Here is a 57,671-nt window from a genome sequence, read left to right as displayed (position 1 = left end):
CGTCGTCAAGGCGGGGATGGCCGAGCGGTTCGCAGAGCTGCGCCGGATGGGCATCCGCACGGTGATGATCACCGGGGACAACGAGCGGACCGCCCGGGCGATCGCCGCGGAGGCCGGCATCGACGACGTGCTGGCCGAGGCGACGCCGGAGGACAAGCTGGCGCTGATCCAGCGCGAGCAGTCCGGTGGCCGGCTGGTGGCGATGACCGGTGACGGGACGAACGACGCCCCGGCGCTGGCGCAGGCCGACGTCGGGGTGGCGATGAACACCGGGACGACCGCGGCCAAGGAGGCCGGCAACATGGTCGACCTGGACTCCGACCCCACGAAGCTGATCGAGATCGTGGAGATCGGGAAGCAGCTGCTGATCACCCGCGGGTCGCTGACCACGTTCTCCATCGCCAACGACCTGGCGAAGTACTTCGCGATCCTGCCGGCCATGTTCGCCGGGGTCTTCCCGGGGCTTTCCTCGCTGAACGTCATGAAGTTGGCATCCCCGGAGTCGGCCATCCTGTCGGCCGTCATCTTCAACGCGCTGATCATCGTGGCGCTGGTGCCGCTGGCGCTGCGGGGCGTGAAGTACCGGCCGGCGTCCGCGTCGGCGATGTTGCGCCGCAACTTGCTGGTCTACGGCATCGGCGGCGTGGTGCTGCCGTTCATCGGGATCAAGCTCATCGACCTGCTCGTCTCTCTGATCCCGGGGATCGCGTGATGTCCGCTCTGCGTTCGGGCCGCCAGCTGGTGGCCGCCGTCCGTGCCCTCCTCGTCGCCACCGTGGTGCTCGGGCTGGCCTACCCGCTGCTGATGACCGGTGTGGCGCAGCTGATCGCGCCGGCCCAGGCCGACGGCTCGCTGGTGTCGGTGGACGGCACCGTGGTGGGGTCGTCGCTGATCGGGCAGTCGTTCACCGACTCCGACGGCGACCCGCTGCCGGAGTACTTCCAGACCCGGCCGTCGGCGTCGGACTACGACGGGGCGGCGTCGGGTGGCTCGAACCTGGGGCCGAACTCTTCCGAGTTGATCGACCTGGTGGGGGAGCGGCGGGCTGAGGTGGCCGCGTTCAACGGGGTCACCGAGGACGAGGTCACGGCCGACGCGGTGACGGCGTCGGGCTCGGGGCTGGACCCGGACATCTCGCCGGAGTACGCGGCCATCCAGGTGGAGCGCGTCGCAGAGGCACGCGGGGTGCCGGTGGACGAGGTGCGCGCGTTCGTCGAGGAGCACACGGCCGGGCGGGATCTCGGGTTCGTCGGCGCGCCGCACGTTCGGGTGCTGGAGCTCAACCTGGCGCTCGACCATCGCTTCGGCGCCGAGGGCTGACGACACGGCGCCCGGCGGGGACCCCTCCGCCGGGCGCCGTTCACCCTGATGTAGTGTTCTCCACGGCTCGGACACACCAGACCGGGTCGGCAAGGGGCTGTGGCGCAGCTGGTAGCGCACCACACTGGCAGTGTGGGGGTCAGGGGTTCGAGTCCCCTCAGCTCCACCGCAAAAATAGGCCGCTCTCCAGACTGGAGAGCGGCCTATTTTTTCTTTTCAGGCCGTCCCTGTTGGCTGCTTCAGATCTCGTCGCTGACCTCACCTCTCGGTGGCTGAGCACGAACGGACTGAACAAAAATCTAGGTAGACGCGACGCTATGGTCTGCCCCCGCTTCGGTCAACGGGCACTCATCGAGCTGTCAATGCAACCTGGCGGAGGCTAAATCCATGCGAGAAGCGGGTTGCATCCGCCTAGTCGTGACGAATGTCCAACGCGGACCGAAATGCAGGATGCACGCTAAATATCGTACATCGTTCCAGATTGCTTCGGATCGCCAAATAGCTTGAATCGTCTTGAGCGAAAACGACCTCGCCCCGCGCCCCGGCGCCGCAGCCTAGGAAGCCCACTTCGAACAGTAGGGCCACGATGGCCGAATACATGTCCTCCCAAGAGTCATCGGCCCGGGCGTTCCATATCGGTTCTGTGAGCGATGTGATCCATCGACTGCCGGCGAACGACGGGTCAGTCGTCAAGAGAGCCACGTCTTCGAATATTTGTCGGCATCGGTCTCGATCCAGTAGTACTGGCGTCGCTTCAAAGGCCTGAAAGACTCGTTCGATGCCCGGGTAGTTCGGCTTCCACTCGTCCCGGAGGGCCAAAAGTCGGTTCTTCGAGTATGGGCGCTCTGCACTGTGGATCATGTCCCATGTTATGCGCGGTTTGCCACCGGTAAGAGCCAAGCACTCATTGAAGTAGGCGACCGCGTCCCGGGGTCGGAGGAGCGTGCGCCGCAGAACATATTCGAGCGCATTGCCACGCGTCTTATTGGTCGCGGGCAGGAGGTCTTTGACGCCGCTAATAGATGGGAGGTCGTGTAAAGCGGCAGCAGCCCGTGCTCGCGCGCTGAGTAAAGCTTCCATATCCGCCGGCGTCCAGCGGAGCTGCATGGTTAGGGATCGGAACTTTTCCTCTTGCCCACCAGTCTTTGCTCCGAAGTCCAGAGCTTGAAAGATGTTGGTACGGAGGCCGACAAGAATCTTGAGGTTACGCACGCGCTTCAGGTCGATGACCGCTCTGAATAAGCAGCGGATTAATGCATTGGCAACCTGCTCGTCGGCCCAATCGCGATCGAGGTCGTCGATGACTATTAGAGTGTAGTTTTGCGGATCGTCAAGTATATCTTCGTCAAGTACCGTGATCATCTTATTGAGGCGCGGTAGTTGTGTTTCGTTGACGATTCTCTGAAACCGCTCGGCCTGCTCAACTCGCGTCTCCGTCGACCTAGTCTCGGCGTCGCTGGTAGTTGCTTTGGCACCACCTATCCCGGGTAGTGAGAGATCACCCCCAGCTTCGTCCCTTATCTGATTCTCAAAGCGGGTTGTGATGTCCTTTACTCGCTCGTCCGTCTCGCACCAAAACTTGCCTTCAAACTCCTCTAGGTACTCTAGCGCCGCAGCTTTACTGCGGTCTCGTCTGATTTTATCCATCAGAGTGGACAGGAAGTTCTGCTTAGCCGCAGGGGTGTCGACTTTGTAACGCTTTCTTATGATCTCGATGAGCAGGACGTGCTTCCACAGGGCGATGAACAATGGGTCGAGATGAACGTTCAGCGCATTCAAATACTGAAGGACGCCAAGATCTGCAATGTAGGGCAGAGACAGGTCCTCCGGCGTGATCCGGATGACATGCTGATAATCTTGCTGCTCGAGGCGTTGGAGCACTGCCGATTTCCCGACGCCGGTTCGACCAACCAGAAAACACCGCGGATCTTGCTGGGAGGCGGCGGCAAGGAACTGGCCCGACTCGAAGAACCCATCTGTCAAGAGCGGGTCCGCCTCGGCTTGCTCTCCGCCTAAGGTAAAGCTTCCTCGAAGCCGTCGATCTTGTGCCTTAGCCATGTATCCCCCATGTGATGCCAGCTGACGGTGAGCACGTGCATGGCCACTCTATGTGATGCAGGTAACTGTGAAGAGATTGACGCATGGTCGAGTTCAGTGGATTCGAAGAAGCTGACGGCGACGAGGACTGTCCTTTGCAGGTCACGGTCGTCGTGCCAGGAGGGCGTCGGCTTGGGCCCAGCCCATCTCGCAGCCACCGACTTGCCGAGCGGGCGCCAGCCCGCGACGTTCCGATCTGATCAGGCGAGGGTCTGAGCGGGGAGTCCGGCGACGCTGCCGCAGCGCAGTAGATCCAGCGCGGCGGCGGACGGCGTCGCGGGCTCGGCCGAGTAGAAGAGCACGCGGGAGCCGGGGTCGTCGGGTGGGGTGAGCACCTCGAACGCCACCGCCAGGTCACCGACCTCCGGGTGCCGCAGCTGCTTGGTGCCCGACACGCACACGGCCACCGGGTGCCGCGCCCACAGCCGGGCGAACTCGGGGCTCTGCACGGTCAGCTCGCCGACCAGCTGGGTCAGCTCGTCGTCGTCCGGGGACCGGCCGGCCAGCACCCGCAGCGACGACACCGCCCGCTGCGCCTCGTCGTCCCACCGCTGGTAGAGCTCGCGGGTGTGCGCGTCGAGGAACAGCAGCCGGGTCATGTTCGGCCGCTCGGCGGGCCGGTGTGGTGAGGCGAACGGCAGGTGCCCGGCCACCAGGCGGTGCCCTAAGGCGTTCCAGCCGAGTACCTCGCTGCGTCGGCCGAGCACCACCGCCGGGGTGTCCGGCATCGACTCGATCAGCCGCAGCATCCCCGAGCGGATCGTGTCCGGACGCGGTCGGGAACGGCGCCGCGCGGGGGTTCGGGCCAGGGTGAGCAGGTGCGCCCGCTCGTCGGCGTCCAGCTCCAGCGCCCGGGCCAGCGCATCGAGCACCGCCTCCGACGCGTTTGCGCTCAGCCCCTGCTCGAGCCGCGCGTAGTAGGTGGCGCTCACCCCGGCCAGCATCGCCAGCTCCTCGCGCCGCAGCCCCGGCACCCGCCGCGCGCCGTAGCCACGCAGCCCGACGTCTGCCGGCTGCAACGCCGCGCGGCGCACGCGCAAGAACTCCCCGAGGTCGGTCACGGGCCCATCCTGCTCCTGGCGATCATGCCCAGCCTGTCCCTGCCGGTGACAGGCAGACGGGGGAGTGGTTGCCCGGCGGGCACCGGCGCAGCGTCGCCGGGGTGACCACTCTCGCCCCGCCGACCAGGCACCGCACCGCCCTGGCCGTGCTCCTCACCGCCAGCTTCACCCTCGCCGTCGACTTCTCCATCCTCAACGTCGCCCTGCCCACCATCGGCACGGACGTCGGCTTCGGCCTCGCCGACCTGCAGTGGATCGCCACCGCCTTCGCGCTCTGCGCCGCCGGGCTCACCCTGCTCATGGGCCGGATCGCCGACCTCGCCGGACGGCGGCGGATGTTCCTGCTCGGCATGGCGCTGCTCGGCGCCGGCTCCCTGCTCGGTGGGCTGGCGACGACGCCGGCGGTGCTGCTGACCGCGCGGGTCGCCCAGGGCGTCGCCACCGCGATCGTCGTCCCGGCCGCCCTGGCGCTGCTGCTCGGCACCTTCCCCGAGGGCCCCGCGCGCGAGCGGGCGCTGGGGCTGAACGGTGCGCTGATGGCCGCGGGGTTCACCACCGGCGCGGTCCTCGGCGGGCTGCTGACCGACCTGCTCAGCTGGCGGTGGGCCTTCTTCCTCAACGTCCCGGTCGCGCTGCTCGTGCTGATCGTGGCCCCGCGGGTGCTCGTCGAGCGCCCCGCCGAGCAGCGCACCCGGCTCGACCTGTCCGGTGCGGGGACCGTGACCCTCGGCCTGCTCGCCCTGGTCTTCGGGCTGACCCGCGCCGCGTCCCACGGCTGGACCGACGCCCCGACGCTGTTGGCCTTCGCCGCCGCGGTTGCGCTGCTGGCCGCCTTCGTCGCCGTCGAGCACCGGACGGCGTTCCCGCTGGTGCCGCTGCCGGTGCGCCGCCGGCGCAGCGTCGCCGTCGGCAACGTGGCCGGTGCGCTCGCCTTCGTCACCGAGACGTCGCTGGTCTTCCTGCTCACCCTCTACCTGCAGGAGGTGCTCGGCTACAGCCCGCTCGGCGCCGGCCTGTCCTTCGCGGTGCTCGGGCTCGGCACCGTCGCCGGTGGGCTGCTCGGGCCGCGGGTGATCGGCCGGTTCGGCACCCGGACGGCGATCGTCGGCGGCTTCCTCGTCCAGGCCGTCGCGACGCTGTCGCTGGTGCTGGTCTCCGAGGACGCTTCCTCGATCTGGCTGGTGCTGGCGGCCACCTTCGTCGGGGGAGTCGCCAACCTCGTCGTCATCGTCGGGTTCACCGTCACCGCGACGTCCGGGCTGCCCGAGAACGAGCAGGGCCTGGCCACCGGGCTGACCACACTGAGCCAGCAGATCGGCATCACCCTCGGGACGCCGGTGATGAGCGCGGTCGTCACCGCGGCGGTGCTCGGCGGCGCCGGGGTGCTCGACGGCGTGACGACGGCGATCGCGGTCAACGGCGCGCTGTGCCTGCTCGGCGCGGCCGTCGTGGCGGTGTTCCTCGACGGGCGGTCAGCAGCTCGACGGTGACCGTCATCAAGACGTCGTCCCCGGCGGCCGGTGCGGCTGTCGACGCTGCGGACGACGGCCGGTCCGACGACCCGGCGTGACGCGTGCGTGACTCGACGATGCGGCCTCTGAGCTGGTCTTTCGTCTTGCTCGATGACTTCGATCGCGATACTGTTCGAACACACGTTCGAACGCGTCGGGAGGTGGCTGTGAGCGAGTTGCGGTCGGCCCTCGACGCGCTGGCAGCCGATGACCTGTTCGAGCTCACCGCCGGTCAGGTGCTGGACCGGACGGCGGTGCTGGTCCAGCTCGGCAACCGGGTGGCGGCAGAGCTCACTCGCACGGTGCGGCACGCCGAGACCACCCAGGCCGCCGAGCACGACGGCATCAAGACCATGCGGTCCTGGTTGATCGGGCACGCGCGGTTGGCACCCAATGACGCGTCGAAGGTGGTGCGGGCCGGTCGGGCGTTGGAGCACTTCCCGGTGTTGGCGGCGGGGTTCGCCGACGGTCATGTGACGGCGGTCCAGTTCGGCGTGGTCGCGGACGAGGTCGGTGCGCGTGAGCGGGGTCTGGCTGCTGAGCAGGGCATCGACCTGTCCGCCTTCGACCAGGACTGGGCCGTCGTCGCGGCCGGGTCACGGCACGAGTCGTTGGTGTCGGCGGTGCAGGCTTTCGAGGCCGCCCTCGACCCCGACGGGCCCGAGCCGGATCCGACCGAGGGTCGGACGTTCACGATGGTCAAGCACGCCGATGGCAGCATGACCGGCCGGTTCGAGCTGGATGCCGCGGGTGCGGAGAAGGCGCAGGCGGCGATCGAGTCGATCGTGCAGGCCGACCGGCCCAAGGGTGATGAGCGGACGAGGACGCAGCAGAACGCTGATGCGTTCGTGCAGCTGTGTGACAACCAGCTCGCCGCAGGGAACCTGCCGATGCTGCGCACGGTGAAGCCGCACGTGGTGGTGACCATCGACCTCCATGACTTGGTCGACCCCGCGACCGGCCCGGGTGCGGCGCGGACCGGTTTCGGGGCGACGATCTCCGCCGCCCGGGCCCGCTACCTGGCTTGCGACGGCTCCATCTCCCGGATCGTGATGAGCCCCGACGGCGTTCCGCTGGACCTGGGCCGGGACCACCGGGTGGTCACCCCAGGCCTGCGCAGAGCCGTCGAACGGCGAGACGAGAGCTGCGTCTTCACCGGCTGTCACGCCCCGAGTCATTGGTGCGACGTCCACCATCTCGTGCACTGGGTCCACGGCGGCGAGACCGACCTCGACAACTCCGCGCTGCTCTGCGAACGACACCACACCAAGGTCCACCACGGGTTCCGCGTCGAACGGGATCCCGGCGGACGATGGCGCACCTGGAGACCCGACGGCACCGAGATCCTCCTCGGTCCGCTGCTCTGACCTGCTGAGCCACCGGCCACCGGGCGCAGCACAATCGCGTCCCGTCGCCGCACGGCGCTGCTGTGGGACCAGGTCCCGGCTGCGCGGGTCAGGCGGGAGGGCCGCCCGCCGCGGGTCGGCGGGGCAGCCCGACGAGGTCCAGGACGAAGGCAGCGGGGCTTCCGGTGGGGGCCACCAGCTCCACCGGGCGTTCCTCGTCGGCGCCCTGCAGCAGCTCCACGAGCGCGGCGACGCCGATGCTGGTCAGGTGGCTGACCCCGGTCAGGTCGACGGTGAGCGACGAGCTGCTGGCCTGGGCCGCTGCGACCAGCTCGGTCCGGAACCGGTCACCGGCCAGGGCGTCGACCGCCCCGTGGACCTGGAGCACCAGCGGTTCCCCGCCCAGCACCGTGCCGTAGCTCTCGCCGTCCAGCGGCTGGTCGGGAACGGCCACTCGGGCCGGCGCCGCCCCGACCGTCCGGGACACGCGCCGGGCGAAGGTCACCGTGGTACCCGTGGGGCGGCCGTCGACGGAGAGGTCGTCCCCGAGTGACGCGAGCAGCTCGAGCCCCCGCCCCCGCCCCCGCCCCCGGCCGGGGGACGGCGGGCGCCAGATCCCGTCGTCGTCGACCCGGACGTGCACCCGCCCGTCAGCGAGCAACCGCACCGCCAGCACGACCGTGCCGGTGGACAGGTCCCGGAAGCCGTGCTCGACGGCGTTGTCCACGGCCTCCCCGACGGCGAGCTCGATCGCCAGGTGGTCGTTCGCGCTGAGTCGCAGCGCGGTCAGCCAGTCGTGCAGCTCCGCCCGTACCCGGGGCAGCTCCCCGGCCGACGGCCGCAGGCGCGTCGAGAACCCCGGCACCGCCGGCTGCAGCGCGGCGGCGAGCACCGTGACGTCGTCGTCGTAGCCGCGGCGGGTGAGCAGCTCCACCGCGTCGGTGCAGATCCGGTCGACCGCCGAGGGCGAGGTGCCGGTGGGCCACAGCTGACCGGTGGTGGCCGTCTCGGCCAGCCGGGTCAGCTCGTCCAGCCCCGCTGCGTAGGGCCGGTCCGACCGTTCCACCAGCCCGTCGCTGAACAGGACCACGACGTCGCCCTCGGCCAGCTCGCTCCGCCGGAGAGTGCCCCGGCTGCCGCTGCCCAGCGGGCCGCCGCCGCTGCCCAGCAGGTGGCGTCCCTCGCCGGCGGCGTCGACCAGCAGCGGGGCCGGGTGCCCGCGGGTGACGTACTCCAGCGACCCGGCCGTGGGGTCGAGGACGGCGACCACCACCGTCGCCGACCGGGCACCGGGCAGGGTCTCGGCGAACCGCTCCAGCCGGGCGGCCGCGGCGTCCGGGCTCCCGGTGGTCGCCAGCGCGTCGCCGAGCACGGCCCGCAGCTGGCTCATCACCGCCGCGGCGGCCACCCCGTGCCCCACCACGTCGCCCACGGCCAGCCCGACCCGGCCGTCGGGCAGCGGCCGGACGTCGAACCAGTCGCCTCCCGCCGACTGGTCGACCCCGGCCACCAGGTACCGGGCCGCCAGGTCGACCTGGGGGAGCACTGGCACGGCGCTGGGCAGCAGGGCTCGTTGCAGCTCGCCGACCAGGTCCCGGGTGCGCTGGTACTGCCGGCCGCTCTCGGCGGCCTCCGCCTCGGCCTGCCGGCGGGCCATCACCTGCGCGGTCACGTCGTGCGCGACGCCGATCGCGCCGCGCAGCGACCCGTCGGGCCACAGCCAGGGTGCGCACGTCCAGTTGATGACGAGCTCGGCGGTCGCCTCGCCGTTCTGCCCGGTCACCTCCACCCGCCACTCGGGCGCGAGGAAGGGCCGGCCGGTGCGGACGACCTCGTCGTAGATGCCCAGCACGCCCTGGGCGGCCAGCTCGGGGTACACCTCACCCAGCGGCCTGCCCTGCCACTGTGATCGTGCGTTCACCGCCTGGATCGCCCCGGAGACCGCCACGACCCGCAGCTCGGGGCCCTCGACGGCGATCATCATCACCGGCATCACCTCGACCACGTCGCGCAGCAGCGCGAGTTCGTCGGACGGCGGCAGGTCGCCTGCCGGCCGCGCGTCGTCCTGGGTCACCGTGCCTCCACACCCCACCACACCACAGCCGCGCCGGCTCCCATCGTGCGGGTTGCCTGCGCGCCCGGCAGGGCGGTCACGGTCGTGCTCAGGTGCGGGGCGGGTCGCCGAGCACGCCGGTGCGCACGAGGTGCTCGGCGACGTCGCGCACCTTGACGTTCGTGCGGCTGGACACCTCGGTCAGCCGCTGGAAGGCCTGGTCGGCGGTCACCCGGTCGCGCTCCATCAGGATCCCCTTGGCCTGGTCGATGACGGCGCGGGACTCCAGGGCGACCTCGAGGTGGCGGGCGCGGGTGTCGGCCTCCTGGTAGTCGCTCATCAGGCCGACGGCCACCGCCGCGTACGCGGCCAACCGCTGGGCGGCGGCGCGCGTCTGGCCGGAGAAGGCGTCCGGCTCGCGGGCGTGGAGGTTCAGCGCGCCGGAGACGTCCTGGTCGATGAGGAGCGGCACCGACAGCACGCTGAGGCTCCCGTGCGCGGCGGCCCGCCGGGCGTACTCGGGCCACCGCTCCTCGAAGCGGGTGTCGGCGATCTCGGTCAGCTCTCCGGAGGCCGCGGCGTGCAGGCAGGGGCCGACGCCCTGGGAGTACTGCACCTCGTCCAGCTCCCGGGCCAGGTCGCCGGAGGCAGCCACGGTGAACCGTCGGCGGGTGTCGACCACGGTCACCGACGCCTCGGGTGAGCCAGGCAGGACCGAGCGGGACAGATCGGCCACCGTCTGCAGCACCGACTCCATCGACGTCGCGCGCAGCGACGTCGCGCCGAGCCGGTCGAGGGCCAGGGCGGTGGGTGAGGGGCTCTCCGGCATCGCTGGACTCCCGTCCGTGCACCGGGCCGCGACAGGGCGCGGGCGGACCCGTCGGCCCAGTGGCGCGCCGTGGCGCGAGAGTCTGTACCGGTACGCACGGTACGTCATGCGGCCGGTCGGGTGCCGACCCACGCACAGCGGCCGGTCGTCCCCGGTCCCGGCTCGGGCAGTGCGTCGAGCAGTGGCTCGCGTCGTCGCCGCGGTGCCGGTCATCGACCTGACCGGCACCACCGACTGGAGTCGCGAGGCATCTCCGAGCTCGACCTCGCCGGACGCCGGGCCACCGCCGGGACGGCGTTGCGCCGTATCGGCGACCGCGCGTGCACGTGTCGCCGGCGTTGAAGACCCGGCCTGGACCGTCGTCCCGCCGGGGGGATGGCGCCTGCCGGCGTGGGGCCGGGACGACGGCCCGGCCCCACGCCGTGGTGTCACCAGCCGACGGCGCCGTGCCGGTCGGTGAAGGTGCCGGTCGGGCCGTCGGTGCCGATGGTGGCCATCGCGACGATCGCGTCGGTGCCCTCGGTGACGGTCTGCGGGCCGGAGTGGCCGTTGAGGTCGGTGGCCGTGTAGCCCGGGTCGACGGTGTTGACCCGCAGTTCGGGCAGGAACTGCGCGTACACCGAGGTGATCATGTTGACCGCCGCCTTGCTGGCCGAGTAGCCGAGCGTCGGCAGTGAGTGCTCGATCCGGGTCTCGTCGCCGCGCACGGTGAACGAGCCGAGCCCGCTGGTCACGTTGACCACCACCGGCGCGGCCGACTCGCGCAGCAACGGCAGGAAGGCGTGCGTCGTCCGGACGATCCCCACGGTGTTGGTGTCGAGGACCGCCAGCACCGCCGGGCCGTCGAGCTCGTCGACCCCGGCGAACGGGCCGGAGATGCCGGCGTTGTTCACCAGCACGTCCAGCCCACCGAACCGGTCGCGCACCTCCGCCGCCGCCGAGGCCACCGACTCGTCGGAGGTGACGTCGATGCGCACCCACTCCACGCCCAGTTGCTCGGCCGCGCGCTGCCCGCGGTCGGCGTCGCGGGCGCCGATGACCACCCGGTGCCCGTGCTCTTTCAGTCGCCGGGCCGTCTCGAAGCCCAAGCTCTTGTTGCCGCCGGTGATCAGTGTCGTCGTCATGGCGTCGACGGTGTCCCCGTCCGGCGGTGCCCTGGTAGGCGCGGTCGACCGTATGACCGGCAGTACCACCCAGCGCGCCGACAGTGGACGACGATGGCGACATGGCCGACCGTGGGGACTTCGCATCGCTGCTGCGCGCGTGGCGGGAGCGGCTGCAGCCGGCCGCGGTGGGCTTCCCCGCGGGCAACCGCCGCACCCGTGGCCTGCGCCGGGAAGAGGTCGCGCTGCTGGCCGGTGTCTCGGTCGACTACCTGGTGCGGCTGGAGCAGGGCCGCGCCGACCGGCCCTCGGTGCAGGTGGTCTCGTCGCTCGCCCGGGTACTGCAGCTGTCCGACCTGGAACGCGACCAGCTGCACCTGGCCGCCGGCCTGCCCGCACCGTTGCCCACCGCCGTCCCCACGCACGTCCCGGCCAGCGTGCAGCGGCTGCTCGCCCGGCTGCCCGACGTCGCCGTCGGCGTCTGGACGGCGCACTGGACGCTGCTGACCGCCAACGCGGCGTGGCGGTCGCTGCTCGGGCCGATGGACCCCGGGCTGAACCTGGTCGTCGCCCAGTTCGCCGGCTCGACACCGCAGGTGGTGTGGGAGGAGGGGGACCACGAACGGCACGAGCGCGCCCTCGTCTCGGACCTGCGGACCGCCCTCATCCGGTACCCCGACGACCCGGCCGTGCGGGCGGTCCTCGCCGAGCTGCAGCAGTTCGACCGGTTCCGGCAGCTGTGGGACGAGGGCACGGTCGTCGAGCACCGGTTCCAGGCCAAGACCTTCGTGCACCCGTCCGTCGGGCAGGTGACGCTGGACTGCGACGTCCTCACCGCCATCGGCACCGACCTGCGGATCGTCGCCTACACCGCGGAGCCGGGCACCGAGGACGCGTCCCGCTTCGACCTCATCCGCACCCTCGGCACGGTCGAGGTCAGCGCCGCGTCGGACTGACCGCCGACAGCGAGGCCAGCAGGGTCAGCGCCTCGGCCGACCGGGAGCCCGGCTCGGCCTGGTAGACCACCAGCACCTGGTCCCCGGCATCGGCGAGGGTGAACTTGTCGTAGCGCAGCTCGAGGTCGCCGACCTGCGGGTGCGCCACGCGGTACACCCCGCCGCCGGGGTGCCGGCGCACGTCGTGCCGGGCCCACAGCCGCCGGAACAGCTCACTGCGCACCGACAGCTCACCCACGAGCTCGGTCAGGTGCGGGTCGTCGACGTCCGGCCCGGCCGCGCTCCGCAGGACGGCGACCAGCTGGGCCGCCGTCGCCTCCCAAGCGGGGTCGAGCTGGTGGGCGTCGGGGTCGAGCAGGACGGAGCGGAGCAGGTTCGTGCCCGGGTGGAACAGCGGCGACAGCGCCACGGCCAGCGGGTTCGCGGCCAGCACGTCGAGGTGGCGGCCCTGCACGAACGCCGGCGTCCGGTCCCACGCGGCGAGCAGCTGGGCGACGCTGGGCCGCACCCGCTCGGTGCGGGACGTGCGCCGGCGGCGGGGCGCGGGGTCGGCGAGGTCGTGCAGGTGGCTGGTCGAGGCGGCGTCCAGGCCCAGCGCGCGGGCGACCGCGTCGAGCACCTGCGCCGACGGGTGCCGGTCGCGGCCCTGCTCCAGCCGCGTGTAGTACTCGCTGCTGATGCCGGCCAGCATCGCCAGCTCGTCCCGGCGCAGGCCGGGGACCCGGCGGGAGCCGGTGGCGGTGATGCCGACGTCGTCCGGGCGCACCTGCTCCCGCCGGGCGCGCAGGTACTCACCGACCAGGTTCTCGGTCACGCCCCGACGGTAGGGCTCCCGGGCACCGTCGTGCCTGGCCCTGCCGGCACCCCTCTCAACGCGGCCTGGTTGCCGCTCCGCCGGCGGCCGACGCTCGGGTCATGACACGCACCTGGCTCGTGACCGGGGTGGGCAGCGGCTTCGGCCGCCTGCTCGCCGAACAGCTCCTCGCCCGCGGCGACCGGGTCGCCGGCACCGTCCGGCGGCCCGACGCGGTCGCCGACCTCCGCGCCGCCCACGGCGACGCCTTCTCCGTCCACCGGCTCGACCTCACCGACACCGGCCGCATCCGCGGGGTGGTGGTCGACGCCGCGGCCGCGCTCGGCCGGCTCGACGTGGTCGTCAGCAACGCCGGGTACGGGCTGTTCGGCGCGGCCGAGGAGCTCAACGACGCCCAGGTCACCCACCAGCTCGACACCAACCTCCTCGGCTCGATCCAGCTGGTCCGCGCCGCGCTGCCGCACCTGCGTGCGGCCGGTGGCGGGCGGGTGCTCCAACTGTCGTCGTCCGCCGGGCAGACCGCCTGGCCCGGCTCGTCGCTGTACAACGCGACCAAGTGGGGGATCGAGGGCTTCTGCGAGGCCGTCGCCGCGGAGGTCGCGCCGTTCGGGATCGGCGTGACGATCGTCGAGCCCGGCGCCGCCCGCACCGGCTTCGGCGCGACCGGGCTGCGCGTCGCCGAGCCGCTCGACGCCTACGACAGTTCACCGGCCGCCTACGTCCACGGGTTCCGCGACGGCGGGCTTCCCGGGGTCATCGGCGACCCCGCGCGCATGGCAGCGGCGATGATCGCCAGCGTCGACCAGAGCCCTGCCCCGCTCCGGCTGGTGCTCGGCAGCGACTCGTGGGCGGCGGTGACCGCGTCGCTGGAGGCCCGCCTGGAGCAGGTGCGGGGCCAGCGGGCGACCGCAGGGGCCACGGACGGCTGACCGCCCAGGGTCAGGCGGTCGCGGGGCGTCAGCAGGACGGCGGCGTCAGTCCCTGACGGGGCACTGCAGGTTGATCGGGTTGCCGTCGGGATCGCTCACGTGGGCCACGCGCATGCCCCACGCCATGTCGGTCGGGCCGCCGGTGACCGAGCCGCCGTGCGAGCGCACGGAGTCCAGGAGCGCGTCGACGTCGGCGACGTCGATGCCGAGCAGGGTCCGGTTGCCGGCGGGTGGGTCGGCTTCCCGGATGAGCCCCAGCACCGAGTCGCCGAGGCGCAGGCTGAGGAAGGACGGCGGGTCGTCGGCAGGTTCGGGCGCGGTCCGCTCGACCACCTCCGCGCCGAGCGCGCCGACGTAGAAGTCCCTCAGGCGTTCGGGGTCGGCGGTGAGGACCATGGGCATGATCGTGGGCACGGGATCTCCTCCGGGTCGGTCGTCTGCTGACACTGACTCCGGGACGACCGTGGAGTCATCGTCCGGGTGGGCGGTTCTCAGCCGGAGTTGAGCCGGGCGGCCTGGCGGGTGAGGTGGTCGCGCTCGGCGGCGTTGGGGGCCTTCGCGGCGGCTTCGGCGTAGAGCCGCGCCGCCGTCGGCAGGTCGCCGTCCTTCTCGTGCAGGTACGCCTGGACGGCGGTGCGGCGCGGCACCGAGGCGTCCACCGAGGCCAGGGCTGCCAGGCCGGCGCGCGCACCGTCGGCCTCACCGACGGCCACCGCCCGGTTCAGCCGGACGACGGGGCTGTCGGTCAGCCGGAGCAGCTCGTCGTACCACTCGACGATCTGCACCCAGTCGGTCTCCTCGGCGGTCCGCGCGTCGGCGTGCAGCGCCGCGATCGCCGCCTGCGCCTGGAACTCGCCGAGCCGGTCGCGGGCCAGCGCCGCCTGCAGCACCTCGACCCCCTCGGCGATCAACGCGGTGTCCCACCGCCCGCGGTCCTGCTGAGCGAGCGGCACCAGGCTCCCGTCGTCCGCGACGCGGGCCGCCCGCCGGGCGTGGTGCAGCAGCATCAGCGCCAGCAGCCCCGCCACCTCCGGGTGGTCGACCACGGCCGCCAGCTGCCGGGTCAGCCGGATCGCCTCCGCGGCCAGGTCGACGTCGCCGGAGTAGCCCTCGTTGAACACCAGGTACAGCACCCGCAGCACGGTGGCGACGTCGCCGGCGGAGTCGAAGCGGACGCCGGAGACGGTGCGCTTCGCCCGGCTGATCCGCTGCGCCATCGTGGCCTCCGGCACCAGGTACGCGGCGGCGATCTGCCGGGTGGTCAGCCCGCCCACCGCCCGCAGCGTCAGCGCCACCGCCGAGGACGGCGTCAGCGACGGGTGCGCGCACAGGAAGTACAGCTGCAGCGTGTCGTCGGCGGACGACACCGGCCCCGGCTCCTCGTGGACCACCTCCTCGCGCCGGCGACGGGCCGCCTCCGACCGGGTGGCGTCGAGGAACCGGCGCCAGGCCACGGTCACCAGCCAGGCCTGCGGGTCCCGCGGCGGGTCGGCCGGCCAGGCGCGCACCGCCTCGACCAGCGCGTCCTGGACGGCGTCCTCGGCCGCCGCGAAGTCGGCTCCGCGGCGGACGAGGACGCCGAGCACGCCCGGGACGACGCTGCGCAGCAGCACCTCGTCCACGGGCGGGCTCACTCCCTGACGGTCGGCGGCTCGGACATGACCGGCCGCAGCTCCAGCCACTCACGGATCGGCTCGCCGCCCGGCCCGGGGGCCGCGGACAGCTCGCCGGCCAGCTCGACCGCGCGCTCGTAGCTGTCCACGTCGATCACCATCCAGCCGGCGATGAGGTCCTTGGTCTCGGCGAACGGCCCGTCGGTGACCGGCGGCCGACCCTCGCCGTCGTACCGGACCCAGGTGCCCTCCTGCGCGACGCCCTGCGCGTCGACGAACTCGCCGGTCTCGGTGAGCTTCGCCCCGAAGTCGCGCATGTACTGGATGTGCGCCGAGACCTCCTCCGGCGTCCACTGGTCCATCGGCGCGCAGTCCAGCGACTTCGAGGTGCTGCGGTAGTGCTTGAGCATCAGGTACTTCGCCATGGTGTTCCTCCTCGGGAGTGCGGCCCATCGTGGCCGCGGACACCCCAGGGACGGAACCGGCTCCCGCTTCTCGACATCGCAGGAGTGATGGCCGGTCAGTTCCCGGCGGCCTCGAACCGAACGGTGCGGGTGGCCGGGTCGGCGGTCACGAGCCGGACCCGGACCCGCTGGCCCGGGGTCAGCCGCCCATCGCAGCGGGCCTCGACGGCCAGGTCGCTGAGCACCACGGTGGAGCGCTTCTCGTCCGCGTCGAGCACGACGGCGTCGAACACCTCACCGACCCGGCCGGCCAGCACGGTCGCCTCGACCAGCTCGATGACGGCACGCTCGACCTCGCGCGTGCGCCGGTCGGAGGCGGCCATCAACCCGGGCAGCTCGGGCAACGCGGCACGCAGCTCGGGGGAGGGCTGCTCGCCGGCGGCCAGCGCCAGGCAGACCTCGGTGCCGAACCGGTCGACGAGCCGGCGCAGCGGGGCGGTCACGTGCGCGTAGGGCGCGCCGACGCCACCGTGCCCGGGCTGGGCGGGCGGCGGGCCGTCGAACGCGGTGTAGGCCGCGCCGCGCAGCAGCGAGGCGGCGGCGTCGAGGAAGGCCCCGTGCCGCGGCCGTGCCGGGTCCACGGTGGCGATGACGTCGCCGGGCCCGGCACCGTCCGGCCACTCGACGCCCAGCGCGGGGGCGAGCCGGCGGAGCGTCTCGACCGCAGCCGGGTCGGCCGGCGGCAACGTGCGCAGCACCCCGACCCCGCCGTCGAGCATCAGCCGGGCGGCGCACCGGCCGGTGAGCAGCGAGATCTGGGCGTTCCAGCCCTCGACGTCGGACTGGCCGCGGAAGGCGATGGTCCAGCCGCCGTCCGGCCCGGGCTCGACCTCCTGGGACGGGGTGCCCAGCTCGATGGCACCGCGGTCGCGGGCCCGGGCCTGCAGCAGCCGGCCGATCTCGGGCAGCAGCACCAGCTCGGCGGGCACGTCGGCGCCCACCGACTCGTAGTCCAGCTGGGCCCGGCTGCGCACCCGGGCGCGGCGCAGGTCGACGTCGGTGACCTCGCCGTCGGCGTCCAGGTCGATGGTCCACAGCGCGGCGGGCCGGAGCTGCCCGGGCAGCAGGCTGGCCGCGCCCTCGGACAGCTGCGGCGGGTGCAGCGGCGTCCGGCCGTCGGGGGAGTAGACGGTCTGACCGCGGCGCCGGGCCTCGGCGTCGATCGCGCTGCCCAGCGGCACGAAGGCGCCGACGTCGGCGATCGCGTAGGACACCCGGTAGCCGCCGGCGGTGCGGGCCAGGTGCACGGCCTGGTCGAGGTCGCGGGCACCGGGCGGGTCGATGGTCACCAGCGGCAGGTCGGTCGCGTCGTGCTCGGGCAGCGGTGGGTCGGCGGCGACCCGGTCGGCCTCGGCCAGCACGTCGGCCGGGAACTCGTCGGGCACCCCGGCCTCCGCCCGGATCGCGGCGAAGTCGAGCGGAGCGGACACCTTCAGCACGCGAGCCACGCCGCCACCCTGGCAGAGCAGACCGCCGGCCACCGGCCGGCTCAGGTCGACGCCGTGACCCGAGGCCGTCCGGCATGCCGCTACCGGTGCGACGACGACGTCATCGGCGACGTCGCCAGGGCAGCCGGCCGTCGCTCAGGTGGCTCACCTCCCGGCCGCGGGGGAGCGTCCGGCCGCACCGGCTCGGTCGCGGTGTAGACGACGGCCGGCGGCAGATTGGCCCACACGGTGGGGGAGAGGTCGACCCGGCCGAAGTGCCGCCGCAGCTCGCGGTGCTGCCGGCGGCCGGGCGGCGCCCAGCGGCTCCATCGGTAGGTGAACTGCGTGTACGCCCCGGACGGCGCGAGGTGGGCGGCGATGGTGGCCACCAGCTCGCTGCCCACCGGGCCGGCGAAGGCCTGCCATGGCAGGCCGCTCACGACCAGGTCGGCGGCGGGCAGACCGCGCTCGGCCAACGCCCGCGGCAGCTCGGCGGCCGGTCCGCGGAGCAGGTCGACGCCGGGGAATCGGGCGACGAGGTGGTCGGCCATCACCGGGTTCAGCTCGACGCCCAGGTAGCGCATCCCGGGCGCCGCCGCCCGCAGCGCGGCGGTGAAGGAACCTGTGCCCGGCCCGAGCTCCACGACGACCGGCGCGACCCGGCCGCCCAGCAGCGGCGCGATCATCCGTCGGGCCAGGGCCGGGGAGCTCGGCACCACCGACGCCGTGCGCAGCGGCGCGCGGGCGAACTCGCGGAGGAACACCCGGGTGCCCGACGGCAGGGCGCTGCCGGACGCGGTGCAGGGCTGGAGGATCACGCGCTCGCTCCCGGACGTGGGGAGCCGCTCACGCCGGCAGCCGGCGGGCGGCCTGGTCGAGGTCGGTGGCCCCGTCCATCGGGAAGGACACGTGCGCCAGCTGCTCGGACAGCTGCCAGATGCGCCGGGCGTCCTCGACGCTGCGCAGCCGCCGGTAGAGCGGCTGCTCGGCCGGGAGCCCGCTCATGTGCCGGAACCGGCTGGGCCCGTAGAACCGGCCGCCTGCAGTGTCCGGTGCGGTGGCGGCGAGCAGGGCGGGCAGTGCCGCGGTCTCCGGCGTCCCCGCGATGCCCCAGCGCGACAGGCGCCGGATCAGCCGGATCTCGCGCGACTCCGCCGTCCGCCCGATCTCGGGTCGGGAGGCGAGCAGGTTCGTCGGGGCGATGCCGGGGTGGGAGACGGTGCTGGTGATCCCCCAGTCGCCGGCCTGGCTGCGGCGGTCGAGTTCGAGGGCGAAGAGGCCGACGGCGATCTTCGACGAGCTGTAGGCGCGCATCGGGTGGTAGGACCGCTCCCACTGCAGGTCGTCCCAGTGGACGGCGTTGCTGTTGGCGGCCACGCTCAGCTGCGTGGTCACCCGCGCCCGGCCGGCGCGCAGCAGCGGCATCAGCTGCGCCACCAGCGCGACGTGGCCGAGGTGGTTGGTGCCGAACTGCAGCTCGAAGCCGTCGGCCGTCGTCCGCCGTTCCGGCGGGGTCATCACGCCGGCGTTGGCGACCAGGACGTCGATCGGCCGGCCCTCGGCGACCAGGGCGGCGGCGAGTGCGGCGACCGACTCCAGCGAGGAGAGGTCCAGCTCGTGCAGGGTGATGCTCGCCCCGGGCACCTGCGCCCGGATCTCCGCGGCGGCCGCCTCGCCCTTGCCGCGGTTGCGGACGGGGAGCACCAGGTCGGCGCCCGCGGCCACCAGGCGGCGGGCGAGGACGAGGCCGATGCCGTCGCTGCCCCCGGTGAGCACCGCGCGCGTGCCGGTGAGGTTGGGGACGGGGATGTCGATCGTGCGGGTCATGGTCGGGCTCCTGCCCTCGGGGGGTGCGCTGATCGCGCCGTGGCACCACCGTCGCCGGTCGCGGCGCCGGTAGGCAGGGCCTGTCGATCCCCCCGTCCGAGCTGGTCAGAGGGGGATCGGCAGGCCCTGCCTGCGCCGCTGGCGCGCCGGTAGACACAGCGCCAGCCGGGGTCGACAGGTCGCCGGGACGCACACCAGGAGGCACACGTGGGGATCGATCGAGCAGGACTGGCGGTGTTCCTCCGGGGGCGCCGCGAGTTGCTCCAACCCGAGGACGTCGGCCTGCCCCGTGGGCCGCGCCGCCGGACCGCCGGGCTGCGGCGCGAGGAGGTGGCCGCCCTCTGCCACATGTCGGCGGACTACTACACCCGGCTGGAGCGCGAGCGCGGTCCGCAGCCGTCGGAGCAGATGATCGCCTCGATCGCGCAGGGGCTGCACCTGTCCCTCGACGAGCGCGACCACCTGTTCCGGCTCGCCGGGCACCAGCCGCCGCCGCGGGGCGCGGGCAGCGAGCACATCAGCCCCGGCCTGCTGCGGATCTTCGACCGCCTCGCCGACACCCCCGCCGAGATCGTCACCGAGGTCGGGGAGACCCTGCGGCAGACGGCGCCCGGGATCGCGCTCGTCGGCGATGCGATGCGGTACACCGGGCCGGCGCGCAGCCGGGGGTACCGGTGGTTCACCGACCCGGCGGCCCGGGCGCTGTACGTGCCGGAGGACCACGCGCACATGTCGCGCACCTACGCCGCCGGGCTGCGCGCCCTGGTCACGATGCGTGGGCCCGGCTCACGGGCGGCGCACCTGGCCGACCTGCTGCTGGCACGGAGCGAGGAGTTCCGGTCGCTGTGGGAGGTGCACGAGGTCGGCATCCACCTCGACGAGGTCAAGCGCTACCAGCACCCCGAGGTCGGCCGGCTGGAGCTGAACTGCCAGACGCTGGTCGACCCGCACCAGGCCCACCGCCTGATGGTCTACACCGCCGCGCCGGGCACGGAGAGCTACGAGAAGCTGCAGGTGCTCACGGTCATCGGCGCCCAGTCCCTCGCACCGTCCGGTGCCGCGCACTCCGAGGACCGGTCGTGACGCGCCTCCTGCACCGTCTCGGCCGGTCGTCGGCCGCCCACCCGTGGCGCACGCTGGTCTCCTGGGTGCTCCTCGTCGTCGTGGCCACCCTCACCGCCGGCGCCCTCGGCGGCACGCCGCAGGACGACTTCGACGTCGAGGGCGCGCCGGCGCTCGTCGGCATCGAGCAGCTGCGCGAGCACTTCCCGGGTTCGGGCGCGGCCGGCAGCTCCGCCCAGGTCGTCGTCCACGACCCGGACGGCGACCCGGTGACCGACGCGGACGTCGCCGAGCTGACCGCCCGGGTCGCCGAGGTCGACCACGTCACCTCGGTCACGCCGCCGCGGTTCTCCGCGGACCGGGACACCGCGCTGCTGACCGTCGGCTTCGACGTGCCGGTCACCGACCCGGACCTCGCCGGTGGCCTGGGCGTCGAGGCGCTGGAGACCGCGGTCCGCGGGGTCGGCGACGGCCTGCAGGTGGAGCTCGGCGGCCAGCTGCCGAACACGTCCCCCGAGGAGGTGCAGGGCACCGGCGAGGTCGTCGGCGTCGTCGTGGCCCTCGTGCTCATGGTGCTGGTCCTGGGGACGGTCGTGGCGGCCGGGCTGCCGCTGCTGGTGGCCCTCGCCGGCCTCGGCGTCTCCGCGGCCGGGGTGACCCTGCTGGCCGCCGTGACCGACGTCAGCACCACCGCCCCGACCGTCGCGGTGATGGTGGGCCTCGGCGTCGGCATCGACTACGCGCTGCTGCTCGTCTCCCGCCACCTCGAGCACCTGCGTGCCGGAGTCCCGGTCGTCGAGGCCGCGGGCCGGGCGACCGCCACCGCGGGCCGGTCGGTGCTCTTCGCGGCGGCGATCGTCCTGGTGTCGCTGATGGGGCTCCCGCTGGCCGGCGTGCCCATCTACTCCTCCTACGGCTTCGCGACGGGCATCTCGGTGGTCGCGGTCGCCGCGGCCGCCCTGACGCTGGTCCCCGCGTTCTGCGGGCTGCTCGGCCGCCGGCTGCTGCCCCGCCGGGAGCGGCGGGGCCTGCCGCCCCGGCGGCCGCGACCGGCACGGGCATCGTTGTCGGCACGGTGGGCCGCCGCTGTCGCCCGCCATCCGGTGCCGTGGGCGCTGGCCGCCTTCGCCCTCATCGGGGCGCTCGCTGCGCCCGCCTTCGACATGCGGACCTTCCCGCGGGACGTGTCCAACAACGCCGCCGACAGCACCACGCGGCAGGCCTACGACCTGATCGCGGCGGAGTTCGGTGCCGGGGCGAACGGGCCGTTCACCGTGGTGGTCGACCGGGCGGCCGTCGGTGACGACGGCGTCGCGGCGGCCGCGGCCCGGCTGGGCGGGATCGACGACGTCGTCGCGGTCAGCCCGCCGGTGGTCTCACCCGACGGTGCGGTCGCCGTGCTGGAGGTCCAACCGGCGTTCGGGCCGGCCGACGAGCGCACCCCGGACCTCCTCGCCCAGCTGCGCGCCGACCTGGACGGCGCGGAGGTCACGGGCAGCACCGCGATGTTCTCCGACATCTCCGTGCTGCTGTCGGACCGGCTGTGGCTGGTCGTCGGCTTCGTCGTCGCGGTCTCGATGCTGCTGCTGGCCGCGATGTTCCGCTCGGCGGTGGTGCCGGTGAAGGCGGCGGTGCTCAACCTGCTGTCCATCGGTGCGGCCTACGGCGTCGTCACCGCGGTGTTCCAGTGGGGCTGGGGCAGCGACCTGGTGGGCCTGGACGGCGCGATGCCGGTGTCGAGCTGGCTGCCGATCCTGATGTTCGCGATCCTGTTCGGCCTCTCGATGGACTACGAGGTGTTCCTGCTCTCCCGGATCCGGGAGCACTGGCTGCGCAGCGGGGACGCCCGGGACAGCGTCGTGCGGGGCGTCGCCGGCACGGGGCGGGTCATCTCCACCGCCGCGGCCGTCATGGTCGTCGTCTTCCTCGGGTTCGCCACCGAGACCGACCTCGTCGTCCGGCAGCTGGGGCTGGGCATGGCGGTCGCGGTGCTGCTGGACGCCACCGTCGTCCGGATGGTGCTGGTGCCGGCCACGATGACCCTGCTGGGCCGTAGGAGCTGGTGGCTGCCGGGGTGGCTGGACCGGTTGCTGCCCACGATCGAGCCGGAGGCGCCCGACGAGGACGCCGTCCCTGCCGGGGAACTCACCGCCGGCCGGCGGGACGAGGCCCGGGCCGGCGTGCCGGTCTGACCGCGGGGGAGGGCCCGTCAGCTGCGAGCTGCCGGGCCCTCCGTCGTGCCCCCGCTACGCGGCGGCGTCCCGGACCAGGGAGAAGGCGACGTCGCGGTGGGCGTCGCGCTCGGCGCGCCGGGCGTCACCGCGCCTCGGGCCGGCGGCGGGTGGCGGGTGGCGGCGACCCGATCGTCGCGACCGAGCAGGCGCACGGTGAGCATGCGGACCGAGCCGGTGACGGGCCAGCGGCGCTCCCTTGTGTCGAGGTCCCGCTGGACGCCAGGATCAGGAGTCGGCTCCAACGTCGAGGCCCGGGGGCGGGTGACATGCGGACGGCAGCAGCAGAGGCCACGTCCATGCAGTGCGAGCCCCTCCCGGACCGCTGACCGGCACCGACGTGGACAACCAGGTCGGCGCGGTGTCGGTCCACGCCGTCGCGCACGGGAGCGGTCTGCCGCTCGTCGCGCTGCACGGCGCCGGCGTGGACCACCGGGAGATCGAGGCGGCGGTCGAGGCCGTCGTCCCGGACGTCGGGCTGCGTCGGGTCTACCCGGACCTGCCCGGGATGGGCCGGACGACGACCGAGGGGCTGAACGGCAACGACGACGTCGTCACGGTGCTCGCCGGCTTCGTCGAGCAGCTGGGGGAGGGGCCGGTGCTGCTGCTCGGGCACTCCTACGGCGCCTACCTGGCGCGCGGTCTGGCGGCCCGCCGTCCGGAGCTCGTGCTCGGCCTCGCGCTGGTGTGCCCGCTGGGCGGGGGGACCGGGCAGGTGCCCGAGCACCAGGTGGTCCGCCAGGACGATGACGCGTACGACGAGCTGGCGCCGGAGCAGCGGGCGGGCTTCGACGAGTACCTCGTGGTGCGGACGCGCGCGACAGCCCGCCGTTACCGCGACTCGGTCGTCCCCGGCACGACGGTCGAGGACGAAGCAGCGCTGGAACGGGTCTTCAGCGGGTGGGCGATCGACCTGGGCGCGGGCTACGGCGGTCCCACCCTCGTCGTCGCCGGGCGCCGCGACTCCACCGTCGGGTACGCCGACGCGGTCGGCCTCCTCGCGCACCACCCGAACGCCACCCTGGCGGTCGTGGACGGCGCCGGCCACGCGCTGGTGCACGAGCGGCCCGAGGTGTTCGGTGCGCTGCTCGGCGAGTGGATCGACCGCGCCTGGCCTCACCGCAGCCGCAGGGGCTGAACCCGGCCGCCTGGACGGGAGGTGCGCTCCGTCGGACGGCGCCACCCGGAGGACCGCCTGACGGGAGGTGCGCTCGGCCGCGTGGCGCGACTGGAGGGCCGCCTGGAGGGGAGGTGTGCTCGGCCGCGCGGCGTCCGGGGGCGGCTGGGCGGGAGGTGCGCTCGGCCCCGTGGCGCGCCCGGAGGTCGCTTGGACGGGAGGTGCGCTGGCGGTGTTGCGCGCCCGGAGGTCGGTTGGACGGGAGGTGCGCTGGTCGTGTTGCGCGCCCGGCAGGTGATCCTCGGGCACTGCCCGAGGGCGGTCTGTCAAGACCGCCAGACGATCTGTGGACAGGCTCCTGAGCTGCGGTTTCGTGTTGTCCTGGCCATCCCGGGCCGGTATTCTTCGTACACACGTTCGAAGCGGTGAGGAGGTGTTCGGTGACTGGCTCGATGACGCTGGACGCCCCCGCGCCGAACGTGGTGGTCGAGCTCCCCGGTGACCTGTTCGGGTGCGATCTGCTGTCGACACTCGACGGGTTGGCGAGCGAGGACCTGCACGCGTCGACCGATCGGGCGGTGCTGGACCGGACGGCGTTGCTGGTGGCGGCGCGGAACCGGCTCGACGCTGAGCTGGCGCGGACGGTGCGGCACGCGGGAACGACCCAGGCGGCCGAGCACGACGGGCTGAAGAGCATGCGGTCGTGGCTGATCGGGCACGTGCGGCTCTCGGTGAACGAGGCGTCGCGGGTGCTGCGGGCCGGCCGGGTGCTGGAACACCTCCCGGTGCTCGCGGCCGGGTTCGCGGCCGGAGAGGTGACGGCGGCGCAGGTCGAGGTGGTGGCGGCTGCGGTCGGTCCCGGCGAGGTGGCGCAGGCGGAGGAGCAGGGCATCGACCTGGCCGGGTTCGACCAGGCATGGGCAGACGTGGCGCGGGAGTGCTCGCACGCCTCACTCGGGGTGGCGGTGCAGGCCTTCCTCGGCGCCCTCGACCCTGACGGCTGCGAGCCCGACCCGACCGAGGGGCGCCGGCTGTCGATCTCCAGGAACGCCGACGGCAGCATCACCGGCCGGTTCGACCTGGACGCCGGCGGTGGGGAGAAGGTGCAGGCGGCGATCGAGTCGATCGTGCAGGCCGACCGCCCGAAGGGCGACACCCGCACCCGGTCCCAGCAGAACGCAGACGCGCTCGTGCAGCTGTGCGACAACCAGCTCGCCTCGGGCAACCTCCCGACCCTGCGCACGGTGAAGCCGCACGTGGTGGTGGGCATCGACCTGGCGGACCTGGTCGACCCGGCCACCGGCGCCGGTGCGGGGGAGCTGGGGTTCGGGGCGACGATCTCCGCCGCCCGGGCCCGGTGGCTGGCCTGCGACGCGGATGTCTCCCGGATCGTCATGGGTCCTGACGGGGAGCCGCTGGAGCTGGGCCGTCGGCACCGGGTGGTGACGCCCGGCCTGCGCCGGGCCGTCGAGCGCCGCGACCGCAGTTGCGTCTTCGCCGGTTGCGGGGCGCCCACCTGGTGGTGCGACGTGCACCACCTGATCCACTGGGTGCACGGTGGCGAGACCAACCTGGAGAACTCCGCGCTCCTGTGCGAACGGCACCACACGAAGGTCCACCACGGCTTCCGGGTGGAACGAGATCCCGGCGGCCGATGGCGCACCTGGCGGCCCGACGGCACCGAGATCCTCATCGGACCACTGCTGCACCGATCGTGACGCTGGCCGGGGCGGCCGGAGGCCTCGGCCTGACCGAGCTCAGCCACCTGCGGCCGTTAGCGTGTCTCCTCGCAGCCCTGCCATCACCGCCCGGATCGGGACCGGCTGCGTCTCCCGGTCACGGGTCGTGGAGCTGACCGGCTCAGGCGGCCGACCGGGCGGGCCGGGGTGGCATCCGCGGGTTCCGCCGCAGGTCGGGGACAGGTGGACGTCGCCGTGACCGGCGTCAGACGCAGCGCGAGCCGTGCGCCTCATCCGCCCGGGGCGGGTGTGCCGCCGCGGATGCGGTGGAGCCGGACCTCGTGCGCCGTGAGCACCAGCAGGGTCAGCGCGGTGATGGGGAGCGCGAACCCGAACAGTGCCGCACTGAAGGGCTCGAGTGCGTCGTGGTCGGCGGCGGCCAAGAGGAGGTAGGTGACGTACACCGCGTAGTAGCCCACGAAGACCGCCGCCTCCCAGCGGGCGATGGTGAACCCGGTGAACACCACCGGCAGCAGCGCGATCGCCACCGCGACCATGACGGGCAGGTCGAACCGCAGCGCCGCCGCGTCCACCGGTACGCCGTCCGGGGCGATCCCGGCGGTCAGGCCGAGCACCGCGGTGATGTTGAAGATGTTGCTGCCCACGACGTTCCCGATGGCCATCTCGCGCTCCCCGCGCACGGCGGCGATGACCGAGGTCGCCAGCTCCGGCAAGGACGTGCCGATGGCGACGACGGTCAAGCCGATCACCAGGTCGCTGACGCCGAGCGCGCCCGCCAGGTCGGTGGCGGCAGTGACCAGCAGCCGGGCTCCGGCCACCAGCAACGCCACCCCCACGACCAGGCGGACCAGGTCGACCAGTGGCCTGGTGGGGGCCGTGGTCGCAGGCGTGTCGCTCTGCTCGTCCGTCCCCGCACGGCGTCCGAGGATGACGGTCCAGGCGACGTAGGGCACGAGCAGCGCCACGAGCACCGCCCCCTCCAGCCGACCGACCGCGCCGTCGAGGGCCAGGAGCAACACCAGTACCGACAGCGCCACCATGACCGGGACGTCCAGGCGCACCAGCTGGCTGCGGACGGTGACCGGCAGGACCACAGCCGCCAGACCGAGTACCAGTAGCACGTTGGTGATGTTGCTGCCGACTACGTTGCCGACGGCGAGGCCCGGCGTGCCGGACAGCGTCGCGTCGAGGGAGACCGCGAGCTCGGGCGCCGAGGTGGCGAAGGCGACCACCGTCAGGCCGACGACCAGCGGTGACAGCCCGGTCGCCCGTCCCAGGCCGCTGCCGCCGCGCACGAGCAGCTCGCCCCCGAGGACCAGCGCCGCGAACCCGGCCAGCAGCGCCAGTGTCGTGAGGAGCCCCACGCGCGGAGTCTAGGGCCCCGACCGGGTGTGCGGGAGGCTCGGCGGACTGGTGGCCGGGCGTCCGCTCGATCGACAATGTACGCAATTTGGTTCTAGAATTGCAGTGCACCCCTATTGTCCCGTGCTGACGGGGAGGTCGACGTGTCGCTGCTCGACTGTCGCGCCGGGAGCCGGGGTGCGCGCGGGAGTCCGCCGTGATCCTGGTGCTCGCCCTGGCGGCCATGGCGCTCCTGGCCGCCGCGGCACCGCTGCTGGTGCGGGCGGGCTGGGGACGCAACGCCGGCTACGCCCTGGCCGCGGGCTTCGCCGGCGTGGCGGCTCTGCTGGGATCGGCCGTGCCGCACGTGCTGGCCGGTGGGACGGTGGACGTGTCCGCCCGCTGGCTGCCCTCCCTGGACGTCGACTTCGCCCTCCGGCTCGACGGGCTCGCGTTGCTGTTCAGCATGATCGTGCTCGGCGTCGGCGCGCTGATCATGGCCTACTGCCCCCGCTACCTGGGGCCCACCGGGCGGCACGGTGCGGTGTACGGGCTGCTGACCCTCTTCGCCGCGGCGATGCTCGGCCTGGTCCTGGCCGCCGATGTGGTGCTGCTGTTCGTCTTCTGGGAGCTGACCACCTTCTGCTCCTTCCTGCTGGTCGGGCTGACCGGTGGCCGGGCCACCCGGCCGGCCCGGCGGGCGCTGCTCGTCACCGCCGCCGGGGGGCTGGCCCTGCTCGTGGCCGTCGTCCTGCTGACCGGGGTCACCGGCACCACGGACCTGGCGGCGATCCTCGCCGACCCCGACCGGGTGCTCGACTCGCCGCTGGCCGGACCGATCGCCCTGCTGGTCGCCTTCGCCGCCTTCACCAAGTCCGCGCAGGTGCCCCTGCACTTCTGGCTGCCCGGCGCGATGGTCGCGATGACGCCGGTCAGCGCCTACCTGCACGCCGCGACGATGGTCAAGGCCGGCATCTACCTGCTGATGCGGACCTCGCCGCTGTTCTCCGACCTGCCGCTGTGGTCGGCCCTGCTGCTGTCGGTCGGGCTCACCTCGGCGCTGGTCGGCGCCTTCATGGCGCTGCGGCAGCACGACCTGAAGGCGATCCTCGCCCACTCGACGGTCAGCCAGCTCGGCTTCCTCGTCGCGGCGATCGGGGTGGGCACGGGCACCGCCCTGGCCGCCGCGATGCTGCACACGGCCGCCCACGCGCTGTTCAAGGCCACGCTGTTCATGCTGGTCGGGATCATCGACAAGGAGACCGGCAGCCGCGACATCCGTCAGCTGTCGGGGCTGTGGCGGGTGATGCCGGTGACCGCCGCGGTCACCGGGCTGGCCGGCCTGTCGATGGCCGGCATCCCGCCGCTGCTCGGGTTCGTCAGCAAGGAGTACCTGTTCCAGGGCCTCTTCCAGGCCGACGTCGTGCCCGGTGCCGGCCTGGTGGCCGGGGTGCTGGGCGTCACGGCCTCCGCGCTCACCACCGCCTACGGCCTGCGGATCTTCTTCGGCGCCTTCGGCGGCGTGACCCGCCAACCCGACCTGTACGAGCCCTCGCCGGCCTTCCTGGCGCCCGCAGTGGTGCCGGCTCTCGCGGGGCTGGTCCTGGGGTCGGGCATCAACCTGCTCAACCCGGTCGTGGTCCGGGCCGGTGCCGACGTGCTGCCCGATGCGCCGATGCGGCCCTTCCAGTTCTGGCACGGACTCAGTCCGGAGATCGTCATGTCGGCGGTCGCCGTCAGCACCGGGCTGGTGCTGTTCCTGCGGCGACGGCAGGTCGACCGGCTGCTGGACCGGGTGCCACTGCCCGACGGTGGTGCACTGTTCGACCGGGCCCACGACGGCGTGCTGGCCTTCGGCCGGTGGGTGGGCAGCCCGGACCGCCAGGAGGGACTGGCCGGCCACCTGGCCCGCCCGCTGGTCGTCATCGCCGCGCTCGGGATCGCCGGGTCGTCCGCCCTCGAGGGGTTGCCGGCCCGCAACGCCACCGACGCCGCCCTCGACTGGCCGGTGGTCGTCCTGGTCGCGGGCGCCGTCGTCGGCACGGTGGTCGTCCGCTCGACGCTGGCGGTCGTCGCGCTGCTGGGCATGGTGGGGCTGCTGGTCTCCGCCTGGTTCCTCCTGGCCGGTGCGCCGGACGTCGCGCTGACCCTGCTCCTGGTCGAGGTGCTGACCGCGGTCGTCGTCGTGCTCGTCCTGCGCGGAGGGCCCCGGCAGCTGCCCCGGGTGCAGCGCCGCCGTCTGCTCCAGGCCGGCGCGCTGGCGCTGGCCTGCGGTCTCGCGGCGGCTGCGGCCACGGTCGCACTCACCGGCCGCCGGGGGTCGTCGGTGGCCGGCGACTGGTTCCTCCGCACCGCCGAACCCGCGACGGGAGGCAGCAACGTGGTCAACACGATCCTGGTGGACTTCCGCGCGATGGACACCCTCGGTGAGGCAGTGGTGCTGGGCGTCGCGGCCCTGGGCCTCCTCGCCCTCTTCGGCGACGGTCCCGCCCGGTCCCGCCGGCCGGCACCGGCCGCCCGGCGCGCGGCCAGCGGCACCGACGTGGTGCTGGAGGCGAGCGGGCGGCTGATCGTCCCCGGCGTGGCGCTGCTGGCGGTGGTCCTCCTCTGGCGGGGGCACGACGCGCCCGGCGGGGGGTTCATCGCCGCGCTGGTCTCCGGGGCGGCCGTGGCCCTGTCCCAGCTGGCCCACGGCCGGCTGCCGCGGTGGCTGCGCCCGGACGTGCTGGTGGGTGCCGGCCTGCTCCTCGCGCTCGGCACCGGGCTGCTCGGCGGCGTGCTCGGCGGCGCGTTCCTGGCTCCCTTCGACCTGCCGCTGCTGGGGGCGGTCGGCGTCGGTTCCGCCCTGCTGTTCGACACCGGCGTGCTGCTGATGGTCCTCGGCCTGGTCGTCGCCACCCTCGACCGGCTCGGCGACCGGCCGGAGCCCGTCGGCCCCGTGCAGCCGCCGGTCCGGTCCGAGGTGGCGCCCGGCCCGGAGCCCCGGACCGGCGCGGACCTCGCGGTCACCGGCAGGACGGTGTCGTCATGAGCGCGGCCGTGCTGATCGGGGTGCTGGTGGCCGGCGGTGTCTGGCTGGTGCTGCAGCGGGGGCCCCTGCCCGTGGTCTTCGGGTTCGTGCTGCTGGGCCACGCGGTCAACGTGCTGCTCCTCGCCGCCGGGGGCACCGACCGCCGCGGCGCGCCGTTCGCCGGCCGCGGTGCTCCCGCGACGACGGCGGACCCGCTGCCCCAGGCGTTCGTGCTGACCGCCATCGTCATCGCCTTCGGCATCACCGTCTACCTGCTGGGCCTCGTGCGGGCGGAACGCCCCGACGAGGCCGCCCCGGACCCCGGTGACCCCGACCCCGTCGACGCCCGGGACGGGGAGCGCGACGACGCCCACCGGATCGGCGGTGCGCCGTGAGCCCGGCCCTGCTGGTCGTCCCCGTCGCGGCCCCGCTCGCCGCCGCGGGGGTGCTCGTGCTCGCCGGGCGGCGCTCCCCGGTGCTCGTCCGGGTGGTCGGGTGGGGTGTCAGCGCGCTGGTGCTGGCGGTCGGCGCCGTCCTGCTCGCCGCGACGGTCGAGGGGCAGCTCACCACCGCCCGGCTGGGTGGCTGGCCGCCGGGCATCGCCATCGTGCTGGTGGCCGACGTGCTGAGCGCGCTGCTGCTGGTGGTCACGTCCGCGCTCGTGCTGGTCAGCCTGGTGTTCGCGGCGGCGACGGGGGAGGACGACGGGTCCTTCGTGCCGCTGGCCCTGGTGCTGTCCACCGGGGTCTACGGCGCGCTGCTCACCGGCGACCTGTTCAACCTGTTCGTCTTCGTCGAGGTCATGCTCGTGCCGAGCTACGTGCTGCTCGTCGCCGGGGGCGGGGCGCGGCGGCTGGCGGCCGGACGCCGTTACCTGGCGGTGAACCTGCTCGCCTCCACCCTGTTCCTGGCCGGCGTCGGGCTGGTCTACGGCGTGACCGGCACGGTGGCCCTGGGCGAGCTGGCGGGCGCTGCCGCGGCCCCGGAGGTGGGGATCGCCGGCGCGGTGGTCCTGGTCGCGCTGGCGGTCAAGGCCGCCGTCGTCCCGTTGCACAGCTGGCTGCCCGGCTCGTACGCCGCGGCCGGGCCGGCGGTGGTCGTGCTCTTCTCCGGACTGCTGACCAAGGTCGGGGTGTACGCCCTCTACCGGATCTGGTCGGTGGTCTTCGACGGGGACCGGCGCTGGCTGTGGCTGCTCATGGCCGCCGGCGTGGCCACCATGGTCATCGGTGTGCTGGGCGCCGTGGGGGAGCGGACCATGCGGTCGGTGCTCACCTTCCACATGGTCAGCCAGATCGGCTACATGGTCGTCGGACTGGCCCTGTCCACCGTCGCGGGACTGGCCGCCGGGATCTTCTTCCTGGTGCAGTACGTGCTGGTCAAGGCGGCGCTGCTGATGTGCGCGGGCGCGGTGGAGGTCACTCACGGCACGGACGAGCTGGCCCGCTTGCGCGGCCTGGGTCGGCGGGAGCCCGCACTGGCCGTGGCCTTCGGGCTCTCGGCGCTCGCCCTGGTCGGCGTCCCCCCGCTCTCCGGGTTCGTCGCGAAGCTCGCCCTGCTCGACGCGACGCTGGACGCCGGGCAGCACGTGGCGGCCGGGGTCGTCGTCGTCGTCAGCCTGCTCACGCTGACCTCGATGCTCAAGGTCTGGAACGCTGTCTTCACCGAGGCCGCGCCGGAGCCCGGTGGGCCTGGCGCGGCCGGTCCGGACGCCGGCCCGGGGCAGCCGGGCGTGGTGGTGGCGCCCCCCGCCACGCGGCCGAGGGTGCGGCCGGCGCTGGTCGCGCCCGCGCTCCTGCTCGCCATCCTCGCGGTCGGGCTCGGCATCTGGGCCGAGCCGCTGCTCGCCGTCGCCGACGCGGCGGCCCGCGGCCTGGTGGACACGACGGCGTACGTGACGGCGGTGACCTCGTCGTGAGCCGCCCCGTCGCACCTGCCCGCGTGCCCACCGCGGTGGGCCGGGCCCGCCGGTCACGGCCCGCGCGGATCGCCGTCCTCTGCGGGGCGTACCTGCTCCGGTTCCTGCGGGCGAACCTGACGGTGGCCCGGGTGGTCGTCACCGGACGCCCGCCGCTGGCCCCGGCGGTGGTGGAGCTCGAGCTGCGGTGCCGGACGCCCACGGAGATCGCGGCGTTCATGGGGCTCATCACGCTCACCCCGGGCACCATGGCGCTCGCGCTGTCGCCGGACCGTGCGCACCTGACGGTGCACGGGATGCACGCCCCCGATCTCGCCGCCTTCCGCGCCGACCTCGGGGTGCTCGAGGACCAGTTGCTGGACGCCGTGCGCCCCCGCCGGGCGCCCGACGGCGCGGACTGACCGGGAGGTGGTGGAGGTGCTGCTGGATGCCGCGCTCGTCCTGCTGGGTCTGGCGCTGGCGCTGGCCATGGTGCGGATCGCGGTCGGCCCCACCGACGCCGACCGGGTGCTGGCGGTCGACCTCGGCTTCGCCGCGTTCATCGCCGCGGCCGCCCTGCTGGCGGTGCGGCTCGACGAACCGGTGCTGCTGGACCTGGTGCTCGTGGCCACCCTGGTCGGCTTCGTCGCGACGGTGGCCGTGGCCCGGCTGGTCGCCCGGGGGTCGTCGTGACGGTGCCGGTCGTCGTGGGCGGGGTGGCGGTGGCGCTGGGTGTGGCGCTGTTCGGGATCGCCGCACTCGGGCTCTTCCGGATGCCCGACGCCTACAACCGCGCCAACACGGTGACCAAGGCGGCGGGTCTGGGCGTCGTGTCCGTGCTCGTCGGCGTCGCGGTGCTGACCCCCGGCGTCCTGTCGGTGCTGATCCTGCTGGCGGCCGCGGCACTGCAGCTGCTCACCGTCCCCGTCGCGGGGGTGGCCATCGGGGAGGCCACCTGGCGATCGGGTGCCCCCCTGGCCCCGGGGACGCGGCAGGAGCGCGGCCCGACGGGGGGCGCGGGCCTGGTCCGGGCTGATCCCCCGGGTGGGGTGGAGCCGGGTTGAGGACGCTACGGATTCACGTACTGTGCTTCGCGTGACAACGCCTTCGCCGGGGTGGACCTTCCTCTCCAATCACGGGCACGTGCTGGTGAGCCTGGCCCTCGACCCCGACGTCCGGATGCGGGACGTCGCGGCCCTGGTCGGCATCACGGAGCGGGCCGTGCAGATGATCGTCAGAGACCTGGAGGACGCCGGCTTCGTCGTCCGCCAGCGGGTCGGCCGGCGCAACCGCTACACCGTGGTGACCCGGGGCCACTTCCGCCACCCGCTCGAGGACCACGTCCGCGTCGGGGACTTCCTCGCGCTGGTGACCGGGGACCGGACGCCGGCGCAGCCGGTCAGCGGCGGGCGCGCCTCGACCGGGCGAGCTTGACCGTTTCCTCGACCAGGAGCACCGAGGTCGCGACCGCGGCGCACACGGCCCACTGACCGGCGGTCAGCGAGGTGGTGTCGAAGAGCTCCTGCAGCGGTGGCAGCTGGACGACCAGCACCTGGAGCAGCACTACGACGACGAAGGACGTCCACAGCCACCGGTTGGTGAACAGGTGCGCGGTGAACACGGTCCCCTCCTCGGCGCGGGCGTTGAGCGCGTTGAAGAACTGGAAGAGCACGAAGGTCGTGAAGGCCATCGTGCCGCCCACGGCGGCGCCGGCCTGCGCGGTCGCCACCGCCAGCACGGTGAGCGTCCCGGTCGCCATGACCGCGCCGGCCCGGGCCATGCGCAGGACTCGGGTCCGGTTCAGGATGCGCTCCTGCGGCCGGCGCGGCGGGTCGTCCATGAGCCCGGGGCGGGCGGGGTCGACACCCAGGGCCATCGCGGGCGGGCCGTCCATGATGATGTTGACCCACAGCACCTGGATGGCGGTCAGCGGAGCCGCCAGGCCGGCCACCGAGGCGCCCAGGAAGGACAGGATCGCGCCCATGTTGGTGGAGAGCTGGAAACGGACGAACTTCACCACGTTGTCGTAGATCGCGCGTCCCTCGCGCACCGAGTCGACGATCGTGGCGATGTCGTCGTCGGTGAGGATCATGTCGCCGGCTTCCTTGGTCACCTCCGTGCCGGTGATGCCCATGGCCACGCCCATGTGCGCGGAGCGCAGGGCCGCGGCGTCGTTGACCCCGTCGCCGGTCATGGCGACCACGTGCCCCCGGGCGGTCAGCGCCGAGACGATGGCGACCTTGTGCTCGGGGGCGACGCGGGCGAAGACGCCGACGTCCTCGACCCGGTCGGAGAGCTGCTCCGGCGACATCCGGTCCAGCTCCTCACCGGTGACCACCTCGCCGCGGATGCCCAGCTCCCGCGCGATGGCCGCGGCCGTGTCGCGATGGTCCCCGGTGATCATCTTCACCGCGACACCGGCACGGGCGGCGACGGCGATGGCCTCGGCGGCCTGCGGTCGCGGCGGGTCGGCGATGCCGACCAGGCCGAGCAGCGTCAGGCCGGTCAGCCGCGCGGTGAGCTCGTCCCCGTCGGCGGGCACGTCGTCGGCCAGGGTGGTCGCCGCGGCGAGGACGCGGAGCCCCTGCGACGCCAGCGCCGACACCTCGGCCGCCAGCCGGTCGCGCTCGGCGCCGTCGACGGGGCGCACGCCGTCGGCGGTGAGCACGCTGCTGCTCCGGGCGAGCAGCACGTCCGGCGCCCCCTTGACCACGACCCGGGTCCGCCCGCCCTCGTCGTGGACGGTGGCCATGAACTTGCGCGCGCTGTCGAAGGGCAGCTCGCCGGTGCGCGGGCGGGCGGTGCGCAGCGCCGCCGCGTCGATCCCGGCCTTGGCCGCCGCGACCACCAGCGCGCCCTCGGTGGGGTCCCCGACGATGCCCGGCCGGTCGTCCGGGCCGGGGGCGAGGCCGGCGTCGCTGCACAGCACCAAGGGCTCGAGCAGCATGCCGGCGTCGTCGACCGGCTCCCCGCTCACCTCGTCGACGAGTGCCCCGGCGGGGCGGTACCCCTCGCCCTCGACGCGCACCCGGCGGCCGGCGTAGACCAGGGCCCGGACGGTCATCTGGTTGAGGGTCAGCGTGCCGGTCTTGTCGCTGCAGACCACGGTGGCCGCCCCGAGCGTCTCGACCGACGCGAGCCGCTTGACGATGGCCCCGCGCCGGGCCATCCGGGCCACGCCGAGGGCCAGGGTGAGGGCCAGGACGGCGGGCAGCCCCTCGGGCACGGTCGCGACGGCCAGCGCGACGGCGGAGAGCGCCAGCTCGCCGACGGACTCCCCGCGGGCCAGCGCGATCGTCGCGTAGGCGGCGATGGCGGCACAGCCGATGAACGCGATTCGCTTCCCGAGGGAGTCCAGCTGGACCTGCAGCGGCGTCTGGGGGTCGGTGCCGCTGCGCAGCAGCTCGGCGATGGCACCCACCTCGGTGCGCATGCCGGTGCTGGTCACCACCACCTCCGCCCGTCCCCGGGTGAGGCTGGTGTTCATGTAGACCATGTTGCTGCGGTCGCCCAGGGGCACCCGCTCGCCCGGACCGGCGTCCACCCGGGCGGTGTCCTTGGGCACCGGCTGGGACTCCCCGGTCAGCGCCGACTCGTCGACCTCGACCGAGTTCGCCACGACCAGCCGCCCGTCGGCGGGGACCCGATCGCCGGCCTCGAGCAGGACGACGTCCCCCGGCACCAGCTCCGCGGCGTCCACGACCCGGGCTGCGCCGTCCCGGCGGACCCGCGCGGTCGGCACCAGCATGTCGCGCAGCGCCTCCAGGCTCCGCTCGGCCTTGTTCTCCTGCACGAACCCGATGGTGGCGTTGACCAGCAGCACGACCAGGATGACGACGGTGTCCTTGAGGTCGCCGATGGCGCCGGCGAGCAGCGCGGCTCCCAGCAGGAGCAGGATCAGCAGGCTGCGGAACTGGTCGAGGAAGCGCAGGAGCGCGGGACGGCGCGGCTGCTCGGCGAGCCGGTTCTCACCGTGCTCGTCCCGGCGGCGGTCCACCTCGGCCGCCGGCAGGCCGCGGGCCGGGTCGACGGCCAGCGTCGCTGCGACGGCGTCCGCGGCGAGGAGGTGGGGACCGGGTTCGGTCGCCGGCTCCGTGGCGATCGGGCGGGGAGGAGCCGACTCGCTCATCTGCACACCTCTCGACGGGGGGCGACGGGACCCGGCGCCGGCGACGGGTCGGCCGCCAGCAGGGACGCGGTGGCGGGCAGGCTCGACGCTCCGCCCGCTCGTGGGGTCGGTGTGGGCGTCGTCCCGGGGGCGCGGCGGCCGGGCGCCCGGGCGATGGGGGGGTGGGGATGGCCGCGTGGGGCCCAGGCGCGGGTCTGCGGGTGCAGGCGGAGGGCGATCATGCCCAGCCACAGGACCAGGCCGAGCCAGGCCAGGACGTCCGACACGGGTACCACCCCCTGGGTGCGGGCCCCCCTACGGGCCCGCACCCAGTCTAGCGCAATGGAACTCGTGAAAACCAATTCCTACTGCGACGGCCTGGCCGGAGGGCGTGCCGGAGCACGACCAGCCCCGCCGCGTAGCAGGCAGCGGTGGTGAGCAGGACCGCCGGACGGCTGACCCGCTCCGGTCCGGCGGCGGTCAGCAGGACCAGTCCGACGCACACCAGGCCGATGCCCAGCGACGCGCTCGCACCGCGCAGTGCCGTGCCTGGCGGTTGCCGGGCCGCCCGGGACCGGTCTCCCGTGCGCCGCTCGGCGCCGCCGACGACGACGACCAGCGCCACCAGCACGAGCGCGCAGGCCAGGAGCCACAGCGGGCGCAGGGCGAACCACCCGGCCGTCAGCGGCTCGGGCGAGGGGAGGACCCCGGTCAGGTACAGCGCCGGCGCAGCCACCAGCACCGGGACCAGGTGCCACAGGTACAGGGTGAGGGCGGTCGCGTTGACGGCGGCGGTCGCCGCCCACACCGCCGGGCGGCGGCACAGCCCGGCCAGCCGGTCCCGCAGCAGCAGGACCAGCCCGGCCTGGGCGACGCCGTGGGCCAGCAGCGCGAGCGTGGGCGGTGCGGTGTTCGAGAACGGGTCGCCCGGGACACCGAGCATGGCCAGCGGCCAGGGGCCCAGCGCCACGAGCCCGACCGCCACCGACCCGCCACCGGCGAGCAGCGCAGCGGGGGCCCGGTGATGGGCCAGCAGCGTGCCGGTCCGCCATGCCATCCCCAGCGCGTAGAGGCACAGCCAGACCAGCACGTAGTTCGCCGCTCCCGCCAGGTCCTCTCCCGACAGCAGCCGCAGCCCGTCGGACGCGACGACCGCCAGCGCCAGGCCCAGCGGCACCCGCAGGCCCCACCGACGGTGCGCCGCCACCAGCAGCGGGGTGGCCGCGACGACCACGACGTAGACCGCCAGGAACCACAGGGGGAGCGCGACCAGCCAGGCGGCCGTGCCCACCACCGGGCCCCCGACCAGCGGGCCGGCGAGTGCCGTCGCCGCCAGGACGGCCAGCAGGAAGAGCGTGGTCGGCCGGAGCAGCCGGTCCAGCCGGTCGGCGAGCCAGCCCGGCGTCGTCCGGCCGCGGTCCCGGGCCGACTGCCAGGACGCCATGCCGGCGTACCCGCCGACGAGGAAGAACAGCGGCATCACCTGCAGCAGCCAGGACAGCCACTCCGCCGGCGGCCACGACCCGAGCGCGTTGGAGCCGGTCAGCCGACCGTCCCGGACGACGACCACCACCGCCGTCCAGTGGCCGAGGACGACGACGAGGAGCGCGACGGCGCGCACCAGGTCCACCACGCGGTCACGGCTGTCCGGTGTCCCGGCGACCAGTGCCCGCAGGGACGCCACCCCACGGCCCGCCACGTCGACCACCTCCTGTGCGCCCGCCTGCCGGGCGTGGTGCCGGCGCCCTCAGGTGCCGGGACGGAAGCGCTCGCGCAGCGCCGGCGGGATGCGGCCGAGCTCGTCGTCGGGGAACGGGGCCAGCAGCTGCCACGCCAGGTCGAGTGTCTCCGCGATGCTGCGCCGCCCGTCGCCCTGCCCGACGAACTCCCGCTCGAAGCGGGTCGAGAAGGCCAGGGAGCGCCGGTCCTCCTCCGACAGGGCCCCCTCGCCGACGATGGACAGCAGCCGGCGCACCTCGACACCCCGGGCGTGGCAGGCGTACAGCTGGTCGGCGACCGGCCGGTGGTCCTCGCGGGTGCGTCCCGCCCCGATCCCGGCGTTCATCAGTCGCGACAGCGACGGCAGCACGTCGATGGGCGGGGAGACCCCGGTGCGGGTCAGCTCGCGGGAGAGCACCACCTGTCCCTCGGTGATGTACCCGGTCAGGTCGGGCACGGGGTGGCTGATGTCGTCGTCGGGCATCGACAGGATCGGCAGCTGCGTCACCGACCCCGAGCGGCCGCGGACCCGCCCGGCGCGCTCGTACAGCGTGGCCAGGTCGGTGTACATGTAACCCGGGTAGCCGCGGCGCCCGGGCAGTTCCTCGCGGGCGGCCGAGATCTCCCGCAGCGCCTCGCAGTAGCTGGTCATGTCGGTGAGCACGACCAGCACGTGCAGGTCGTGCTCGTAGGCCAGGTGCTCGGCGATGGTCAGCGCCACGCGGGGGGTGAGGATGCGCTCGACGGTCGGGTCCTCGGCGAGGTTGAGCAGGAGCACCGAGCGCGCCAGCGACCCGGCGCTGACCAGCCGCTCGGTGAAGAAGTCGGCCGTGCGCCGGGTGACGCCCATGGCGGCGAAGACCACCGCGAACCCCTCCTGGTCGCCGGGCACGCGGGCCTCGGTGGCGATGCGGGCGGCGAGCTCGTCGGCCGGCAGGCCGTAGCCGGAGAAGATCGGCAGCTTCTGCCCGCGGACGAGGGTCAGCAGGGCGTCGATCGCCGAGACCCCGGTCTCGATGAACTCGTCGGGGTGGTCCCGCGCCACCGGGTTCAGCGGCAGGCCGTTGACGTCGCGCTCCTGATCGGCCACCGGATCGGGGCCCCCGTCGCGCGGGCGGCCGGCGCCGTCGAGGACCCGCCCGAGCAGGTCCAGGCCCACACCCGTGCGGGCCGGCCGGCCACGGGAGACGACCGTGGTGCCCGCCCGCCCGACGCCTGCGGTACCGCCGAAGACCTGGACGACGGCGCGACCGCCGTCGACCTCCAGCACCTGTCCGCGCCGGAGCAGGGGCGCGCCGTGGGCGTCGACGCCGGCCGCGACGTCGACGAACTCCCCGTAGGTCAGGTCCTCGGCCCCCTCGACCACCAGCAGCGGGCCGGCGATGCGGTCGACCGCGGTGTGCACGATGGTGTACAGGCGCTCTGCTCGCGGCGCCGGGACGGTGGTCATCGTCTCCCCTCCCATGGGGTCGTCACAGCGCCGCCAGGGCTCGGCGCACGCGGTCGCCGAGGACGCCGGCCTCGGTGTCGGCGTCGTCGGCGTCCCACTGCTTCATCCCGGCCAGCAGGCCCAGCTCCGGGCAGGTGACCAGCCGGCCGACGTCCACCCCGCCGCCCAGGGCGGCGGTCATCGCCTGGTGCACCTCGTGCAGCACCCGCAGCATCGCCACGGACTTCCGCGGCGCGCAGCTGGCGTCGCGGTCGTCGAAGGAGGACTGCTGCAGGAAGACCTGCCGCAGCAGCTGCCCGGTGCGCAGCACGACCCGCTGCTCGGGGGCGAGGGCCTCCATGCCGAGCAGCTGGACGACGTCCTGCAGGGCGCCCTCCTGCTGCAGCAGCGCCAGCGCCCACGACCGCAGCGCCGACCAGTCCGGGGCGACCTCCGCGTCGAACCAGGCGGCGACGTCGTACTGGGAGAAGCTGCGCGTCCAGTTGACCGCCGGGTAGTGGCGCTGGCGCGCCAGGGTGGTGTCCAGCGCCCAGAAGGAGCCGGCCAGCCGCAGGCTGTTCTGGGTGATCGGCTCGGAGAAGTCGCCGCCCGCCGGCGAGACGGCCCCGACCACGGTGACCGACCCCAGGCGCTCGGACGGCGCGGTCGTGCCGCCGGAGCCGCCCAGGCAGACCACCCGGCCCGAGCGTTCGTAGAAGCCGGCCAGCCGGGAGGCGAGGTAGGCCGGGTAGCCGTCCTCGGCCGGGATCTCCTCCAGCCGGGTGGACACCTCGCGCAGCGCCTCGCCCCAGCGGCTGGTGCTGTCGGCCATCAGCGCCACGTCGTAGCCCTGGTCGCGGAAGTACTCGGCCACGGTCATGCCGGTGTAGATGCTCGCCTCCCGCGCGGCCACCGGCATGTTGCTGGTGTTGGCCACCAGCACCGTGCGCTCCATCAGCGGTGCCCCGTTGCGCGGGTCGACCAGCTCGGGGAACTCCTGCAGCACCTCGGTCAGCTCGTTGCCACGCTCGCCGCAGCCGACGTAGACGACCACGTCGGCCGCGGCGTGCTTGGCCAGCGTCTGCTCCGTCATCGTCTTCCCGGTGCCGAAGCCGCCAGGGATGATCGCGCTGCCGCCCGCCGCCAGGGGGAAGAGCACGTCCAGCACCCGCTGCCCGGTGACCAGCGGCCGGTCCAGCGGCAGCCGGGCGCGCACCGGCCGGGGTTCGCGCACCGGCCAGCGCCGCAGCATGGGCACCGGCCGGTCGTCGACGAGCACGACCGGCTCCTCGACGGTGGCCGGCCCGGGGTGGACCGCGGTGACCGTGCCGCTGATGCCGTGCGGGACGAGGACGCGGTGCTCGAGGGCGGCGGTCTCGGCGACCGTGCCCAGCAGGTCGCCGGGCTCCACCTGCCGGCCGGGGCGGACCGCCGGCCGGAAGTCCCACCGCCGGGTGCGGTCCAGGTGCGGCGGGTCGGCCCCACGCGGCACGAACGGGTGGCGGGGGGCGCCGTCGGCGGTGGTGCCGGCCAGCAGCTCCAGCGGTCGCCCCGTGCCGTCGACGATGCTGCCGAGGAGACCGGGGCCGAGCTCGGCCAGCAGCGGGGTGCCGGTGGCCACGACCGGGTCACCCACCCGCAGGCCGGTCGTGTCCTCGAAGACCTGGACGGTCACCAGGTCGCGCTCGATGCGGATGGCCTCGCCGGGCAGCCCTTCCGCGCCGACCCGGACCACGTCGAACAGCCGCACGCCGGGCAGTCCCGCGGCCGTCACGACCGGCCCGGCGACCCGTTCCAGCCACCCGGTCCTGCCCGCGGGCTCCCCCGAGGTGGACGAGGTCGGGGTCAGAGCCGCCGCGGGGTGCTGGGTGCTGGTCATGTCCGTGTCCCTCCCGGGCTGAAGGTGATCTCGTAGCCGACGGACCGGGCCAGCAGTTCCTGCACTCGGGAGCGCCGGGTGCCCGCCGCCCCGCTGTCCTCGGCCGGCAGCGGCAGGACCAGCGGCACGCTCCGGGAGCTCCAGTCCGCGCGCACCGCGGCGGGCAGCTCGGCCCAGGTCCGCTCGGCGACCGCGATCACCCCACGCGACCCGCCGGCGATCTCTCGGTCCACGACCTGCCGGACGGTGTCCGGGTCGCCGGCCACGACCGTCCGCGTGCCGGCGAGCCGGAAGCCGGCCGCGGTGTCGGCGGGGACGATGACGAGGAGGTCGGCCGGCCAGGGCGCCCCGGTGCTGTGTGGCGGGTCCAGCGGGGCTCCCGGCCCGGTCATGCGGGCACTCCTGCGCGCGGCGTCCGCGCGGACGCGGTTGCAGCCGGGCCGGCTGGGCCCTCCGGTTCCCCGGACCCGGGCTCGGCGAGCAGCACGACCCGGCGCAGCTCCCGGGCCTCGACCTCGACGGCCGCGGTGAAGCCCAGGGGCACGTCGACACCCAGGGGGTCACCGGTGCGCCACCCGGCCAGCGCCTGCTGCGCCCGGTGTTCCTCCAGCTCCCCGGCCAGCTCGGCAGCCCGGCCGGTGGCCAGCGCCCGGTCGACCGCACCCCGCCACGCGGCCGGGAGGCCCGGGGGAGGACCGCCACCCGCAGCGACCGCGACGAGGGCACCCACGGACAGCTGCCCCGGGGGCAGCAGGCGCTCCGGGAGCGCCTCGGGAGCCCGGCCGGCGTTCCGGCACCGCAGCGCGGACAGCAGGTTGGCGGCGTCCCGCTCGTCGGCGAGGAAGCGGCGCAGCCGCTCGGCGGGCCTGCCCAGCTCGGCGAGCCGGCCGTCCGCCCGGGCGGACGCCGCGCGGGCGACGGCCGTCTCCAGCTCCGGGAGGTCACCGTGCAGCAGGTACCGGTCCCACGCCCCGGCCAGGGCCCTCGCGGTCCCCGGGTCGGGCAGCCGCGCGGCGGTCAACCGCTGCACCACCGCCTCCGGCTCCTCGGCGACCACCTCTCGGGCGGCCGTGGGCGTCACCGCGCCGACGCCGTGCAGGGCCGCCAGGACGTCCTCCTCCGGCAGGTGGTGCGCCGCGCCGCGCAGCAGCGTCAGGGTGTCGGCCAGGTCGTAGCGGGCCAGCAGGACGGCGACGACCTCCCCGGCCCGTTCCCGGTACACCTGACCGACGCCGCGCAGCGCCGTCCGCCGCCGCTCCTCGACCGCCCGGAGCACCGCCGGGCGGTCGTCCCGGCCGGTGCCGGTGACCGCGCCGAGGAACGCCCCGTGCGCCGTGCCACGCAGTCCGGCGACGAGGCCGGGGAGGTCACGCCCGGCGAGGCGGGCACGAGCCGGTCCGTCCAGCAGCGTGTGCCACCGGGCCCTGAGCCGGGTGTTGCCCATGACGAAGTCGGGCCGGTCCGTCCGGGTGGTCACGGCCGGTCCTCGGGTGCGCCTGCTGCGGCCCGGGCCCACCGGGTGGCGGTCGCTGCCCGCTGGGCCGGCCACGCCGTGGCCAGCCGCGTCTCCAGCGTGTCGTCGACGTACCGGCCACGGTCGTCGGCCACCAGGCACCCGCCCCAGGCGGTCAGGTCCGCGGTGATCGTCAGGTCCGCGGGCTGGGTCCCCGGCAGCAGCCGGCGGACGCGGTCGGCATCGCGCCGGTCGACCCGGACGCCGACCGGCTCCGGGAGCACGGCCAGCGCCTCGGCCAGGCAGCCCGCCAGGACCTCGTCGTAGCCGGGGTGCGCCCGGAGGTCGGCGAGCCGCTGCTCGCCGCGCTCCCGGACCGCGCGCAGCGCCTCCGCCCGCGCGGCGCGCACCTCGGCCGCGGCCTCGGTGCGGGCCGCGGCCACGATCCGGGCCGCCTCGCGGCGTCCGGTCTGCTCGGCGGCGGCCAGCGCGGCGGAGCGCACCCGGTCCGCCTCCGCCGCCGCCTCGCGGGTCAGTCGGTCGGCCTCGTCGGCGGCTGCCTGGTGGGCCCGCTCGAGCTCCGCGGCAGCGTCGTCGTCCAGTGACCTCAGCAGGTCGGTGAGGCTCACGTCAGCCACCCAGCAGCAGGATGATCATGGCGGCCACGGCGAAGCCGAGGATCACCGTGGTCTCCGGCAGGGCGACGAACAGGATCGCCCGGCCGGTGAGCTCGGGCTTCTCCGCGACGGCGCCCATCGCCGCGGCACCGATCCTGGCCTGGGCGATGCCGGCGGCCAGGGCAGCGAGGCCGACGGCCAGGCCGGCTCCGATGGCGAGCAGTCCCATTTCCATGACGTCGTCCTCTCGTCCCAGTGGTCCCCGGCGGTCCCGGGTGTCATCGGCCGGCCGGCTCCGGCAGCCGCGGCGGCTGCCGGGCCGGCTCGGGGGTCGGGGTGTGCCACGGGGCGGTGTCCGGGAGCGGTCCGGCCGCCGCGGTGGCCGGTTCCGGGAGGCCGGCGCCCAGCGGGGCGAACAGGCGGCCACCACCGTCGTAGAACGTGCTGAAGAACTCCACGTAGTGCAGTCGCAGCGCCTGGATCATCGGGCTGAAGCCGGCCAACGCCAGGTTGAGCGTGTGGAAGAAGACCGCGATGAGCAGCCCCAGCACCAGCGGGGCCTGCCGCGCCAGCTCGTTGGCCACGATGGCCAGGTACACCGACGCGAGGCCGACAGCGGCCAGCCGCAGGTAGGACAGGACGTGTCCGATGGTCCCGATCAGCTCCAGCGGCCCGAGCAGCACCCCGAGCGCGCCGTGCACCACCGAGATCAGGACGACGCCGACCACGACGGCGGCGGCCGCGAACGGCAGCGCCCCGCCGGGCAGCGCCGACACCACCACACCTGCCAGGGCGAAGAGGCCGGTGAGAGCCAGCAGGGTGCCCGCCCGTTCCAGCACGTGGCCGGTGTGCCGCTGGCTGACGGCGTGCCACAGTCCCAGCAGCAGCCCCAGGACGACGTGCGCGACGCCGACGCCGAGGACGAACAGCAGCAGCGGGGTCAGTGCATCCGGGCCGCCCCGGTAGAACCACAGCGCCGGCATGTCCAGGGCGTAGCGACCGAAGTCGCCGAACAGCTCGCCGTAGAGGAGGCCGAAGACGGTCGCCCAGCAGCCGCCGGCCACGAGCACGCGTCCCAGGTCGGCAGCGACGTCGTGCCGCCCGCCCCAGCGGCGGCGGACCTCCCACCCGATGGCGACCAGCAGCACCCCGTAGCCCACGTCGCCCACCATCATCCCGAACAGCAGGGGGAGGGCCACGGCCATCAGGCCGGTGGGATCGGGGCCGGTGTGGCCGGGCCAGGAGAGGAAGCCGACCAGCCGCTCGAAGGGCCGGAACAGGGGGAGGTTGCGCAGCAGGGTCGGGGGGGTGCCCAGGCGGTGCCGGGCAGCCACCTCGGTCACGACCACCGGGGTACCGAGGCCCCCGACGGCGTCGCGCACCACGCCGACCCGCGAGCGGGGCGTCCACACACGCAGGGCGAACGTCCGGCTGCCCAGGTCGGCCGCGCGGGCCGCCGCCGACCGCTCCGCCTGTGCGGCGAGGACCCCACAGGCGAGCCTCAGCTCCGGCACGGCCGGGGACAGTGCGTCGCGCACCGCCGCCTCCGCCCGGGCCAGTTCCTGCGGGAGGGCCGCCAGCCGCGCGCCGAGGGCATCGACGGTCGAGGCCAACGACTGGCCGGCGTACCCCTCGGGCAGGTCGATGCGGGTGATGCGGTCCCGGCCCAGCAGCTCCTCGACCTCGGCGACCGCAGCCGCGGGCACGACGAGCAGGCAGCTGACCGTGCCCCCATCGGCGGCGCTCACCAGCAGCTGACTGCCCCCCAGCGCCGTGCGCAGTTGCCCGCGCAGCTCGTCCGTGACGGTGCCGTCGGGGTCGTCGAGGACCAGGGCCAGCGTGGCCAGGCGCAACGCGGCCAGCTCGGCGTCGGTGAGCTCGGCGAGCTCGGGCACCAGCGGCAGCAGTGCGGACAGCGACGCCCAGGTCCTCGGCAGGCCGTCGACCTCGGCGCGGAGCCGGTCGACCGCGGCCTGCAGACCGGTGGTGCGGATCTCCTCGAGCTGGACCTGCTGCGCCAGCTCGGCCCGGTCCGGCTCGCGGACCCCAGGGGGCGGGAGCGTGGGGGTGCGGTCGGGCGGGTCGGCCAGCTCGAGCAGTCGGGTGGCCCGGGCCAGCAGCTCGGCGGTGCCGCGGTTCTCGTCATCGGCGGCTGCCGGTCCGCCGGGCACCACCTCGGCGGTGCGGACGGTCTGCAGGCCCGCCAGCACCTGGTCCAGGCGGTCGCGGTGGCCGAGCAGCTCGAGCTGCGTCATGGGGACCTGCACGTCACCGCTCCGTTCCGGGCGGCGTGCCGGGCCGGGGCGGGAGCACCGCTGCGAGGAGGTCGGCCACGTCGTCCCCGGCCGCGGCCTCCGCGACCGTTCGCAGCTCCGCCGACCGCCGGGCGCCGTCGGCCCGGAGCGCGGCTGCGCTCTCCTCCGCCGCGGCGAGCAGCTCGGCGATCCGCCGGCGACCGAGCTCCTCGGCCTCGGCGGCGGCTGCCTCGCGCACCGCCTGTGCCTCGGCCTGCGCCCGGCTGACCACCGCGGTCGCGCTGCGGGCGTCCGCCAGGCGGTCGGCGATCTCATCCTCCAGCCCGCGCACTGCGCGCAGCGTCTCCGTGCTCACCGTCGACCTCCTGTCGTGACCAGCGGCCGCCCACGACCGGTGGGCCGTTCCGAGCTCCCGCGCCGTGCGCGGGCACGAGCGCGGGCGCGTCTGAGGCGCGCGGTCTCCTCGCGCTCGCGCTCCTCGAGCGTCAGCGCGATGCGGCGTGCGTCGGCCCGGAGCCGGGGGATCACCACGTGCTCCAGGCCGTTGACCTGGCGGGTGGTGCGGGAGATCTCCTCGGCCAGCCGGCGCACGGTCAGCTCCAGCGCGGCGAGGTCCAGCAGGCGGTCGACCAGGTCCTCGTGGGCGGCGGCCGCGCGGTCGATCTCCGGGCGGGCGACCGCGGTGGCGTAGCCGCGGTCGAACGCCGTCCGGCGGACGTCTGCGTGCGCGGCGTCCACGACCACCACGCCGGCGACGGATGCGGCGGTCAGCTGCACCCCCACACGGCCGGCCGCGGCGAAGGACGCCGACTCGACCGCTTCGCTGCCCAGCTCGGCCCGCGCCCGGTGCAGCTGGGTCCGCGCCCGGCCGGAGTCCAGTGACATCTCCTCGAGGCGCTGGATCAGCAGCACGCTGCGGCCGTGGAAGGCGCGCACCAGCGCGGATCGCTTGTCCTGCAGCAGGTCCCGCCCCTGCGCGGCCAGGCCGGCCTGCCGACGGCGGGCGAGCAGTTCGCTGCGGGTCGGGCTGGGAGCGGTCATGTGACCTCCGCGGCATGAGCGGCCGTTGCGTCACGGACCGGGTGGTCGGTGACGCCGAATCCTGCTGTTTTGGGAACGAACATACACGAAGTTCAGTTCCCAAGACGGTCACGTCACCACCCTCGGTCCCCGCCGTCCTCGCCGGCCCGCCCGAACGCGGTCAGGAAGGCCCGGACCGTGCGCATCCCGCTCCCCGGATCGACCACCGGACAGTCGAGGTGCACCGTGTAGTGGTTGCGCCGCCCCCGTCGGACGCGGTGCAGGCAGCCGCTGCGCTCCAGGTCCTGCAGCAGGTTGACCGCGGTGCGGGGGGTGACGCCCACGGCGTCGGCCAGTTCGCGGATGCGCGCATCCGGGCGCTGGGCCGCGGCCAGGAGCATCAGGGCGTGGTGGGTGAGCAGCTGCACGGGGTGGTCCGGTCGGGCGTGCGGCCACGGGGTGGCCCGTTCCGTGTCGGCCACGGGGGGTCGGTCGGCGGCTGGGTGGACGCTCGGCTGGTGCGGACGTGCGGCGGGGGTCCCGACGTCCGCGGCCGCGTCCGTGCGGATGGTCACGGTGTGCCGCCCCTCGACTGCCGTGGGGGCGACCCCGCGGCCCGGAGTGTCCTGTCCGATACCAAACAGACGATACTGGATTTACGAGATTGAGTTCGCTAGTATCCAGATGTCGAACTCCCCGTGAGGCGGTGTCACCGATGGCCTACCAGTGTCCGCTGTGCGGACTGCGCTTCAGCTACCGCACGATGCTCAGTTACCACGTCCGCGAAGACCACCGGCCCCAGCGGTCCACCGCACCGTCCCGGCGCACGCCCGCGCCGGCCGGGCCGCCGCCCGGGCCGGATCCACGGCCGTGAACCGCCCGGTGCCAGGGGAGGCCGTCGCGGCCACCGCGGACCCGCTCACATCGCTCACCGTCCTGGGCTGGCTGCTGCTGGCGGCCGTGGTGGTCGCGGCAGTCGCCCGGGTGGCGGGTGCCCGCCCGGACGACGACGCCCCTCCCGCCGGCGGGGGCGGCCGGCCGCAGCGTCGGCCTCCGGTGCGCGGGCAGGCGGGCACCGCGTCGACCGGCGCCTTCCGGTTGCCCCCGGTACCCGGGCGACCTCGGGACCGGGCTGCCCGTCGCGCGACCTCCTCGCGTGTCACCGCCGGTCGTCGGAGGAGGAGTCGTTCCGCGGGTCGGTCCTGCAGCACCGGTCTGCGGCCCGTCGTCCGGACGGCGGACGAGCCGGGCCCGCTGTCCGCAGCGGTCAGTCCACCCCGGTCAGGCTGACGAACCCCCACACGTGCTTGCGGCCGTCCTCGGGGGCCCAGCCGTGGGCGGCGCACAGCCGGGCGATGAGGTGCAGGCCCAGGCCGCCGTGGGCCGGGTCGCGGTCCACCGCGGGCACGGGCTCGTCCCGGGGATCGGCGTCGGTGACGTCGATCAGCCAGCCGGTGAGGGCGCCGGTGACCGTGGTGAACACCGGTGGGAGGCCGTGCCGGACGCCGTTGGACGCCAGCTCCTCGAAGATGAGCAGCAGCCGCTCGACGGCTGCCTCGTCGGCGTCCGAGTCCTCCGGGCTCCGGCCGGCCGGCAGCGCCTCGGCGCGCAGCTGCTGGCGGTAGCGGGTCAGGTCGACGGGGCGGCGCAGCTCCCAGTTCCACGACCGCCACACCTGCAGCGGACGCGGCGGGGTGAGCATCGGCCAGGCGAGGCCGCTCACTCCGACCCCTCCAGCGAGGAGGGCACGACGTTGGGGCCGGCCTCCGCGGGGCGGGGACGGTCCTGCCGGTGCAACCGCACGGCGACCAGCGCGACGTCGTCGTCCGGGCGTCCGTGCACCATCCGGTCCAGCACCCCGTCGACCAGCTCGTCCAGCGAGGCACCGGCCAGGTCCTCGGCGGCCTGGACGAGCCGGGCCAGCCCGTCGTCGAGCGAGGCGTCCCGGCGCTCGATCAGCCCGTCGGTGTAGAGCAGCACGCTGGACCCGCGCTCGAGGGTCTGCACCCGCTCCCGCCGCTGCGCGTTCGGGTCGACCCCCAGGAGCAGGTCGCCCCGGCCGTCGTCCAGCACGGTGACCGCGCCGTCCGGCGAGACGACCAGCGGCGGCGGGTGCCCGGCGCTGGCCCACACCATCCGGGTCACCCCCTCCCGCACCTCCTCCGGCGTCTGCTCGAACCGAGCCACCGCGGCGGTGGCGAGGGTGTGCACCATCAGCGTCTCCATCGACTCGTCGAGGCCGCGCAGCACCTCGGCCGGCCTGGCCCGGCTGTAGGTGGCGATCCCGCGGAGCAGCCCGCGCAACTGGCCCATGGCCGCGGCGGCGGCGGTGTCGTGCCCGACGACGTCCCCGATCACCAGCATGGTCGTGCCACCCGGCTGCAGGAAGGCGTCGTACCAGTCCCCGCCCACCTGGGCGGCCTCGGCGGCGGGCAGGTACCGGACCACGATCTGCGCGTGGTCCGGTTCCGGCGGCTCGGTGAGCAGGCTGCGCTGCAGGCTCTCGGCGATCGTTGCCTGCGCGCTCGCCAGCCGGGCGTTGTCCAGCGCCAGCCCGATCCGGTCGGCGATCTCCTGCGCGGTGGACTCCCATGCCGGGTCCGTCGGCCGGGTGAGCGCGCTGAGCAGGGTCAGCGCACCGAACACGGTGCCGCGACCGCGCAGCGGCAGCTTGAGCGCCCGGGTCTCACCCAGCAGCTCCAGCTGGCGGCGGGCCTCCCCGACGGGCAGGGCCGCCGCCAGCTCGGCGCTCTCGAACGACACCGGCCGGCCGTCCTCCAGCACCTGGGCCAGCGACGTGTGCAGGTGCATCGTCTCCACCCGGGCCGACACGTAGCGGTCGAGCACCGGGCGCAGCGCCGGGTCCTCGTGCGCCCAGCCGGCGTCCCGGGCCCGGCCGTGCTCCTCGGCCACGGTCACGACGCAGGCGTCCGCCAGCGTCGGCACCAGCGTGCGCGGCAGCTCCCGGACGACGGCCATCACGTCGTCGGCCTCGACCAGCTCGGCGTTCACCCGGGCCAGCAGCGCCAGCCGGGCCGCGGAGCGCCCGGCCTCGTCCGCGGTCTGCTGCCGGTCGGTCACGTCGGAGAAGTACAGCGACAGCCCGTCGGGGGTGGGCCAGGCGAGCACCTCGAACCAGGCGTCCAGCGGGGCCGGGTACCACGCGGTGAGCGTCTGCGGTTCGCGGCTCTCCACGGCCTTGCGGTAGGCGGACTCGAACTCGTTGCCCACCGTGTCCGGGAAGACCTCCCAGATCGTGCGCCCCAGCAGCTCGGCCCGGTCACGTCCGAGCAGACGCTCGGCCGCCGCGTTGAACAGGGTGAACCGCCAGTCGGCGTCCATGGAGAGGAACCCCGAGGGCATCGCCTCGACCGTGCGGGAGGTGCGCCGTTCCGTCTCGCGGGCGGCCTCCACCTCCCTGGTGCGGGCGCTCAGCTCGGCCTGCAGCTGGTGGACCTGCGCCGCCCGGTGGTCCTTCTCGCCGTCCGGCCGGGTGGCGCCCTGCTCGCGGACGAAGTCGGTCAGGTCGTCGACCCGCTGCACGAACGCGGTCACCTCGCCGGCGTCGTCCAGGACGGGGATCGCGATCAGCGCCCACCAGCGGTCCTCGACCAGCCCGGTGCCGGGCACCACCAGCGGGTAGCGCTCGATGGGCAGCCCGTCGGGCCGGCCGGTGCTGCGGGCCCGCTCGAAGGAACGGGCGATGTAGGGGACGCCGTCGGGGTCCAGCGCGTCCGGGCCCGGCGGGAACGCGGTGAACAGCTCGGTGCCGACGATCTGCTCCGGCTCGACCCGCATGGTGCTCAGGTACGCCGGGTTCGCGTACCGGATCACCAGGTCCGGGGTGAGCACCAGGTGCGGCGCCGGCAGCGCAGCGAACAGCTGCGCGAAATCAGGGTCCACGGCCTTCTCTCTCGCCCGCCCCGGTGCTGGACGTGCCAGGGACTCCGTCGAGCAGTGTCCCAGAGGGAGCGGGAGCGGGCCGGGCGGCGCAAGGGGACGGCGTCAGTGCACGGGCACGGCCTCCGGGACGCCGAACTCCGACAGCGCACCGGAGTAGCGCTTCGGCGGGGGCGGCGCGTACTCCCCGCGCTTGCCGGTGCGCAGCCCCAGCCGCACCAGCCCCTCGACGGTGGTGACCGCCGCCGCCACCCCGTCGATCACCGGCACCCCGATCCGCACGGTGAGCTCCGCGGCGAGGTCGGCCATGCCCGCGCACCCCAGCACGATCGCGTCGACGCCCTCGGTCGCCACGACGTCGGCGCACTCGGCGGCGATCCGCGAGCGCGCCGCCGGATCGGTCTCCAGCGCCAGGACGGCGATCTCCACCGCCCGCACGGTGCGGCACTGCTCGCGCACCCCGTACCGGGCAGCCAGCTCCCAGGCCCGGCCGGTGGTCCGCCGCAGCGTCGTCACCACCCCGAAGGTCCGCCCCAGGTACGTCGCCGTCCGCATGCCGGCCTCGGCGATGCCGATGACGGGGCCGGTCGCGACCTCCCGTGCGGCGTCCAGCCCGGGGTCGCCGAAGCAGGCGACCACGTGCCCGGCGGCGCCGGCGGCCTCGCCGACCGCGATCTGGGCGAGCAGCCCGGGCACGGCGAGCGCCTCGTCGTAGTGGCTCTCGATGGAGGCCGGCCCCATCTCTGGGTGCACCGCGACGACCGCGGTGCCCGGGCCGGCGGCGGCCCGGGCACTGCGCCCGATCAGGTCGGTCATCGACGCGGTGGTGTTCGGGTTGACGACCTGGATCAGCAAGATCTTCTCCCGTTCAGCTGGTCGGTCGGCCCCCTCTCAGGGGCCCGCCCCGAGCTTGCGAGGGGTGGGGGGGAGGGGGTCCTTGGTCAGGCGCGCGTTCCGTCGGAGACGCCGGCCTCGGCCGGGTCCAGCTGCGGCATCATCGGCCGCACCCGCTCCAGCCCGGCGAAGAGCACGAACCCGAGGCCGCAGCCGATGAACCAGCCGTAGTCGCCCACCCCGGTGAACAGGCTCAGCAGGATCGTCGGGACGCCCGCGAAGACCACGGCGAGGACGGCGTTCGGGTTGTAGCCGCCGCGGAACCAGTACCGGCCGGTCGGGGACATCGAGTACATGTCGTCGACCGCGACCCGCTGCCTGCTGGCCAGGTAGTAGCCGGCGATCAGGATGCCGAACAGCGGGCCGATCAGGCTGCCCAGGATGCCGAGGCTGAACCGGATGCCCTCGGCGCTGTCGTACCAGTTCCACGGGGTGAGCAGCACCGACCCGACGGCGGCGATCATCCCGCCGGCGCGCCAGCTGATCTTCTGCGGCGCCACGTTGGAGAAGTCGAACGCCGGGGCGATGAAGTTGGCGACGATGTTGATGCCGACCGTCGCGATCACGAAGGTCAGCCCGCCGAGCAGGATGGCGAACGTGGAGTCGATGGCCTCCACGGTGGCGATCGGGTCGGTGATCAGCTCACCGAACACCGGCACGGTCGCCGAGGCGCAGACCACGGTGAGCAGGGAGAAGAACAGGAAGTTCAGCGGCAGGCCGAGCAGGTTGCCGCGCTTCACCGCGGCGAAGCTCTTGCCGTACCGGGCGAAGTCACCGAAGTTCAGCATCGGGCCGGAGAAGTAGGAGACCACCAGCGCGATCGCGCCGAGCATCGTGGAGACCGTCGCCCAGCCGCTCAGCGTCGGGCCGGTGTGCAGGCTCAGGTCGATGTTCGACCAGCCGGCCTCCGAGACCAGGTAGCCCGCCAGGATGATCATGACGACGTAGACGGCCGGGCCGGCGACGTCGATGAACCGCCGGATCGTCTCCATGCCCCGCCAGAACAGCGCCGCCTGCGCCACCCACAGCACGGCGAAGGAGATCCAGCCCAGCGCGGCCAGCCCCAGGAACGACGGCTCGAGCAGCGCCTCCGCGCCGGGGACGAACTTCAGCCAGATGATGTTCAGGCTGCTCGCGGCCAGGAAGGTCTGCACGCCGTACCAGGCGACCGCGATCAGGCCGCGGATGATCGCCGGGATGTTGGCGCCCTTGACGCCGAAGACGGCGCGGTTGATCACCGGGTACGGGACGCCGGTCTGCTGGCTGGGCTTGGCCACCAGGTTGACGAACACCTGCACGATCACGATCCCGACGACCAGTGCGATGAGCACCTGCCAGGCTGCGATGCCCAGGGCGAAGAGGCTGCCGGCGGTGACGTACCCGCCGACGCTGTGCACGTCGGACATCCAGAACGCGAAGATGTTGTAGGAGCCCCAGCGCTGCTGGCGCAGCGGCGCGAGGTCCGCGTTGGTGAGCCGGGGGTCGTGGTCGGCGCCGATCAGGGCGCCGCCGGGTGCGGCGGCCGAGGGCGCCGTCCCGAGCGGGGCGGGGACGTCGGTCGCGAGCGCCACCGGCTCGGGGGACGTGGTGGTCATGGGGGCTCCTGCGGATCGTCGGCTGGTGCGGGCAGCGGCGGGTCACGAGCTCGTCGGTGTCCCAGGAGTGGCGGGGGAGCGGCCGTCCGGGAGCGACGGCGCGAACGCTAGGGAGCCGGTGTTGCCCCCGGATGTCCGCGCGGGTATATCCGCAGCGGCTCAGCTGTCGGCCGGGATGCCGGCGACGATCTCCTGCAGCCGGGCGTAGTGCGCGCCGGTCACCGTGGTCAGGGCCGCGGCGTCCCCGGCGGCGAACGCGTCGAGCATGGCGACGTGGTCGGCGGCCAGCGCCTCCGTGGCGGCGGCCGACGCGTGGGACATGGGCCGCCCCGGCTCGGTGACGTTCCAGGCGCGCTCGAACATCTGCAGCAGCCGGTGCATCTGGCACGGCCCGATCAGCGCCAGGTGGAAGCGCCGGCTCCAGCGGTGGTGGTCGTCGGCCCCGCCCGCAGCGGTCGCCGCCTCCAGCTCCCGCAGTGCCGCCGCGGCGACGGCGACGTCCTGCGGGGTCGCGCGCGGCACCGCAGCGGCCTGGGCGGCGGCCTCCAGCGAGGCCCGGACGACGTAGAGCTCGGCGAGCTCGGCCCGGCTCAGGCGGGCGACGACGTAGGCGCCGCGGACCTCGTGCTCCACCAGCCCCTCGGCCACCAGCGTCTTGAGCGCCTCCCGGACCGGGATCCGGCTCAGCGAGAACCGGGCGGCGACGTCGTCCACCGGGATCGCTGCGCCGGGTCGGACCCGGCCGGACAGGATGGCCGCCCGCAGCTCCGCCAGCACCAGCGACTGCGAGGGCGTGTCCCGGGCGCTGGCCAGCGCGGCGACCCAGGGCGCGGGAGGGCGCTGCCGCGACATCCGCTGCCCTCCTGTCGACCCGGAGGCCGGGACGCTAGCGGCTGCGTGTTTCCGGCACGTTGACTCCTCGCCCGCACCGGGGTGGGCGAAGACCACGACTGGCTGCCGGGAGTTCACCGGAAGGGCATGGCGCTGGAGGGGCGGCCGGTTTACGGTCGTCCTCGTCCGGAGGCCGGCCATCACTCGATGCGGGCCCGGGCGCAGCAGGTTGACGGCCACAGGGGGAACTGGTGCCTGACCTCATGCCACTCGAGCACGTGCTGGTCCACGGCTGATGAGCCGGGCCCGCCGCGGACGGCGCACGACGACCAGGGCGACCCGGGTGCGTGCGCCCGGCATCGTCGCCAGCGCGGGCATCACCACCGCACTGGTCGCCTTCCTCCCCGCGGCCAGCGCCGCACCAGGGGTGGCGCCGGCACCGTCGCAGTCCCCGCGCCTGACGGCCGTGGAGGCGGACGCGCTCGTGCCCCGCCCGCCGTCCGGTCCGCGGGACGAGTCCGTGTCCACGCTGGAACCACCGCTGGAACCGTCGCTCGAACCGCTGCTCCAGACCGTGGCGCTCGGGACCACCGCCGACCCCGCCGCCGACCCCGCCGCCGATCCCGGCAGCGCCCCGGAGGCCGCCGCAGCCCCGACCGGCGAGCCCTCGCCGCTGGCCGCCAGTGGCATCCCGTCGACCGCCCTGGTGGCCTACCAGAACGCCGCCGCGCTCTCCGCCGACTGCGGCATCAGCTGGACGCTGATCGCCGCCATCGGCCGGGTCGAGTCCAACCACGGGCGTTTCGCCGGCGCCGTCCTGCACACCGACGGGCTGTCGAGCCCGCCGATCATCGGCATCCCGCTCGACGGCACCAACAACACCGCCCTGATCCTGGACTCCGACGACGGCCTGCTGGACGGCGACACCGTCTACGACCGCGCCGTCGGGCCCATGCAGTTCATCCCGACCACGTGGGCGATGTACGACAGCGACGGCAACGGCGACGGGCGCCGCGACCCCTTCAACATCAACGACGCCGCCGTCGCCACCGGCAGGTACCTCTGCGCTGCCGGGGGAGACCTGTCCACGCCGGAGGGCCAGGCGGAGGCCGTCTTCGCCTACAACCACTCCGACAGCTACGTCGCGACGGTGCTGGAGCTGTCCGCCACCTACGCCGGGACGGCGCCGGAACCGGTGCCCACCCCGGACGGGCCGGCGCCGACCGTGCCCCCGGCCGCGCCCGCCCCGCCGCCGGCCCTGGACCCGCCGCCCGCCGTCGACCCGCCGCCGGCGGTCGAGCCGCCGGTCGACTCGGTCGAGCCCCCGCCGCTCCTGGCCGCGCCGGAACCGCCGGCCGAGCCGGCCCCGCCGGCCGCGCCGGAACCGCCGGCCGAGCCCGCCCCGGTTCCTGAGCCCGCCCCGGCTCCCGCGCCGGAGCCGGAGCCCGTGCCCGCCCCGGCTCCCGAGCCGGAGCCCGTGCCCGCCCCGGCTCCCGAGCCGGAGCCCCTGCCCGCCCCGGCTCCTGAGCCGGAGCCCGTACCTGCGCCGGAGCCCGCGCCGGCACCGGAGCCCGCCCCGGCGCCCGCGCCGGAGCCGGAGCCCGCCCCGGCGCCCGCGCCGGAGCCGGAGCCCGCCCCGGCGCCGGAGCCGGAGCCCGTGCCCGCGCCGGAGCCCGTGCCCGCCCCGGCTCCCGAGCCTGTGCCGGCCCCGGAGCCTGCGCCCGCCCCGGAACCGGAGCCGAGCTCCGGGCCGGTCCTGTGCGGCGTCCAGTTCTCGCCGGCCGAGCCGGTCGTCGTCGACGTGGTCGACGGCACCGGTGACCCGGTGCTGGTCGAGGCGGTGACCCGGGTCCTCACCGACGCCGGTCTCACGCTCGGCACGGTCAGCAGCGCCGACGTCGACCACTCGGCGATCGAGCACCTGGAGAGCCAGGAGGAGCCGGTGCGGCAGCTGGCCGAGGCGCTCGGAGCGGTCTCGCTGCTCCGGCCCGCGACGGGGGAGCACCTCACCGTCGTCCTGGGCTCGGCCGACGCGGCTGCGCTGGCCGAGGAGCTGACCACCCTCGCCGCCGAGTCCTGCGACACCGCCCCCACTGACACGGAGGCGACCGACTGACCGGCAGCGACACCCAGACGTTCTTCTCCTCCCGGGCCGCCACCTGGGAGGAGAGGTTCCCCGACGACGGGCCCCGGTTCGAGCGGGCCGTCGCCGAGCTGGGGGTGCGCGCCGGGGACGCCGTCCTCGACGCCGCCTGCGGCACCGGGCGGGCCCTGCCGGTGCTGCGTGCCGCCACCGGACCGGCCGGCCTGCTCGTCGGCCTGGACCTGACCGCGGAGATGCTCACCGAGGCGCGGCGACGGGGACGCGGGGAGCTCGCACACCTGGTCCGCGGCGACGTCACCCGGCTGCCGTTCGCGGACCGGTCGTACGACGTCCTCTTCGCCTCCGGTCTGGTCTCCCACCTGCCCGATCCCGAGGACGGTCTGCGCGAGCTGGCCCGGGTGGCCGCCGACGGCGCCCGGCTGGGGCTGTTCCACCCGGTCGGGCGGGCCGCGCTGGCCCGGCGGCACGGCCGGGAGCTCACCCCCGACGACGTGCGCAGCGAGCCGCGGATCCGGGAGCTGCTCAGCCGCACCGGATGGCGCGTCACCGAGGTCGACGACGCCGAGGACCGGTGGCTGGTCACGGCAGCGAGGCGCGGGCGCAGGTAGCCGACCGCCTCGCGCCTGCCCGGGGGAGTGGCGTGCGCGTGTCACCCTGTGCGGCGTGCTGCCCCCGACCCGGCCCTCCCTGACGTGAGCGGCGCCCTGCTCGCCGTCGTCGTCGCCGGGGCCGGCGGGGTCCTCGCCGGCCGGGTCGTCGACTCGCTGGCGCTGGTCGCCCCCCGACGCGCGGGCGCCGGCGAGGGCGCGGTCGCGGTCCGCATCGACCGGCGGGCCCGCGCGATCGGGGCCCCGTGGCCGGAACTGACCGGGGCGCTCTGCGCGGCCGCGGTCACCCTCCGGTTCGGCTGGACGGCGCAGCTCCCCGCGTGGCTGTGGTTCGTCGCCGTCGGCCTGCTGCTCACCGTCGTCGACCTGCGCGAGCAGCTGCTGCCCAACCGGGTGCTGCTGCCCGGGCTGCTCGGCGGCCTCGCCCTGCTGGCCGTCGCCGCCGGGGTGGACGGCGACGCGGCGGGCCTGGGGCGGGCGGTGCTGGCCGGGGGAGCCGCCTTCGCGGTGCTGCTGGCGATGGCGCTGATCTCCCCGAGCGGCCTCGGGATGGGCGACGTGAAGCTGGCCGGGCTGCTCGGCCTGTACCTGGGCTGGCTCGGCTGGCCCGTCGTGGTGGCCGGGTTCTTCCTCGGCTTCCTGCTGCAGGCCGTGGTCGGGCTGACGCTGCTCGCCGCCCGGCGGGTGGACCGGCGGACCGGTCTGCCGTTCGGGCCGGCGCTGCTCGGCGGGGCCCTCGCCGCCGCGCTGCTGGCCGGGGACTGGGTCCTGCTCCTGCCGTGACCGGTCGGGTCGCCGCTGTCCTGACCGACAGCGGCGGGTGACGCCGGGCGCCCCCGATCGGGCGTCCCCCCGGCGCCGTCCCCCTTCGGGGTGAGCGGTCCCGCTACCGGCTGTGGTTCCCGTTGCGGACGTCCGAAGTGCTCCATGACGACCGCGTCCGGGTCACCTGACCCGAGCAGGCGACGGTCGAGCCCCTGGAGATCACTGTGGCCCACCTGTTCCAGACGCTGTGCACGCTGTCCTACCTCACCGCCGACCGCGCGACCGACCGCGTCGCCGGCCGGCTCAAGGCGCTCAAGGAGGAGGAGACCGGCGCCTCCGCCGTCGAGTACGCCCTGCTCGTCGGGCTCATCGCGGTCGCCCTCATCGGGGTGATCATCGCCCTCCGTGGCCGCATCGAGGCGATGTTCAACGCGGTCGTCTTCTGACCTCGTCGATCCACTCCTCGCGGGGACCGGCGGCGCGGTCGGCTGACCGCGCCGCTGTCCCGGCCCCACCCCTTCTCCCGACAGGAGCACGACCGTGTCCGGTACGACCGCGTGGCGACGCCACCGCGCCGGCCAGCGCCTGCTGGCCGAACGCGGCGCGGCGATCGTCGAGTTCGCGCTCGTCCTGCCGGTGCTGCTGGTCCTGCTGCTCGGCATCGTCGAGTACAGCCTGGCGTTCAACGCGCAGGCGACCCTGTCGGCGGCGGCCCGGGAGGGTGCCCGCACGATGGCGCTGGCCAACAACGTCGGCCAGGCCCGCACCGCGGCACAGAACGCGGCG

The 57,671-nt window shown here is 74.4% G+C and carries 52 protein-coding genes and 1 tRNA gene (1 of these 53 running past the window's edge); 23 read left to right on the top strand and 30 right to left on the bottom strand.

What is annotated here, in order from left to right:
* The 3 genes from kdpB to FB380_RS00255 form a co-directional block, all read left to right on the top strand.
* Positions 1–712, top strand: the 3' portion of a protein-coding gene (gene kdpB / locus FB380_RS00265) for a potassium-transporting ATPase subunit KdpB (protein ID WP_166753335.1). The gene continues 1,346 nt to the left of window position 1, outside the view; 712 of the gene's 2,058 nt are visible here — the last part of the coding sequence; the start codon falls outside the window, past its left edge; its stop codon occupies positions 710–712.
* Positions 712–1,320 carry a potassium-transporting ATPase subunit KdpC gene (gene kdpC, locus FB380_RS00260; RefSeq protein ID WP_166753334.1) on the top strand — a complete coding sequence of 203 codons (609 nt, stop codon included), beginning with the start codon at positions 712–714 and terminating at the stop codon, positions 1,318–1,320. The genes kdpB and kdpC overlap by 1 nt, the downstream gene beginning before the upstream one ends.
* A 93-nt stretch (positions 1,321–1,413) precedes the next feature.
* Positions 1,414–1,486: transfer RNA gene (locus tag FB380_RS00255), tRNA-Ala, on the top strand.
* 245 nt (positions 1,487–1,731) lie between these two features.
* Here the strand turns inward: FB380_RS00255 and FB380_RS00250 are convergent.
* Entirely contained in the window at positions 1,732–3,378 is a 1,647-nt protein-coding gene (locus FB380_RS00250; protein WP_166753333.1) for a P-loop ATPase, Sll1717 family, read from the bottom strand.
* A gap of 239 nt (positions 3,379–3,617) precedes the next feature.
* Positions 3,618–4,478 carry a helix-turn-helix domain-containing protein gene (locus FB380_RS25730; RefSeq protein ID WP_166753332.1) on the bottom strand — a complete coding sequence of 287 codons (861 nt, stop codon included), beginning with the start codon at positions 4,476–4,478 and terminating at the stop codon, positions 3,618–3,620.
* A gap of 101 nt (positions 4,479–4,579) precedes the next feature.
* Here FB380_RS25730 and FB380_RS00240 point away from each other — a divergent pair, with 101 nt between their 5' ends.
* Together FB380_RS00240 and FB380_RS00235 are read left to right on the top strand one after the other, a co-directional pair.
* A complete protein-coding gene (locus tag FB380_RS00240; RefSeq protein ID WP_166753331.1) occupies positions 4,580–5,968 on the top strand; it encodes an MFS transporter in 1,389 nt (462 codons plus the stop codon).
* An 83-nt stretch (positions 5,969–6,051) separates the two neighbouring features.
* On the top strand, positions 6,052–7,356 hold the full coding sequence (locus FB380_RS00235; RefSeq protein ID WP_308423030.1) for an HNH endonuclease signature motif containing protein: 1,305 nt from the start codon (positions 6,052–6,054) through the stop codon (positions 7,354–7,356).
* An 88-nt stretch (positions 7,357–7,444) separates the two neighbouring features.
* On the opposite strand, the gene FB380_RS00230 is transcribed toward FB380_RS00235, so the two are convergent.
* The 3 genes from FB380_RS00230 to FB380_RS00220 form a co-directional block, all read right to left on the bottom strand.
* Positions 7,445–9,409 (bottom strand): SpoIIE family protein phosphatase, encoded by a 1,965-nt coding sequence (locus FB380_RS00230; protein WP_166753330.1) that lies wholly within the window; start codon positions 9,407–9,409, stop codon positions 7,445–7,447.
* Between the two features lie 88 nt (positions 9,410–9,497).
* Positions 9,498–10,217 carry a GAF and ANTAR domain-containing protein gene (locus tag FB380_RS00225; protein ID WP_166753329.1) on the bottom strand — a complete coding sequence of 240 codons (720 nt, stop codon included), beginning with the start codon at positions 10,215–10,217 and terminating at the stop codon, positions 9,498–9,500.
* A 428-nt stretch (positions 10,218–10,645) separates the two neighbouring features.
* Positions 10,646–11,341 carry an SDR family NAD(P)-dependent oxidoreductase gene (locus FB380_RS00220; RefSeq protein ID WP_166753328.1) on the bottom strand — a complete coding sequence of 232 codons (696 nt, stop codon included), beginning with the start codon at positions 11,339–11,341 and terminating at the stop codon, positions 10,646–10,648.
* Between the two features lie 101 nt (positions 11,342–11,442).
* On the opposite strand from FB380_RS00220, the gene FB380_RS00215 reads away from it, so the two are divergent.
* Positions 11,443–12,276, top strand: coding sequence for a helix-turn-helix transcriptional regulator (locus tag FB380_RS00215; RefSeq protein WP_166753327.1), 834 nt, complete (start codon positions 11,443–11,445; stop codon positions 12,274–12,276).
* Here FB380_RS00215 and FB380_RS00210 read toward each other — a convergent pair.
* The gene (locus FB380_RS00210; RefSeq protein ID WP_166753326.1) at positions 12,257–13,090 is read right to left on the bottom strand and encodes a helix-turn-helix domain-containing protein; all 834 of its coding nucleotides are present in this window, start codon (positions 13,088–13,090) and stop codon (positions 12,257–12,259) included. The two genes, FB380_RS00215 and FB380_RS00210, sit on opposite strands and share 20 nt — an antisense overlap.
* A 101-nt stretch (positions 13,091–13,191) precedes the next feature.
* Here FB380_RS00210 and FB380_RS00205 point away from each other — a divergent pair, with 101 nt between their 5' ends.
* Positions 13,192–14,019: an SDR family oxidoreductase gene (locus FB380_RS00205; RefSeq protein ID WP_166753325.1), complete on the top strand. Its 828-nt coding sequence runs from the start codon at positions 13,192–13,194 to the stop codon at positions 14,017–14,019.
* Positions 14,020–14,064: 45 nt separating this feature from the next.
* Here FB380_RS00205 and FB380_RS00200 read toward each other — a convergent pair whose 3' ends face one another.
* The 6 genes from FB380_RS00200 to FB380_RS00175 form a co-directional block, all read right to left on the bottom strand.
* Complete coding sequence (locus FB380_RS00200; protein ID WP_166753324.1) at positions 14,065–14,433, bottom strand: VOC family protein; 369 nt, start codon at positions 14,431–14,433, stop codon at positions 14,065–14,067.
* A 77-nt stretch (positions 14,434–14,510) separates the two neighbouring features.
* Positions 14,511–15,653, bottom strand: a complete 1,143-nt coding sequence (locus tag FB380_RS00195) for an RNA polymerase sigma factor (protein WP_229682016.1) — start codon at positions 15,651–15,653, stop codon at positions 14,511–14,513.
* On the bottom strand, positions 15,650–16,057 hold the full coding sequence (locus FB380_RS00190) for a YciI family protein (RefSeq protein WP_166753323.1): 408 nt from the start codon (positions 16,055–16,057) through the stop codon (positions 15,650–15,652). The genes FB380_RS00195 and FB380_RS00190 overlap by 4 nt, the downstream gene beginning before the upstream one ends.
* Positions 16,058–16,152: 95 nt before the next feature.
* On the bottom strand, positions 16,153–17,544 hold the full coding sequence (locus tag FB380_RS00185) for an RNB domain-containing ribonuclease (RefSeq protein WP_166753322.1): 1,392 nt from the start codon (positions 17,542–17,544) through the stop codon (positions 16,153–16,155).
* A gap of 80 nt (positions 17,545–17,624) precedes the next feature.
* On the bottom strand, positions 17,625–18,341 hold the full coding sequence (locus tag FB380_RS00180) for a class I SAM-dependent methyltransferase (RefSeq protein WP_188959564.1): 717 nt from the start codon (positions 18,339–18,341) through the stop codon (positions 17,625–17,627).
* A gap of 28 nt (positions 18,342–18,369) precedes the next feature.
* Positions 18,370–19,350, bottom strand: a complete 981-nt coding sequence (locus tag FB380_RS00175) for an SDR family oxidoreductase (RefSeq protein ID WP_166753321.1) — start codon at positions 19,348–19,350, stop codon at positions 18,370–18,372.
* 207 nt (positions 19,351–19,557) lie between these two features.
* Between FB380_RS00175 and FB380_RS00170 the strand changes: the two genes are divergently transcribed.
* The 4 genes from FB380_RS00170 to FB380_RS00155 all read left to right on the top strand — a co-directional run bounded on the left by FB380_RS00170 (position 19,558) and on the right by FB380_RS00155 (position 25,478).
* Entirely contained in the window at positions 19,558–20,433 is an 876-nt protein-coding gene (locus tag FB380_RS00170) for a helix-turn-helix transcriptional regulator (RefSeq protein WP_166753320.1), read from the top strand.
* Positions 20,430–22,604 (top strand): MMPL family transporter, encoded by a 2,175-nt coding sequence (locus tag FB380_RS00165; RefSeq protein WP_166753319.1) that lies wholly within the window; start codon positions 20,430–20,432, stop codon positions 22,602–22,604. The genes FB380_RS00170 and FB380_RS00165 overlap by 4 nt, the downstream gene beginning before the upstream one ends.
* A gap of 343 nt (positions 22,605–22,947) precedes the next feature.
* Positions 22,948–23,781, top strand: a complete 834-nt coding sequence (locus tag FB380_RS00160; RefSeq protein WP_229682015.1) for an alpha/beta fold hydrolase — start codon at positions 22,948–22,950, stop codon at positions 23,779–23,781.
* Between the two features lie 419 nt (positions 23,782–24,200).
* Positions 24,201–25,478: an HNH endonuclease signature motif containing protein gene (locus tag FB380_RS00155; protein WP_229682014.1), complete on the top strand. Its 1,278-nt coding sequence runs from the start codon at positions 24,201–24,203 to the stop codon at positions 25,476–25,478.
* A gap of 251 nt (positions 25,479–25,729) precedes the next feature.
* On the opposite strand, the gene FB380_RS00150 is transcribed toward FB380_RS00155, so the two are convergent.
* Entirely contained in the window at positions 25,730–26,824 is a 1,095-nt protein-coding gene (locus tag FB380_RS00150; RefSeq protein WP_166753318.1) for a calcium/sodium antiporter, read from the bottom strand.
* A 194-nt stretch (positions 26,825–27,018) separates the two neighbouring features.
* Between FB380_RS00150 and mbhE the strand changes: the two genes are divergently transcribed.
* The 7 genes from mbhE to FB380_RS00115 are packed head-to-tail and all read left to right on the top strand — an operon-like array spanning position 27,019 to position 33,142.
* Complete coding sequence (mbhE, locus tag FB380_RS00145) at positions 27,019–29,832, top strand: hydrogen gas-evolving membrane-bound hydrogenase subunit E (RefSeq protein WP_229682013.1); 2,814 nt, start codon at positions 27,019–27,021, stop codon at positions 29,830–29,832.
* Complete coding sequence (locus FB380_RS00140) at positions 29,829–30,206, top strand: sodium:proton antiporter (protein WP_166753317.1); 378 nt, start codon at positions 29,829–29,831, stop codon at positions 30,204–30,206. Before mbhE ends, FB380_RS00140 begins: the two co-directional genes overlap by 4 nt.
* Entirely contained in the window at positions 30,203–31,729 is a 1,527-nt protein-coding gene (locus FB380_RS00135) for a proton-conducting transporter transmembrane domain-containing protein (protein ID WP_166753316.1), read from the top strand. Before FB380_RS00140 ends, FB380_RS00135 begins: the two co-directional genes overlap by 4 nt.
* Positions 31,726–32,130, top strand: a complete 405-nt coding sequence (locus FB380_RS25140; protein WP_166753315.1) for a Na+/H+ antiporter subunit E — start codon at positions 31,726–31,728, stop codon at positions 32,128–32,130. Before FB380_RS00135 ends, FB380_RS25140 begins: the two co-directional genes overlap by 4 nt.
* 16 nt (positions 32,131–32,146) lie before the next feature.
* Entirely contained in the window at positions 32,147–32,401 is a 255-nt protein-coding gene (locus FB380_RS00125; protein WP_229682012.1) for an MrpF/PhaF family protein, read from the top strand.
* Complete coding sequence (locus FB380_RS00120; RefSeq protein ID WP_166753314.1) at positions 32,398–32,772, top strand: monovalent cation/H(+) antiporter subunit G; 375 nt, start codon at positions 32,398–32,400, stop codon at positions 32,770–32,772. The genes FB380_RS00125 and FB380_RS00120 overlap by 4 nt, the downstream gene beginning before the upstream one ends.
* Positions 32,773–32,803: 31 nt before the next feature.
* Complete coding sequence (locus FB380_RS00115; protein WP_229682011.1) at positions 32,804–33,142, top strand: helix-turn-helix transcriptional regulator; 339 nt, start codon at positions 32,804–32,806, stop codon at positions 33,140–33,142.
* On the opposite strand, the gene FB380_RS00110 is transcribed toward FB380_RS00115, so the two are convergent.
* The 17 genes from FB380_RS00110 to FB380_RS00030 form a co-directional block, all read right to left on the bottom strand.
* A complete protein-coding gene (locus tag FB380_RS00110) occupies positions 33,108–35,837 on the bottom strand; it encodes a cation-translocating P-type ATPase (protein WP_166753313.1) in 2,730 nt (909 codons plus the stop codon). The two genes, FB380_RS00115 and FB380_RS00110, sit on opposite strands and share 35 nt — an antisense overlap.
* Before the next feature lie 313 nt (positions 35,838–36,150).
* Entirely contained in the window at positions 36,151–37,515 is a 1,365-nt protein-coding gene (locus tag FB380_RS00105) for an acyltransferase family protein (RefSeq protein WP_166753312.1), read from the bottom strand.
* Between the two features lie 48 nt (positions 37,516–37,563).
* Positions 37,564–38,985 carry a V-type ATP synthase subunit B gene (locus tag FB380_RS00100; protein ID WP_166753311.1) on the bottom strand — a complete coding sequence of 474 codons (1,422 nt, stop codon included), beginning with the start codon at positions 38,983–38,985 and terminating at the stop codon, positions 37,564–37,566.
* Between the two features lie 22 nt (positions 38,986–39,007).
* Entirely contained in the window at positions 39,008–40,843 is a 1,836-nt protein-coding gene (locus FB380_RS00095) for a V-type ATP synthase subunit A (RefSeq protein WP_166753310.1), read from the bottom strand.
* Complete coding sequence (locus tag FB380_RS00090) at positions 40,840–41,235, bottom strand: V-type ATP synthase subunit F (protein WP_166753309.1); 396 nt, start codon at positions 41,233–41,235, stop codon at positions 40,840–40,842. The genes FB380_RS00095 and FB380_RS00090 overlap by 4 nt, the downstream gene beginning before the upstream one ends.
* Positions 41,232–42,320, bottom strand: coding sequence for a V0D/AC39 family V-type ATPase subunit (locus FB380_RS00085; RefSeq protein WP_166753308.1), 1,089 nt, complete (start codon positions 42,318–42,320; stop codon positions 41,232–41,234). Before FB380_RS00085 ends, FB380_RS00090 begins: the two co-directional genes overlap by 4 nt.
* Positions 42,317–42,934 (bottom strand): V-type ATP synthase subunit E family protein, encoded by a 618-nt coding sequence (locus tag FB380_RS00080; RefSeq protein WP_166753307.1) that lies wholly within the window; start codon positions 42,932–42,934, stop codon positions 42,317–42,319. The genes FB380_RS00085 and FB380_RS00080 overlap by 4 nt, the downstream gene beginning before the upstream one ends.
* Positions 42,927–43,148 (bottom strand): ATPase, encoded by a 222-nt coding sequence (locus tag FB380_RS00075; protein ID WP_166753306.1) that lies wholly within the window; start codon positions 43,146–43,148, stop codon positions 42,927–42,929. The genes FB380_RS00080 and FB380_RS00075 overlap by 8 nt, the downstream gene beginning before the upstream one ends.
* 43 nt (positions 43,149–43,191) lie before the next feature.
* Complete coding sequence (locus tag FB380_RS00070; RefSeq protein ID WP_166753305.1) at positions 43,192–45,168, bottom strand: V-type ATP synthase subunit I; 1,977 nt, start codon at positions 45,166–45,168, stop codon at positions 43,192–43,194.
* A 13-nt stretch (positions 45,169–45,181) separates the two neighbouring features.
* Positions 45,182–45,523 (bottom strand): hypothetical protein, encoded by a 342-nt coding sequence (locus FB380_RS00065; protein ID WP_166753304.1) that lies wholly within the window; start codon positions 45,521–45,523, stop codon positions 45,182–45,184.
* Positions 45,520–46,209, bottom strand: a complete 690-nt coding sequence (locus FB380_RS00060) for a V-type ATP synthase subunit D (protein ID WP_166753303.1) — start codon at positions 46,207–46,209, stop codon at positions 45,520–45,522. Before FB380_RS00060 ends, FB380_RS00065 begins: the two co-directional genes overlap by 4 nt.
* 113 nt (positions 46,210–46,322) lie before the next feature.
* Positions 46,323–46,670 carry an Rrf2 family transcriptional regulator gene (locus tag FB380_RS00055; RefSeq protein WP_166753302.1) on the bottom strand — a complete coding sequence of 116 codons (348 nt, stop codon included), beginning with the start codon at positions 46,668–46,670 and terminating at the stop codon, positions 46,323–46,325.
* 785 nt (positions 46,671–47,455) lie between these two features.
* Positions 47,456–47,911 carry an ATP-binding protein gene (locus FB380_RS00050; RefSeq protein ID WP_229682010.1) on the bottom strand — a complete coding sequence of 152 codons (456 nt, stop codon included), beginning with the start codon at positions 47,909–47,911 and terminating at the stop codon, positions 47,456–47,458.
* Entirely contained in the window at positions 47,908–50,091 is a 2,184-nt protein-coding gene (locus FB380_RS00045) for a SpoIIE family protein phosphatase (RefSeq protein WP_166753301.1), read from the bottom strand. The genes FB380_RS00050 and FB380_RS00045 overlap by 4 nt, the downstream gene beginning before the upstream one ends.
* A 102-nt stretch (positions 50,092–50,193) precedes the next feature.
* On the bottom strand, positions 50,194–50,943 hold the full coding sequence (locus FB380_RS00040; protein ID WP_166753300.1) for an aspartate/glutamate racemase family protein: 750 nt from the start codon (positions 50,941–50,943) through the stop codon (positions 50,194–50,196).
* An 86-nt stretch (positions 50,944–51,029) separates the two neighbouring features.
* Positions 51,030–52,577, bottom strand: coding sequence for an NCS1 family nucleobase:cation symporter-1 (locus FB380_RS00035; RefSeq protein ID WP_166753299.1), 1,548 nt, complete (start codon positions 52,575–52,577; stop codon positions 51,030–51,032).
* 159 nt (positions 52,578–52,736) lie between these two features.
* Entirely contained in the window at positions 52,737–53,429 is a 693-nt protein-coding gene (locus FB380_RS00030; RefSeq protein WP_166753298.1) for a GntR family transcriptional regulator, read from the bottom strand.
* A 274-nt stretch (positions 53,430–53,703) separates the two neighbouring features.
* Here FB380_RS00030 and FB380_RS00025 point away from each other — a divergent pair, with 274 nt between their 5' ends.
* From FB380_RS00025 to FB380_RS00005, 5 genes are all read left to right on the top strand, one after another.
* Positions 53,704–55,524, top strand: a complete 1,821-nt coding sequence (locus tag FB380_RS00025) for a lytic transglycosylase domain-containing protein (RefSeq protein WP_166753297.1) — start codon at positions 53,704–53,706, stop codon at positions 55,522–55,524.
* A complete protein-coding gene (locus FB380_RS00020) occupies positions 55,521–56,120 on the top strand; it encodes a class I SAM-dependent methyltransferase (RefSeq protein WP_166755914.1) in 600 nt (199 codons plus the stop codon). Before FB380_RS00025 ends, FB380_RS00020 begins: the two co-directional genes overlap by 4 nt.
* An 84-nt stretch (positions 56,121–56,204) precedes the next feature.
* Complete coding sequence (locus tag FB380_RS00015; RefSeq protein ID WP_229682009.1) at positions 56,205–56,903, top strand: prepilin peptidase; 699 nt, start codon at positions 56,205–56,207, stop codon at positions 56,901–56,903.
* 206 nt (positions 56,904–57,109) lie between these two features.
* On the top strand, positions 57,110–57,331 hold the full coding sequence (locus tag FB380_RS00010) for a Flp family type IVb pilin (protein ID WP_166753296.1): 222 nt from the start codon (positions 57,110–57,112) through the stop codon (positions 57,329–57,331).
* A gap of 94 nt (positions 57,332–57,425) precedes the next feature.
* The coding region (locus FB380_RS00005; RefSeq protein ID WP_341800150.1) for a TadE/TadG family type IV pilus assembly protein at positions 57,426–57,671 on the top strand (246 nt) is incomplete at its 3' end.

This window comes from Modestobacter marinus (assembly GCF_011758655.1).
Lineage (GTDB): Bacteria > Actinomycetota > Actinomycetes > Mycobacteriales > Geodermatophilaceae > Modestobacter > Modestobacter marinus.
Note: the sequence above shows the minus strand (reverse complement) of the source record. Positions and strands in the feature narration are given on the sequence as shown.

Bases quoted from the DNA above. Each gene is read 5' to 3' on its own strand.
- FB380_RS00095 (WP_166753310.1), bottom strand. From the start codon at position 40,843: ATGACCAGCACCCAGCACCCCGCGGCGGCTCTGACCCCGACCTCGTCC.
- FB380_RS00030 (WP_166753298.1), bottom strand. From the start codon at position 53,429: ATGTCGCGGCAGCGCCCTCCCGCGCCCTGGGTCGCCGCGCTGGCCAGC.
- FB380_RS00190 (WP_166753323.1), bottom strand. From the start codon at position 16,057: ATGGCGAAGTACCTGATGCTCAAGCACTACCGCAGCACCTCGAAGTCG.
- FB380_RS00090 (WP_166753309.1), bottom strand. From the start codon at position 41,235: ATGACCGGGCCGGGAGCCCCGCTGGACCCGCCACACAGCACCGGGGCG.
- FB380_RS00205 (WP_166753325.1), top strand. From the start codon at position 13,192: ATGACACGCACCTGGCTCGTGACCGGGGTGGGCAGCGGCTTCGGCCGC.
- FB380_RS00100 (WP_166753311.1), bottom strand. From the start codon at position 38,985: ATGACCACCGTCCCGGCGCCGCGAGCAGAGCGCCTGTACACCATCGTG.
- FB380_RS00175 (WP_166753321.1), bottom strand. From the start codon at position 19,350: ATGACCCGCACGATCGACATCCCCGTCCCCAACCTCACCGGCACGCGC.
- FB380_RS00110 (WP_166753313.1), bottom strand. From the start codon at position 35,837: ATGAGCGAGTCGGCTCCTCCCCGCCCGATCGCCACGGAGCCGGCGACC.
- FB380_RS00075 (WP_166753306.1), bottom strand. From the start codon at position 43,148: ATGGAAATGGGACTGCTCGCCATCGGAGCCGGCCTGGCCGTCGGCCTC.
- FB380_RS00225 (WP_166753329.1), bottom strand. From the start codon at position 10,217: ATGCCGGAGAGCCCCTCACCCACCGCCCTGGCCCTCGACCGGCTCGGC.
- FB380_RS00215 (WP_166753327.1), top strand. From the start codon at position 11,443: ATGGCCGACCGTGGGGACTTCGCATCGCTGCTGCGCGCGTGGCGGGAG.
- FB380_RS00140 (WP_166753317.1), top strand. From the start codon at position 29,829: ATGAGCGCGGCCGTGCTGATCGGGGTGCTGGTGGCCGGCGGTGTCTGG.
- FB380_RS00220 (WP_166753328.1), bottom strand. From the start codon at position 11,341: ATGACGACGACACTGATCACCGGCGGCAACAAGAGCTTGGGCTTCGAG.
- kdpC (WP_166753334.1), top strand. From the start codon at position 712: ATGTCCGCTCTGCGTTCGGGCCGCCAGCTGGTGGCCGCCGTCCGTGCC.
- FB380_RS00250 (WP_166753333.1), bottom strand. From the start codon at position 3,378: ATGGCTAAGGCACAAGATCGACGGCTTCGAGGAAGCTTTACCTTAGGC.
- FB380_RS00060 (WP_166753303.1), bottom strand. From the start codon at position 46,209: ATGACCGCTCCCAGCCCGACCCGCAGCGAACTGCTCGCCCGCCGTCGG.
- FB380_RS00070 (WP_166753305.1), bottom strand. From the start codon at position 45,168: ATGACGCAGCTCGAGCTGCTCGGCCACCGCGACCGCCTGGACCAGGTG.
- FB380_RS00025 (WP_166753297.1), top strand. From the start codon at position 53,704: ATGAGCCGGGCCCGCCGCGGACGGCGCACGACGACCAGGGCGACCCGG.
- FB380_RS00035 (WP_166753299.1), bottom strand. From the start codon at position 52,577: ATGACCACCACGTCCCCCGAGCCGGTGGCGCTCGCGACCGACGTCCCC.